The 57,098-nt window shown below is 64.0% G+C and carries 50 protein-coding genes and 1 tRNA gene (1 of these 51 running past the window's edge); 31 read left to right on the top strand and 20 right to left on the bottom strand.

Features of this window, described 5'->3' with window-relative positions; genetic code table 11:
* Window positions 1-517 carry the 3' portion of an SDR family NAD(P)-dependent oxidoreductase gene (locus UP09_RS10485; RefSeq protein WP_044538071.1) on the top strand. 266 nt of this gene lie to the left of the window's left edge, so 517 of the gene's 783 nt are visible here — the last part of the coding sequence; the start codon falls outside the window, past its left edge; the stop codon is at window positions 515-517.
* A 120-nt stretch (window positions 518-637) separates the two neighbouring features.
* Here UP09_RS10485 and UP09_RS10480 read toward each other — a convergent pair whose 3' ends face one another.
* Together UP09_RS10480 and UP09_RS10475 are read right to left on the bottom strand one after the other, a co-directional pair.
* Window positions 638-904 (bottom strand): GlsB/YeaQ/YmgE family stress response membrane protein, encoded by a 267-nt coding sequence (locus UP09_RS10480; protein WP_044538070.1) that lies wholly within the window; start codon window positions 902-904, stop codon window positions 638-640.
* 33 nt (window positions 905-937) lie between these two features.
* Window positions 938-1,528, bottom strand: coding sequence for a YidB family protein (locus tag UP09_RS10475; RefSeq protein ID WP_044538083.1), 591 nt, complete (start codon window positions 1,526-1,528; stop codon window positions 938-940).
* Window positions 1,529-1,702: 174 nt separating this feature from the next.
* Here UP09_RS10475 and UP09_RS10470 point away from each other — a divergent pair, with 174 nt between their 5' ends.
* Window positions 1,703-2,707, top strand: a complete 1,005-nt coding sequence (locus UP09_RS10470) for a 2-dehydropantoate 2-reductase (protein WP_044538082.1) — start codon at window positions 1,703-1,705, stop codon at window positions 2,705-2,707.
* Window positions 2,708-2,763: 56 nt separating this feature from the next.
* Window positions 2,764-3,186 carry a CAP domain-containing protein gene (locus tag UP09_RS10465; RefSeq protein WP_044538069.1) on the top strand — a complete coding sequence of 141 codons (423 nt, stop codon included), beginning with the start codon at window positions 2,764-2,766 and terminating at the stop codon, window positions 3,184-3,186.
* 10 nt (window positions 3,187-3,196) lie between these two features.
* Here the strand turns inward: UP09_RS10465 and UP09_RS10460 are convergent, their stop codons facing one another.
* The 4 genes from UP09_RS10460 to UP09_RS10445 all read right to left on the bottom strand — a co-directional run bounded on the left by UP09_RS10460 (window position 3,197) and on the right by UP09_RS10445 (window position 7,083).
* Window positions 3,197-3,829: a hypothetical protein gene (locus UP09_RS10460; RefSeq protein ID WP_044538068.1), complete on the bottom strand. Its 633-nt coding sequence runs from the start codon at window positions 3,827-3,829 to the stop codon at window positions 3,197-3,199.
* Between the two features lie 209 nt (window positions 3,830-4,038).
* On the bottom strand, window positions 4,039-5,136 hold the full coding sequence (locus tag UP09_RS10455; RefSeq protein WP_044538067.1) for a helix-turn-helix transcriptional regulator: 1,098 nt from the start codon (window positions 5,134-5,136) through the stop codon (window positions 4,039-4,041).
* A gap of 216 nt (window positions 5,137-5,352) precedes the next feature.
* Entirely contained in the window at window positions 5,353-6,435 is a 1,083-nt protein-coding gene (locus UP09_RS10450) for a zinc-binding dehydrogenase (protein WP_044538066.1), read from the bottom strand.
* 9 nt (window positions 6,436-6,444) lie between these two features.
* Window positions 6,445-7,083 (bottom strand): TetR/AcrR family transcriptional regulator, encoded by a 639-nt coding sequence (locus UP09_RS10445; protein WP_044538065.1) that lies wholly within the window; start codon window positions 7,081-7,083, stop codon window positions 6,445-6,447.
* Between the two features lie 79 nt (window positions 7,084-7,162).
* On the opposite strand from UP09_RS10445, the gene UP09_RS10440 reads away from it, so the two are divergent.
* Entirely contained in the window at window positions 7,163-8,671 is a 1,509-nt protein-coding gene (locus tag UP09_RS10440; protein WP_052833048.1) for a flavin-containing monooxygenase, read from the top strand.
* Window positions 8,672-8,690: 19 nt separating this feature from the next.
* Here UP09_RS10440 and UP09_RS10435 read toward each other — a convergent pair whose 3' ends face one another.
* Window positions 8,691-9,599: a LysR family transcriptional regulator gene (locus UP09_RS10435; protein ID WP_044538063.1), complete on the bottom strand. Its 909-nt coding sequence runs from the start codon at window positions 9,597-9,599 to the stop codon at window positions 8,691-8,693.
* On the opposite strand from UP09_RS10435, the gene UP09_RS10430 reads away from it, so the two are divergent.
* From UP09_RS10430 to UP09_RS10415, 4 genes are all read left to right on the top strand, one after another.
* Window positions 9,572-10,561 carry an MBL fold metallo-hydrolase gene (locus UP09_RS10430; protein WP_245301878.1) on the top strand — a complete coding sequence of 330 codons (990 nt, stop codon included), beginning with the start codon at window positions 9,572-9,574 and terminating at the stop codon, window positions 10,559-10,561. The two genes, UP09_RS10435 and UP09_RS10430, sit on opposite strands and share 28 nt — an antisense overlap.
* 30 nt (window positions 10,562-10,591) lie before the next feature.
* On the top strand, window positions 10,592-11,572 hold the full coding sequence (locus UP09_RS10425) for an alpha/beta hydrolase (RefSeq protein WP_044538061.1): 981 nt from the start codon (window positions 10,592-10,594) through the stop codon (window positions 11,570-11,572).
* 108 nt (window positions 11,573-11,680) lie between these two features.
* Window positions 11,681-11,757: transfer RNA gene (locus UP09_RS10420), tRNA-Arg, on the top strand.
* A 113-nt stretch (window positions 11,758-11,870) separates the two neighbouring features.
* Window positions 11,871-12,509 (top strand): exopolysaccharide biosynthesis protein, encoded by a 639-nt coding sequence (locus UP09_RS10415; RefSeq protein WP_082070082.1) that lies wholly within the window; start codon window positions 11,871-11,873, stop codon window positions 12,507-12,509.
* 15 nt (window positions 12,510-12,524) lie between these two features.
* Here UP09_RS10415 and UP09_RS10410 read toward each other — a convergent pair whose 3' ends face one another.
* Entirely contained in the window at window positions 12,525-13,664 is a 1,140-nt protein-coding gene (locus UP09_RS10410; protein ID WP_044538060.1) for an FAD-dependent oxidoreductase, read from the bottom strand.
* A 197-nt stretch (window positions 13,665-13,861) separates the two neighbouring features.
* Here UP09_RS10410 and UP09_RS10405 point away from each other — a divergent pair, with 197 nt between their 5' ends.
* From UP09_RS10405 to UP09_RS10390, 4 genes are all read left to right on the top strand, one after another.
* Complete coding sequence (locus tag UP09_RS10405) at window positions 13,862-14,884, top strand: DUF3800 domain-containing protein (protein WP_044538059.1); 1,023 nt, start codon at window positions 13,862-13,864, stop codon at window positions 14,882-14,884.
* 1,041 nt (window positions 14,885-15,925) lie between these two features.
* Window positions 15,926-17,458 (top strand): aspartate ammonia-lyase, encoded by a 1,533-nt coding sequence (locus tag UP09_RS10400; protein ID WP_082070081.1) that lies wholly within the window; start codon window positions 15,926-15,928, stop codon window positions 17,456-17,458.
* Between the two features lie 181 nt (window positions 17,459-17,639).
* Window positions 17,640-18,728 carry an FAD-dependent oxidoreductase gene (locus UP09_RS10395; RefSeq protein WP_044538058.1) on the top strand — a complete coding sequence of 363 codons (1,089 nt, stop codon included), beginning with the start codon at window positions 17,640-17,642 and terminating at the stop codon, window positions 18,726-18,728.
* A gap of 51 nt (window positions 18,729-18,779) precedes the next feature.
* Window positions 18,780-20,255 carry an FAD-binding oxidoreductase gene (locus UP09_RS10390; protein ID WP_044538057.1) on the top strand — a complete coding sequence of 492 codons (1,476 nt, stop codon included), beginning with the start codon at window positions 18,780-18,782 and terminating at the stop codon, window positions 20,253-20,255.
* A gap of 3 nt (window positions 20,256-20,258) precedes the next feature.
* Here UP09_RS10390 and UP09_RS10385 read toward each other — a convergent pair whose 3' ends face one another.
* Window positions 20,259-22,097, bottom strand: a complete 1,839-nt coding sequence (locus UP09_RS10385) for a di-heme-cytochrome C peroxidase (protein WP_044538056.1) — start codon at window positions 22,095-22,097, stop codon at window positions 20,259-20,261.
* A 244-nt stretch (window positions 22,098-22,341) separates the two neighbouring features.
* On the opposite strand from UP09_RS10385, the gene UP09_RS10380 reads away from it, so the two are divergent.
* A complete protein-coding gene (locus tag UP09_RS10380) occupies window positions 22,342-23,022 on the top strand; it encodes an alpha/beta hydrolase family protein (protein WP_082070083.1) in 681 nt (226 codons plus the stop codon).
* Window positions 23,023-23,117: 95 nt separating this feature from the next.
* Here UP09_RS10380 and UP09_RS10375 read toward each other — a convergent pair whose 3' ends face one another.
* Window positions 23,118-23,894: an SDR family oxidoreductase gene (locus UP09_RS10375; protein ID WP_044538054.1), complete on the bottom strand. Its 777-nt coding sequence runs from the start codon at window positions 23,892-23,894 to the stop codon at window positions 23,118-23,120.
* 39 nt (window positions 23,895-23,933) lie between these two features.
* Complete coding sequence (locus tag UP09_RS10370) at window positions 23,934-24,908, bottom strand: ketopantoate reductase family protein (protein ID WP_044538053.1); 975 nt, start codon at window positions 24,906-24,908, stop codon at window positions 23,934-23,936.
* Between the two features lie 167 nt (window positions 24,909-25,075).
* Between UP09_RS10370 and UP09_RS10365 the strand changes: the two genes are divergently transcribed.
* Window positions 25,076-25,873, top strand: coding sequence for an enoyl-CoA hydratase-related protein (locus UP09_RS10365; protein WP_044538052.1), 798 nt, complete (start codon window positions 25,076-25,078; stop codon window positions 25,871-25,873).
* A 16-nt stretch (window positions 25,874-25,889) separates the two neighbouring features.
* Here the strand turns inward: UP09_RS10365 and UP09_RS10360 are convergent, their stop codons facing one another.
* The gene (locus tag UP09_RS10360; protein WP_044538051.1) at window positions 25,890-26,144 is read right to left on the bottom strand and encodes a hypothetical protein; all 255 of its coding nucleotides are present in this window, start codon (window positions 26,142-26,144) and stop codon (window positions 25,890-25,892) included.
* A gap of 241 nt (window positions 26,145-26,385) precedes the next feature.
* Between UP09_RS10360 and UP09_RS10355 the strand changes: the two genes are divergently transcribed.
* Window positions 26,386-27,372, top strand: a complete 987-nt coding sequence (locus UP09_RS10355) for a TRAP transporter substrate-binding protein (RefSeq protein WP_044538050.1) — start codon at window positions 26,386-26,388, stop codon at window positions 27,370-27,372.
* A 17-nt stretch (window positions 27,373-27,389) separates the two neighbouring features.
* Window positions 27,390-29,426, top strand: a complete 2,037-nt coding sequence (locus UP09_RS10350) for a methyl-accepting chemotaxis protein (protein ID WP_044538049.1) — start codon at window positions 27,390-27,392, stop codon at window positions 29,424-29,426.
* A gap of 27 nt (window positions 29,427-29,453) precedes the next feature.
* On the opposite strand, the gene UP09_RS10345 is transcribed toward UP09_RS10350, so the two are convergent.
* Window positions 29,454-30,338, bottom strand: coding sequence for a LysR family transcriptional regulator (locus UP09_RS10345; protein WP_044538048.1), 885 nt, complete (start codon window positions 30,336-30,338; stop codon window positions 29,454-29,456).
* Window positions 30,339-30,446: 108 nt separating this feature from the next.
* Between UP09_RS10345 and UP09_RS10340 the strand changes: the two genes are divergently transcribed.
* From UP09_RS10340 to UP09_RS10325, 4 genes are all read left to right on the top strand, one after another.
* Window positions 30,447-31,808, top strand: coding sequence for an FAD-dependent oxidoreductase (locus tag UP09_RS10340; protein ID WP_044538047.1), 1,362 nt, complete (start codon window positions 30,447-30,449; stop codon window positions 31,806-31,808).
* An 81-nt stretch (window positions 31,809-31,889) separates the two neighbouring features.
* A partial coding sequence (locus UP09_RS10335; RefSeq protein ID WP_156164550.1) for an ABC transporter substrate-binding protein occupies window positions 31,890-32,865 on the top strand: 976 nt, incomplete at its 5' end.
* Between the two features lie 130 nt (window positions 32,866-32,995).
* Complete coding sequence (locus UP09_RS10330) at window positions 32,996-33,769, top strand: ABC transporter ATP-binding protein (RefSeq protein ID WP_044538045.1); 774 nt, start codon at window positions 32,996-32,998, stop codon at window positions 33,767-33,769.
* Window positions 33,762-34,589 (top strand): ABC transporter permease, encoded by an 828-nt coding sequence (locus UP09_RS10325; RefSeq protein ID WP_044538044.1) that lies wholly within the window; start codon window positions 33,762-33,764, stop codon window positions 34,587-34,589. The genes UP09_RS10330 and UP09_RS10325 overlap by 8 nt, the downstream gene beginning before the upstream one ends.
* A 162-nt stretch (window positions 34,590-34,751) precedes the next feature.
* On the opposite strand, the gene gtdA is transcribed toward UP09_RS10325, so the two are convergent.
* Window positions 34,752-35,792: a gentisate 1,2-dioxygenase gene (gene gtdA, locus UP09_RS10320; RefSeq protein WP_044538042.1), complete on the bottom strand. Its 1,041-nt coding sequence runs from the start codon at window positions 35,790-35,792 to the stop codon at window positions 34,752-34,754.
* Window positions 35,793-35,895: 103 nt separating this feature from the next.
* Between gtdA and maiA the strand changes: the two genes are divergently transcribed.
* From maiA to UP09_RS10305, 3 genes are read left to right on the top strand one after another with little or no spacing between them, the layout of a single operon-like run.
* Window positions 35,896-36,528, top strand: coding sequence for a maleylacetoacetate isomerase (gene maiA, locus UP09_RS10315; protein ID WP_044538041.1), 633 nt, complete (start codon window positions 35,896-35,898; stop codon window positions 36,526-36,528).
* Window positions 36,518-37,030 carry a MarR family winged helix-turn-helix transcriptional regulator gene (locus UP09_RS10310; protein WP_044538040.1) on the top strand — a complete coding sequence of 171 codons (513 nt, stop codon included), beginning with the start codon at window positions 36,518-36,520 and terminating at the stop codon, window positions 37,028-37,030. The genes maiA and UP09_RS10310 overlap by 11 nt, the downstream gene beginning before the upstream one ends.
* Window positions 37,030-38,214, top strand: coding sequence for a 3-hydroxybenzoate 6-monooxygenase (locus tag UP09_RS10305; RefSeq protein WP_044538039.1), 1,185 nt, complete (start codon window positions 37,030-37,032; stop codon window positions 38,212-38,214). Before UP09_RS10310 ends, UP09_RS10305 begins: the two co-directional genes overlap by 1 nt.
* Window positions 38,215-38,387: 173 nt before the next feature.
* Here UP09_RS10305 and UP09_RS10300 read toward each other — a convergent pair whose 3' ends face one another.
* The 4 genes from UP09_RS10300 to UP09_RS10285 all read right to left on the bottom strand — a co-directional run bounded on the left by UP09_RS10300 (window position 38,388) and on the right by UP09_RS10285 (window position 42,239).
* On the bottom strand, window positions 38,388-39,998 hold the full coding sequence (locus UP09_RS10300) for a benzoate-CoA ligase family protein (RefSeq protein WP_044538038.1): 1,611 nt from the start codon (window positions 39,996-39,998) through the stop codon (window positions 38,388-38,390).
* Window positions 39,995-41,125: an FAD-dependent monooxygenase gene (locus tag UP09_RS10295; protein ID WP_044538037.1), complete on the bottom strand. Its 1,131-nt coding sequence runs from the start codon at window positions 41,123-41,125 to the stop codon at window positions 39,995-39,997. Before UP09_RS10295 ends, UP09_RS10300 begins: the two co-directional genes overlap by 4 nt.
* An 88-nt stretch (window positions 41,126-41,213) precedes the next feature.
* A complete protein-coding gene (locus UP09_RS10290; RefSeq protein ID WP_044538036.1) occupies window positions 41,214-41,435 on the bottom strand; it encodes a cysteine rich repeat-containing protein in 222 nt (73 codons plus the stop codon).
* Window positions 41,436-41,465: 30 nt separating this feature from the next.
* Window positions 41,466-42,239: a hypothetical protein gene (locus UP09_RS10285; RefSeq protein WP_044538035.1), complete on the bottom strand. Its 774-nt coding sequence runs from the start codon at window positions 42,237-42,239 to the stop codon at window positions 41,466-41,468.
* Window positions 42,240-42,512: 273 nt separating this feature from the next.
* On the opposite strand from UP09_RS10285, the gene UP09_RS10280 reads away from it, so the two are divergent.
* Together UP09_RS10280 and UP09_RS10275 are read left to right on the top strand one after the other, a co-directional pair.
* On the top strand, window positions 42,513-43,646 hold the full coding sequence (locus UP09_RS10280) for an efflux RND transporter periplasmic adaptor subunit (protein ID WP_044538034.1): 1,134 nt from the start codon (window positions 42,513-42,515) through the stop codon (window positions 43,644-43,646).
* A gap of 9 nt (window positions 43,647-43,655) precedes the next feature.
* The gene (locus UP09_RS10275) at window positions 43,656-46,820 is read left to right on the top strand and encodes an efflux RND transporter permease subunit (protein WP_044538033.1); all 3,165 of its coding nucleotides are present in this window, start codon (window positions 43,656-43,658) and stop codon (window positions 46,818-46,820) included.
* A gap of 201 nt (window positions 46,821-47,021) precedes the next feature.
* Here UP09_RS10275 and UP09_RS10270 read toward each other — a convergent pair whose 3' ends face one another.
* On the bottom strand, window positions 47,022-48,023 hold the full coding sequence (locus tag UP09_RS10270; protein WP_044538032.1) for an NADP-dependent oxidoreductase: 1,002 nt from the start codon (window positions 48,021-48,023) through the stop codon (window positions 47,022-47,024).
* Window positions 48,024-48,244: 221 nt separating this feature from the next.
* On the opposite strand from UP09_RS10270, the gene UP09_RS10265 reads away from it, so the two are divergent.
* Both UP09_RS10265 and UP09_RS10260 read left to right on the top strand, forming a co-directional pair.
* Window positions 48,245-49,534: a dicarboxylate/amino acid:cation symporter gene (locus tag UP09_RS10265; protein ID WP_044538031.1), complete on the top strand. Its 1,290-nt coding sequence runs from the start codon at window positions 48,245-48,247 to the stop codon at window positions 49,532-49,534.
* Window positions 49,535-49,546: 12 nt separating this feature from the next.
* Window positions 49,547-50,497 (top strand): amino acid ABC transporter substrate-binding protein, encoded by a 951-nt coding sequence (locus UP09_RS10260; RefSeq protein WP_245301876.1) that lies wholly within the window; start codon window positions 49,547-49,549, stop codon window positions 50,495-50,497.
* 130 nt (window positions 50,498-50,627) lie between these two features.
* Here the strand turns inward: UP09_RS10260 and UP09_RS10255 are convergent, their stop codons facing one another.
* Window positions 50,628-51,596, bottom strand: coding sequence for an ATP-grasp domain-containing protein (locus tag UP09_RS10255; protein ID WP_044538029.1), 969 nt, complete (start codon window positions 51,594-51,596; stop codon window positions 50,628-50,630).
* Window positions 51,597-51,892: 296 nt separating this feature from the next.
* On the opposite strand from UP09_RS10255, the gene UP09_RS10250 reads away from it, so the two are divergent.
* The 4 genes from UP09_RS10250 (at window position 51,893) to UP09_RS10235 (ending at window position 56,959) form a co-directional block, all read left to right on the top strand.
* The gene (locus UP09_RS10250; RefSeq protein WP_044538028.1) at window positions 51,893-52,666 is read left to right on the top strand and encodes a ferredoxin--NADP reductase; all 774 of its coding nucleotides are present in this window, start codon (window positions 51,893-51,895) and stop codon (window positions 52,664-52,666) included.
* 252 nt (window positions 52,667-52,918) lie between these two features.
* On the top strand, window positions 52,919-53,788 hold the full coding sequence (locus tag UP09_RS10245; protein ID WP_082070079.1) for a patatin-like phospholipase family protein: 870 nt from the start codon (window positions 52,919-52,921) through the stop codon (window positions 53,786-53,788).
* A gap of 349 nt (window positions 53,789-54,137) precedes the next feature.
* Window positions 54,138-55,763: an FMN-binding glutamate synthase family protein gene (locus tag UP09_RS10240; protein ID WP_044538027.1), complete on the top strand. Its 1,626-nt coding sequence runs from the start codon at window positions 54,138-54,140 to the stop codon at window positions 55,761-55,763.
* A 92-nt stretch (window positions 55,764-55,855) separates the two neighbouring features.
* The gene (locus UP09_RS10235) at window positions 55,856-56,959 is read left to right on the top strand and encodes an IS4 family transposase (RefSeq protein WP_044535962.1); all 1,104 of its coding nucleotides are present in this window, start codon (window positions 55,856-55,858) and stop codon (window positions 56,957-56,959) included.
* Window positions 56,960-57,098 lie beyond the last annotated feature (139 nt).

Genomic DNA, 57,098 nt, shown 5'->3' with positions numbered 1-57,098 from the left:
TGCCGGCACCACCAAGCATGTGCCGCATCACGATCTCGACGGTCTGACCGCGGAAGATTTTCAGCGCATCTATGCCGTCAACACCATCGGCCCGTTCCAGATGGTCCGCGCCGCGCGTCACCTGCTCGAGGCCGGTGCGAAGGCCTCGGGGCGGCCGGCGGCGGTGGTGAACATCTCCTCGGTCGCAGGCATTTCCGGCGGCGGCTCGTCGGTTGCGTATGCCGCGAGCAAGGGCGCGCTCAACACCATGACGCAGTCTTTGGCGCGCGCGCTGGCGCCGCTGATCCGCGTCAACACCGTGTGCCCCGGCTATATCGATACGCCCTGGTTCACCAAGGGTCGCGGCGTTGATGGCGCCAAGCAGGTGCGCGATGCGGTGGTTGCGCGGGTGCCGCTGAAGGTCGCATCAACGGCGGAAGATATCGCCAACCTCGTTTGCTTCCTGGCGAGCCCGGCGTCGAGCAACATGACCGGCGAGTTCGTCCGCATGGACGCTGGCATGCACTTGCTTCAGTGAACTCGGCCGCGTCATTCCGGGGCGTAAGCATCGAACCCGGAATCTCGAGATTCCCCGATGCGCAATTGCGCATCTGAGGTTCGATGCTTACGCATCGCCCCGGGATGACGGCCTACGCCGTCACTTGTTCATATCCGGGATCACCCGCGCTGCGACCAGCCGGTTCCAGATGAACAGCACCACCAGCGCGCCGACCGTGGCGGTGATGAAGCCGGCGCCCTGCTCGGGTCCGTAATGGCCGATCGCCTGGCCGATGAAGGTCGCGAGGAACGCGCCGACGATGCCGATGATGGTGGTGAGGATGAAGCCGCTCGGATTGTTCGGTCCCGGCGACAACAGCCGCGCGATGATGCCGGCGACAAAGCCGATGATGATGACCCTGATCATGTCTGTCCTCCTCCGATAAAACCAACGCCGCAGTCAAAGCCTGCCGGACACTTCATCGCCGCTGGGCAGCCGCCCGTCCGGCGTCAGATGATTGATAGCGTCGGGCAGATACTGGCTCAGGCCCTGCAGCAGATCGTCGCGCGATAGGCCGCTCTGCGAGGCCAGCGAGTTGATCTGGTCGGCGCCGAGCGCGTTGGCGAGATCACCAGGCGCGATCGCCTTGTTGGGACCGTTGCTGACCCAGGAATTGGCCGCGTCGCCATGGCCTTTCTGCTGGAGCTGGTTGAGCAGATCGCCGAGGCCGCCGCTCAGCACGGAGCCGGCTGCGCCGCCGGCGAGCAGTCCGCCCAGGCCGCCCTTGAGGAGATCGCCGAGGCCGCCGCCGCTCAAACCGCCGGGCAGGCCCGCGGTCACGTTACCCGGGAGCTGCGGCGCCTGTGCCGGTGTCGGCGCTGGGGCACCCGGCTGGTCGCCGGTGAAATGCTTGACCGCTTTCCAGGCGAGCAGCGCCATGATCGCCATCGTCATCGGCGACATTCCGCTACCGCTGCCGGACTGTGCGCTAGGCGAGCTCGGACCGCGCGGGCCGTTCTGCATGCCGTTGAGTACGTCGAGTAGTCCCATGATCGTCTCCTGCCGCAACCGCAACCATGCCCCGCGGGAGAAACATAGCTGCGGCAAATGACGGTTACAAGGCGTGGCCCGGGGCGTGGGGCACGCCCGGGGGCGCGGGCGCGTTCAATGGGCAACCGGCACAAGGTCTGCTATCGGACTCTGATGAACGGATATTCAGGCGAGATGAGCCAGGATCGGCTGATCGGCATTGCGGGGGCCGGCAGCATCGGCTGCTTCGTCGGCGGCATGCTGGCCGCCTCCGGCCGCCGCGTTGCGCTGCTGGCGCGGCCGCGGCTGATCCAGGAGATCACCGCCAACGGCCTGCGGGTCACCGATGTCGACGGCGCGGCGCAGACGGTTGCCGCTGATCACCTCACGCTGTCGGACGATCCGTCGATCTTTGCCAACGCGCAGACGGTGCTGGTCACGGTGAAGAGCGCTGATACGCGCGAGATGGCCGATCTCATCGCGCGCCACGCGCCTCCTGACGTCGTGGTCGTCAGCCTGCAGAACGGCGTCGGCAATGTGCCGCTGTTGCGCGACCGGCTGCCGGGAAGGCCCGTGCTCGGCGGCATGGTGCCGTTCAACGTGGTCGCGCTCGGCGGCGGCCGCTTCCATCGCTCGACCTCGGGCGACATCGTGATCGCGCAGGACGATGCCGGCACCGCCGCAAAGCTGTCGGCCCCGGGCCTTGCGATGCGCGCGACTGACAAAATCGACGGCGTGCAGTGGGGCAAGCTGATCGTCAATCTCAACAACGCGCTCAATGCGCTGTCGAACATTCCGTTGCGGCAACAACTCGCGCAGCGCGGTTGGCGAAAATTGTTCGCCGACCAGATGCTGGAGGGGCTGGCTGCGATCCGTGCCGAGGGCATCGTGCCGGTGTCGCCGACACCGCTTCCCTCGACCTGGATGCCGGCGTTGCTGCGGCTGCCGGATGCGATCTTCGAGCTGCTGCTCGGCCGCACCATGAAGATCGATCCCGAGGCGCGCTCCTCGATGTGGGAGGATCTGCAGCGCGGCCGCCGCACCGAGGTCGACTATCTGCAGGGCGTGATCACCGATATCGCCGAGCGGCGCGGACTGGATGCGCCGTTGTCGCGGCGTATCATTCAGCTGATCCGGCAGGCGGAAGCCGATGGCAAGGGCTCGCCCGGACTGACACCGGAGCAGATCCGCGCGGCGTGATGGCTTGAAATGGCGCCGATCGCCGATCAACGTTCACCGACATAGGGGGAGACATCATGAAGCGGTTTGTCCTCGCATTCGCCCTTGTGCTCGGCCTCGCCGCGACGGCAAGCGCCGCCGACTATGCCGGCGCCATCAGCGCCTATCGGCGCGCCCACGGCATGCCTTCGGTGAAGCTCGATGCGAAGCTGAACGCGACGGCGTTGACGCAGGCGCAGGCGATGTCAGCGACCGGATCGGTCAGCCACTCCGCGGGCGGCAGCTTCTTCACGCGCGTGGCGCCGTTGAAGAAGCAGCGCGCGGCCGAGAATATCGGCGCCGGCTACATCGCCTTCGCCGAGATGCTGAAGCAGTGGGAGGAGTCGGCCGGTCATCGCGAGAACCTGTTGATGCCGGGCGCCAAGCGCGTCGGCGTGGCCTATGTCGACAATCCGAAGTCGCCGTACCGCAGATTCTGGGCGATGGTGATTACCGACTGAGGCGGAGAGATCAGCCGCGCTTCGCTGTCTTGGCCGGTGTCGACGGCTGTGAGGTGAACAGTTTCTTGAGATCGTCGAGACTCTGCGACAGGCGCGGCCATTCGCATGAGAATGAGTTCTTCGCGCACTGCGCGGCCCTGATGCGCGCGGCCTGCTTGACCGGGCTTGCGACCGGAACGGGGACTTTCTCGGTGTCGCTGCGCAGCGTGACCTGCTCGATTTGCCGCGGCGGTTGCTGCTGCGGTTCTTGCTGCTTTTGCTGAAGCTGCTTGGCGTTGAACGCCGCCACGATGCTGGAGCGGCGCTCCTTCTCGAGATAGACGGTATATTCCTGATCGATCGCCTTCTGCTCGTCCGGCGTCGGATTGGGACCCGCGATGTCGAAAGTGCGGTCCTGCATGAAGTCGTAATAGCCGTAGCCGCCGCCGGGCTTGCGGCGTCCGGCGAACTTGGCGTTGCAATCGGCAAGTTGCGCGGTCTTGTCTTCCTTGGTCTTCGCCTTCTCGGCGAGATCGGCGCAATCCTCAAAATCCTTCGGCGCACTCCGCCACCATTGCGCGTACGCGCTCACGGGCGCCAGCACGACGCAGGCGACAAATGCGGCAATAGCCAATACCGACGATCGTGACGATATCACGGACATTCAGACAAACTCGAACGACACAGATTTAGCCGATTGTTGCCATTTTGACGGCGCTTGTCACCCCGGAACCTGATGATTTCGGGAACCTCGCGATGGCTATCTTATTCGCTGTGTCGGATGGAACACAGCGTGTGCCTGGAATATTTGAAGGATTCTTGTGCTGATGCCGTCGGCCGCGTGGCATTCCCGAACAATTCGCATCGAATCGTTCATTTCACCTTGTGCAGCAGCGCCACAAGTTCCGCCTGCCGGTGCGTGCCGGTTCTCTGGAAGATCGTCTTGAGCTGATTGCGTGCGGTCGACACCGCGACGCCGATCTCGCGTGCGGCGTCCTCGACCGAATCGCCGCGTGCCAGCATGGCGGCGAGGCGCGCTTGCGCCGGTGTCAGCTCGAAGATCGTGGCCAGAAGATTTGGGTCGAAGGCGGTGCTCCCCTCGAGATCGCGGATCGAAAGGATGGCGCGCGCGCCGAGGAATGGCGAGCGCGCCGCGGGTGGTACCGGCTGCATCTGGATCACGATCGGCCGCTTGTCGATCCGTCGCATCACGATCGGTGATGACGGTACTGTCAGCAAATCCGACGTGTGGTCCAGTTGATCGATCAGTCTGGTCAGGTCGGCATTGGCCTGCCGGTCGCGCAGCGTGAGGCGATTGTTGCGGATCGCAAGGTCCGGGCCGAGGCAGGCTTCGGCCTGGCTGTTCATGCCGATGACGGTGCCGAAGCGGCCGACGGCGATGGCCGCGATCTGGATCAGGTCGAGCGCATTGGTAACGCCTGTGAGTGCGGAGCGGCCGACGACGGTGGACAGCGTCGCGGCCTCCGTGAGCCGCGCCGACACGCGTGAGAGCGCCTTGACCTCGTCGGCATCGAACATGCCTTCCTTCGGCGAGCGCTGGATCGTCAGCGCCCATAAGGCTGAGCCGGCACGGAAGCCAACGCCAGCAAACCATTTCAGCCCGAACTCGCCAAGCGTCGCGTAGAGCGGATCGCGCAGCATCTCGGTTTCGGACTCGAACAGGTCAGCGTCGGTGATGACGTCAGCGCCGGCAAGCAGGCGCGGCACCCCACGCGCGGCGCGGATGTCGGTGAGATGCAGGTTGCTGGGGAAGTAGGTCTTGGTGAAATAGTCGGAGATCGAGTCCGTGCGCGGGATGTCTTCGGTGCGGATATCGCTCTGGAGCATCGCGGCCCCGGTCGCACCGACGGCGGCGCAGACCTCGTCCATGAAGGACGGCCAGCCCGTCGGATCGAGAACGACGTCTCCGAGGCGCGCAGTCACATCGTCAAGCTTGCGCAGGTCGACCACGGCTCAGCCTCCGCCCAATGCAATAGCTCGTTGTTTTGCGACACGAAACCTGCCGCACCGGCTTGCGCACGCTACCGTGCTTAAGAAAGCAGGAGCCATGCGACTTGCAAGCAAAATCGACGACGCGCTCCGGGACGGTGAGGTGACGTCCGGGAATTCACGGGAAACGTCCTCGAAATCTGGCGGTCGAGCCAGTTGGCGCGGCCTGGCCGCGCATCAACGATCAGGCTGGATGATAATCTTTGTGTGACGTTCGGGATTGGCGAGATCACTGAACGCCTGCGCCACGCCGTCGAGGCCGGTGGTGGCGGTGACCATTGCTGTTACGTCGACCTTGCCCTCGGCGATCAGGCGCAGCGCCAGCGCGAATTCGTCGGGCGTGTAGGCATAGACATATTGCAGCGACAATTCCTTGAGCACGCCGAGCAGCGGTTCGGAGGTGTCGCTCGCCATGCAGACGCCGACCACGACGATGCGCGCATCGCGCGGTGCGCCCTCGAACAGCTGCTGCAGCAGTCCAGGAATGCCGACGCATTCGAAGATCAGGCCGGGCTTGAGCGGCGGCAGGAAGGCCTGGAACGGCGGCCGTGCCGCCTTCTGCTCCGGCGTCATCTCGGCATGCTCAGCCCACGCCGTGAATGGCTGGGTCTCCGCTGGATTGACCACGACGTCGGCACCCATCCTGGCGGCCAGCGCGCGCCGCGCCGGCGAATAATCCGACGCCACGATCGGATGCAGGCCACGCAGCTTCAGTCCGGCGATCACGGCGAGCCCGACCGGTCCGCAGCCGATCACCAGCGGCACCTCGTCGCCGCGGATATTGGCCTTCGCCACCGCGTGGAGGCCGACCGCGAGTGGCTCGGTCAGTGCGGCGTATTCAGGCGCGAGGCCGTTCGGCACCTCGATCATCAAGGGTTCGCTCAGCACCATCCGCTCGGCATAGCCGCCGGCGATGTCGTTGGAATAGCCGATGCCCTGCATTCCGCCGGCACCGAGCAGCACCGGGACCGAGCAGACGCGCGTGCCCTGCTTGAAGCGCTTCTGGGTGCCTGGACCGTAGTCGAGTACCTCGCAACAGAACTCGTGACCGAACACGACGTCGCGCGACAGGTCGATCGGCTTGCGGCCGGGAAAGTGCTTCATCAGTTTTGCGGTGTGTCCGGCATGCTTGCGCGCATGCAGATCGGAGCCGCAGATGCCGCAAGCCAATGTCCTGACCAGCACCTGTCCGGCTGATGGCACGGGGTCGGGGATGCTGTCGGTGACGATGTTTCCGTTCCTGAACACGGCTGCGCGCATGTCGTCTCCCTACACTGAACGCAATTTGCTTTTGTCGGCCTCGGCAAGCGCCACGCGGCAGAAGCTGGCGGCGACCGCGACGACGTCCTCGATGGCTTGCGGGTATTGCTTCGACACCCAGCGCAGCGCGATGCCGATCACGGCGCCGACCATGCCGATCGAGAGCAGCGAACCCTTGTCGCCCCGCTTCGGATCGCTCGCCGGCGGCACCAGGATGTCGCTGAAGGCGCGCAACGCATCGTGCTTGACCGCGTCGACCGCCGGGCCGATGCCGGCGATCTCCAGCAGGAACACGCGCGCGGGTTTTGGATGCTGCTTCAGCCGCGTGAAGTAGAGCGTCAGCGCCGCGCGCAATCTTGCCTCGGAATCGTCGCCCGCGGCGCCGGCTGCCGCCGCCATCTCCTCATGCAGATGGCCGACGACATGGCTGTAGGCCGCGATCAGGAGCGCCTCGCTGTTGGCGAAGGATTCGTAGAAATAGCGCTCGGTGAGTTCGGCGGCCTCGCAGATCGCCTTTACGGTGGCGCCGCGATAGCCGACCTCGCCATAGACCTCGACCGCCGCATCGATCAGCTTGAGCCGCCGCTCGGCGCGGCGTTCCTCGGCGTCCATGCCGCCATAGAGGCGGGCTTTCGGGCTGCTTGCCATGACATGGGTATTGACATGACGCGTTGTCAGATGTCAAGGTATCTGACAAGAGATGTTGTCAAATCGGGAGAGAAGCTGCATGTCCGCTGATTTCGACGTGTTGATCGTGGGCGCGGGGCTGTCGGGCATCGGCGCCGGCTATCATTTGCAGACCAATTGCCCGGATCGCAGCTACGCCATCCTCGAAGGCCGCGATTGCATCGGCGGCACCTGGGATCTGTTTCGTTATCCCGGCATCCGCTCCGACTCCGACATGTACACGCTCGGCTATTCGTTCCGGCCGTGGACCGAAGCCAAGGCGATCGCCGATGGCGCGTCGATCCTCAATTACGTGCGCGAGACCGCGAGCCTTTACGGCATCGACAAGAAGATCCGCTTCAACAGCCGCGTTATCCGCGCAGACTGGTCGTCGGCAGACTCGCAATGGACGGTCGAAATCGAGCGCGGACCTGAGAAGGCGGTCGAGCGGCTCACCTGCAATTTCCTGTTCATGTGCAGCGGCTACTACAAATACGAACATGGCTACACGCCCGATTTCCCCGGCCTCGCCGATTTCGCCGGCCGCGTCGTCCATCCGCAGCAATGGACCGACGACATTGCCTATGCCGGCAAGAAGGTCGTGGTGATCGGCAGCGGCGCAACCGCGGTGACGCTGGTGCCGGAGATGGCCAAGACCGCTGAACATGTCACGATGCTGCAGCGATCGCCGACCTATGTCGTCGCGCGTCCCGACAAGGACAAGGTCGCCGATTGGCTGCGCGCGCGGCTGCCGTCGCAACTCGCCTACGGCATCACGCGCTGGAAGAACGTGCTGTTCGGCATGTATTTCTATCGGCTCTGCAAGCGCAAACCCGATCACGTCAAGAACCTGATCCTTGGCGGCGTGCGCCAGGCGCTCGGCCCCGACTACGACATCGCCACCCACTTCACGCCGCGCTACAAGCCGTGGGATCAGCGGCTTTGCCTGGTGCCGAACGGCGATCTCTTCGACTCGCTCCGCAGCGGAAAATCGTCTGTGGTCACCGACCAGATCGAGACGTTCACGCCTGGCGGCATCAAGCTCAAGTCAGGCCAGGTGCTCGACGCCGACGTCGTGGTGACGGCGACCGGCCTCGATTTGCAGGTGCTCGGCGGCCTCGCGCTCAGTGTCGACGGCGCCCCCGTCGATCTCTCCAAGACCATGAACTACAAGGGCCTGATGTACTCGGGCGTGCCCAACCTCGCCGCCGCCTTCGGCTACACCAATGCGTCGTGGACGCTGAAATGCGACCTGACCTGCGAATATGTCTGCCGCACGCTCAACTACATGAAGGCCAACAACTACGCGCAATGCACGCCGCGGCAGAACGATCCGACCGTCACCGAAATGCCGTGGGTCGATTTCTCCTCCGGCTACGTGCAGCGCGCCGTCGAAAAATTCCCCAAGCAGGGCTCGCGCCGGCCGTGGCGGCTCTACCAGAACTACGCGCTCGACATCGTCAGCCTGAAATTCGGCTCGATGACAGACGGGGCGATCGAGTATCTGCCGGCACGTCAAGCCACAGCGGCGGCCGGTTCGGACGCCAAGCCAGCGAGGCAGGTCGCGTAGATATCGCCGAGGCCTCGCACTAATCCTCGGCGCAGGCCGTGAGCAGTTCCCGCAGCCAGACGTGGCCGGGATCGTTGTCGAAGCGTGCGTGCCAGGTCGCGTAGAGCGAGAAGCGCCCAGCGTCGAACGGCAGCGTGCAGGCGGCGAGCACGCTGGAATAGCGGGCGAGAAACCGCGCCGGCAGCGTGCAGACCAGATCGGTCGACTGCAGGATCACAGGCGCGATGCTGTAATATTGCACGGACACCCCGACGCGCCGCGTCAGGCCCTTGGCGGCCAGGATGTCGTCGACAAAGCCGCGAAAGCCGCCGCCGTCGCCGGAGATGATGACGTGCTCCAGTGAAGCATATTCCTTCAGCGACGGCCGGCGCAATCCGCGCGGATGTGCCTTGCGCTGCGCCATCATGAAGCGTTCTTCCAGCAGCGGCTTGTGCGGCATGCCGTTCGACAGCCCGTTCTTCGAGACCAGCGCGATGTCGATCTCGCCTGATTCGAGCTGGCCGGTGAGCCGCGTGAGGTCGACGGCGCGAAACGCCAAACGGGTTTTGGCCGCCCCGCTGCGACGCATCCGCTGCGCCAGCCGCGCGCCGAGCATGGCGCTGGCATTGTCATTGGCGCCGATCGAGAACGTCCGCTCCGACTGTTTCGGCTCGAAGACCGGCGGCGTCCGCACCACGTCGTCGAGCCGTTTGAGTGCGTCGCGCAGCGGCTCCCGCAGTGTGAGGGCGCAGGGCGTCAGCACCATGCCTTTTCCGGATGCCGCCGGCGTCAGCAGTTGATCGCCGAACACATCGCGCAGCCGCGCCAGTTGCGCCGATAGCGCAGGCTGGCTGAGGCCGAGCCGGGCGGCTGCGCGGGTCACGTTGCGCTCGTCGAGCATCACGCTGAGCGAGACCAGCAATGGCAGATTATGCGCGTTCATATCCATCAGGGTTATGCCTGCTATCCTATCTATCGATTTCACTTATCTCATGGCGCGGGGCATCTAGACAAGCCGGGGACGTCAAACGAAAGCAGGCCATGAATTCCTATGCGATCGGCGATGTGAAGATCCAACGGGTGACCGAGCAATGCGGCGCCGGATTTGCTCCAAATTTCCTGTTTCCGGACTGGGACCCGCGCGTGCTCGACGAGCACAAGGCGATGATGATCCCGGATTGTTTCGATGTGACCGAGGGACGCTTCATCGCCAGCATCCACACCTGGGTGCTGCGGACGCGGTACCACACCATCCTGATCGACTCCTGCGCCGGCAATCACAAAAATCGTCCGGGCCTGCCGCGCTTCCACCAGTTGAACCTGCCGTTTCTGGAGCGGCTGGCGGAGGCCGGCGTCTCGCCAGACGCGGTGGACTATGTGATGTGCACGCATCTTCATGTCGATCATTGCGGCTGGAACACGCGGCTGGTGGACGGCCGCTGGGTGCCGACCTTTCCCAATGCGAAATATGTGTTCTCGAAAGCCGAATACGATCACTGGCGCGGTCCGGCGGGGCGCGAGGGGTTCAACGCCGGTGTCTACGAGGACAGCGTGCTGCCGGTGGTCGCGAGCGGGCAGGCCGAGATCGTCGATGGCGAGGGTGAGGTCGGCGATGGTCTCACCTTCCATCCGACGCCCGGCCACAGCGTCGGTCACGTCGCGATCAAGCTTGCCAATGCGGGCTGTTGCGGATTGTTCAGTGGCGATATCATGCACCAGCCGCTGCAGGTGTTTCGGCCCGACTGGAATAGCGCCTTCTGCGAAGATCCGGCGCTTGCGCGCGCCTCACGGCGCTGGCTGCTGGAGCAGGCGGCGGACAGCGGCGCCACGGTTTTCACTGCGCATTTTGCCGTCTCGTCGGCCGGCCGTGTCACGCGCCGCGGCGACCGGTTTGACTGGCGCTTTGTTTGAGTTCTGCGAGATCACAAGGACGACCACGCCATGAGTTTATCCGATATCGTGACCGAAGAGATGATGGTGCCGAGCGATACCGCCGGCATCAGCCTGTTCGTCCGCAACAAGCGCCGCGCCGATTTGGTGCGGTTCACGCCCGGCAACACGATCCTGTTCGTGGCCGGCTCGACCTATCCGGCCTCGACCTCGTTCGACCTCAGGCTTGACGGCGTGTCCTGGATGGACCATCTCGCCGCGCGCGGCCACGACGTCTACCTCGTCGACATCAGGGGCTACGGCAATTCGACGCGTCCGCCGGAGATGGCGCAGCCGGCAAGCGACAATCCGCCGATCGTGCGGACGCCGGTTGCCGTTCGCGACATCGGCAGCGTCGCAGCCTTCATCCGCGCGCGGCGCAATCTGGCTGATATCAATCTGATTGGCTGGTCGTGGGGTACGACGATTATGTCGCGCTACACCAATGAGAACCCTGAGGCCGTGAACAAGCTGGTGCTGATCGCGCCACAATGGTTGCGAGATACGCCGAGCCTCGCCGATGCCGGCGGGTCCCTTGGGGCCTATCGCATCGTCGATCGCTCTGCCGCGAAAAGCCGCTGGCTCAACGGCGTGCCCGGCGACAAGAAAGCCGCGCTGCTGCCGGATGCCTGGTTCGAGGCCTGGGCGGATGCCACGTTCGCCTGCGGCCAGGCCGGTCCCGGTCTGTCACAATTGATGGCGCCGAACGGCACGGTGATCGACAGCCGCGAGTTCTGGGCCGCCGGCAAGCCGCTCTACGATCCGGCGGGGCTCACGGTCCCGGTGCTGATCGTGCACGGCGAGTGGGATCGCGACTGTCCGCTGGAGATGTCGCGCGCCGTGTTCGGCCAACTCACCGCCGCGCCCTACCGCCGCTGGGTCGAGATCGGCGAAGCCACCCATTCCCTGTTCCTGGAAACGAATCGCTGGCAGGTGTTCGGCGCAGTCGACCAGTTCCTGGAGGAAAACCCGCCGGATGCACGGCCGCGGTGAAAATGTCAGCCGTTTTCGATTCGGAAACGGCATCAAACCGCCGCTTCGAAGGCTTCCGATGCGGCGTCAGCTCTGCTATGGGAATGCTCGCCAGCCCTGCTGGTTCGCGGTCCCGTAGCTCAGCCGGATAGAGCGACGGTTTCCTAAACCGTAGGTCGCATGTTCGAGTCATGCCGGGATCGCCATTCTCTCGCCTCGCTGAGTTCCGACCTATTCGGCATTTGCAGTGATGCCCGAACGCCTGAGACTCGCTGTTCATTGACGTTTCGTGGGCCGCCTCGGCTGCCGTTGCAAATCGATGTCGAGCTTAGCCACCTTGTCCGCCATGCCTACATCGTCTGGAACTCCTTTGGCGCCCACGCGTACCTCCGAACTCCTTGAAGAACTCGTCGCGCAAGCACCGGACGGTCCCGTCGACCTCGAATGGCTGCTCGGTCATCTGGACAGGCGCTCGTTCGGACTTCTTCTGCTGTTGCTGGGGCTGCTGGTGATCATTCCCGGCGTCGCAACGATTGCGACGTTGGCGCTGTTGTTTCCCGCGGTCCAGATGGTGCTTGGCCGGAGCGCTCCATCGTTTCCTCGCTTCCTCTCGAAGCGGCAGTTCGATTTCAAGCGCTTCAAGCGATTTACCGTCCTCGTCCTCCCAATGCTCCAGGCGATCGAGCGCGTCAGCCGGCCTCGGTGGAACGCGCGCCGCGACGTGACGGACCGCCTCATCGGGTTGGTCGTCTTTCTGTTGGCCCTGTCCGCGGGTTGGCCGTTGCCTCTTGTGAACGTCATTCCCGGGATCGTCGTCGTCTTGATCGCGATCGCTTACCTGCAGGAAGATGGTTTGCTGTTGGTCGTAGGCCTCGCGGCCGCGCTGATGTCCTTGCTTGGTCTTGGATGGACAGTTTGGACGTCGGCAAGGGCCCTGATCGGCTGGATGGGACTCTGAGGCTCGTCGCGGCGCTCAGGCGAAGGCCGAATATCGCGATAGGCGGAAAAACGGTTCGGCTTCGAAGGTTGGATCAGTCGCCAGACGCGCGAGCCTGCGTCCGATCGCGGGCGCGAACTTCGCACCGTGTCCGGAGCAGGCCGAGCAGACGACCAGCCTGGAATCCGGCCATCGATCAATGATGAACTCCTCGCCCTGATCCGGCCGGCGATCGGCGGCGAGAGAGTTCGTGTAGAGGCAGATATCGCGATCGATGATCGGCCCCGTTGCGCCCGGCACCAGCGCGGCCAAAGCGTCACTGACCAGGCCCAGTTCGCCGTCCGTCGCCGGCGGATCCCAATCGTCGGGGCCGACCACTGGGCCGTGATTGTGAGGCGCCGCCTTGACGCCGCGCGCTTCGAAGTTTGGAAAGCCGTAGACGACATCGTTGGCGCCGCGCTCGACAATGAAAATCGGGAACCGGCCGAGCGCCACCGCCTCAGGCCTCGCGGGTCTGAACCAGCCGACCGCCTGGCGGGTCACCTTTAGCAAAGCGCCGAGCTTCGGCAGCGCGCGACCGAGCCACGGACCGAGCGCCAGGATGGCGCGTTCGGCAAAAAACGCGTCGTTCGCCGTCCGGATCGACACGCCGTCATGGCGTGGCTCGAACTGCGCCGATTGAGCGATGATGCGGTTGCCGGCTCGCGCGCGCATGATCTCCATGACGACTTCCGTCCTCAGGATGGCGCCACCGTCCTGTACGACCACGTCCCAGTCATCGGGCAGGTCAAACGCCGGAAATCTCCGGTTCGCCTCGGCCGCCGCCAAAGCGGGATCCGGATGGCCCATGGCGATGGCGGCGGCGCGCGAAGCCGCGACCATTTTGGAGCCGGGGCGGCCGGCCTCGAGCACCGGGGTCGGTGTCAGGATGGTTTGCCCGTGCGCCTCCTGAAGCCTGATCCAACCGGCATGAGCCTCGTCGCTCAGCGCGGTGTAATTGGGATTCTCGAAATTGAAGCGGCGAAATATCCGGCAGGAGCCGTGCGACGAGCCGCGATTCGCACCTGCGCCCACAGGGTCGAAACCCAGCGCATCGACGCCGGAGCTGAGCAAGGCATCCAGCGCCGCGCTTCCCATCAGGCCGAGGCCGATCACGGCGACATCGCACTTTCGCATGGGGCTCCTCCGATCCGGTCGATAACGCCGGCATTGTTGCTCCGGTTTCTTCCGAAGAGAAGACTGGGGAGTTATGGTGCGCTTAATTGTCTTTACCTGTACGATTTGCAGAGTTCCTGGTGCGGCGCCAAACGGCAACTATGTGCGCTATCACCGTAACTTAGACTTGGAAGGCATCGGTGTGTTTGGGCAACTAGATGCGCATCTTCATCGACGAGAGCGGGTCATTCAGCGGCTTTCCAGCCGGGTCGGTCAGCGTGGTGGGCGCGCTAATCATTCCCGACGTGGTGATGGACAACCTTTCCAAGAAGTACGCGAAGATCAGGGCGAACCTACCGAAAGATAACGGCGAGGTGAAGGGAAGGCTTCTCAATGAGAAGCAAGTGGACAAAGTCGTAATGCTCCTGGTCCGCAATGAAGCGCTGTTCGAGATAACCGCGCTCGATCTAGGGCTGCATAGCGAGAATGCCGCCCGGGAGTATCAGAAGAAGCTCGGTGAGCAGATGTTGGCGAAGGTACCGAATTTCCGAGCGGGCGTGCAGGCGGAAGTCAAAGGTGCCAGCGAGTACATTCTGAAGTCGCCTTTGAATCTGTTCCTCCAGGCACTGACGACGTTTGACGTACTGCACCATGTTATCGGCCGGGCTACGACATTCTTCGCGCAAAGGAAGCCGTACGAACTTGGTTCTTTCTCCTGGATCGTTGACGGAAAGGAACCTGCGAAGGTAACACGCTGGGAAGAATGGTGGGCGCATTACGCACAAGGCGCGGTCGCAACGATGTCGCAGCGCCGGCCGCCGCTAATGCTTCCGGAAGCGTTTCATGCGGGCTATTCTCGTTACGAGAAGTTCAGCAGCGGAGATGAAAGGGGCGAGAAGGGCACGTCGCTCAAATTGCTCTTGAGTGATCTCCAATTTTGCTCAGACACGCAGTATGGGCTCGAGTTCGCGGACATCGTGACGAATGCGGTTCGTCGATCGCTTACCGGAAACCTGCAGAAGGAAGGTTGGCAGAATATCCATCGCCTGATGATCCATGACAACGATGGCCCGTACATTTCGTTCGTGCTGTATCAGGAGGGTGGGGACGTTATTCACGCCGCCCCGTACACGAAGGTCGTCAACGAAGGCTTTTCAAAGAACGGTAGGCCGATGCTCACGAAGCGCAATCTCGAGCTTGCGCTGTCCACTCAAGGTGGCCTGCCTCTGATGCCGGTCTGAATTAAGGAGCTCCAATTCGGGGCTCTCCAGTCGCGGTCGAGCTGAGCTTAAGCAGCATAGCTGCGGTCATCGCTCGCTTAATTGTCACCGTAATTCCGGTGCCAAAGGACAGGCAAGAGCTGGCTGCGGAGTGCGAATAGGATGTGAGAGCCGCGGGCACCGGGCGACCGGATGCCACTGAGTTGCCCGACGTGGCAAGCGCCTGCGGCAAAAATATTTCGCTTTATCAGAAGATAAACTCGGTGTATGAATTGACCCGTCTCACCCGATGAGGGGCGAGCTCGCGATCATCACGAACGTGGTGTGAGATGCGGTGGACGCCGATTGCGCAGCTGACGAGTGCGCATGAGGCGGACGGTGAAGTCGTGCAGGCCTGACGCCCTAGTGGTAGGTGTCTCATCAGTAAGAGGCCAAATCTCTGCTGATGGCGGTGACAAAAGAGCCCAGTCTCGCCGGGGAGAGCACGTATAAGCCGTAACCCATCGCGCAGGGAAAGCCGGGTTGTTTCCGGTTACACCTGTGGTCCTACTCCCGTGCTTTTTGTTGCACGGGACCCATGGGTGCGATCGGCACCCGGCTTTCCCTGCGCCCTCTTCAAGGTGAGAGGGCAAACGAAATGCAAAGCTCGGACAAATCATGTCGCGAGAATGCGAACGCACATCCTCATCGTTGTTTTGCAATTGAAACCGAACCAACCCCGTCATCCTGAGGAGCGCGCTCTTGCGCGCGTCTCGAAGTATCGACGGCCACCAGCCGGGCCGCGCATCCTTCGAGACGCGCTACGCGCTCCTCAGGATGACGGAAGCGAGAGTCGCGCCCGCCCCCAATCACAGCGACATCTCGATAAGTGGTTGTTATCGCGACGGATAAAACGATCCTCCGATTCTACTATCTCGCGACCGAATCCTGCCACGATTCTCCTTTTTTCGTTCGCGACTATGCAACACTTTGCCGATAGGCATTGGCTTTCGACCGACGCCGGGCGCATCATGTGCGGCGTCGCCGACGAGAGAGTTTTGCAAGAGGCAACGGAGAGTACTGATGACCGAATCGAAGGTTGAGACCGCCAATACTGCAGGCGCCGCGTCGCCGTCCGGCGACGGCCCCAGCGAACTTGCGGTCGCGACCGTCCGCACCGTGCCGATCGAGCAGGCGCAGTCCCGTACCGAGCACGATCTGCTCGGCGAGGATGAGGTGCCCGCCAATGCATTGTGGGGCATCCACACCAAGCGCGCGGTGGTGAACTTTCCGATCACCGGCGTGCCGGTCGGCCATTTCCCGGATTTCGTCCGCGCGCTGGCGCTGGTGAAACAGGCCGCCGCCCGCGCCAACAAGCGGCTCGGCTATCTCTCGCCTGAAAAGGCCGATGCGATCGACAAGGCCTGCATCGCTGTCGCGACCGATAAGGTCTATGCCGAATCCTTCATCGTCGATGCCATTCAGGGTGGCGCCGGCACCTCGACCAACATGAACGCCAACGAGGTGATCGCCAATGTCGCGCTGCGGCTGATGGGCCACAAGCCGGGCGATTACCACGTGCTGCATCCGAACGACGACGTCAACATGGCGCAGTCGACCAATGATGCCTATCCGACCGCGCTGCGGCTCGCGGTGATCTTCGCGACCCAGCCGCTGATGCGCGCGCTCAGCGATCTCGCCTATGCGTTCAAGGGCAAGGCGGTGGAGTTCGCCGACGTCTTGAAGATGGGCCGCACCCAGCTGCAGGATGCGGTGCCGATGACGCTCGGCCAGGAGTTCGATGCCTTCCATGCCACGGTGAAGGAAGACGTCGCGCGGCTGGGCGAGATCTCCGGCCTGTTTCGCGAGGTCAATCTGGGTGCGACGGCGATCGGCACCGGCATCAATGCCGATCCGCGCTATGCGTCGCTCGCGGTCGAGGAGCTGTCGCGGCTGTCCGGCCAGCCGATGGTGCTGGCCTCGAACTTGATCGAGGCGACCTCCGACCTCGGGGCGTTCGTCTTGTTCTCCGGCGTCCTGAAACGCGTCGCGGTCAAGCTGTCGAAGATTTGCAACGATCTGCGGCTGCTGTCATCGGGGCCGCGCACCGGCTTCGGTGAAATCAGGCTGCCGGCGGTGCAGGCCGGCTCCTCGATCATGCCCGGCAAGGTCAATCCGGTGATCCCCGAAGTGGTCAACCAGGTCGCGTTTCTGGTGATCGGGCATGATCTCACGGTGACGATGTGCGCCGAGGGCGGCCAGCTCCAGCTCAACGCCTTCGAGCCGACCATCGGCTATTGCGTGCTGAGCTCGCTTCGCATGCTGACCGCTGCGATCGATACGCTGACCAAACGTTGCGTCGAGGGCATCGAGGCCGACCGCGAGCGCTGCCGCAGCCTGGTGCAGGGCTCGATCGGCCTGATCACGGCGCTGGCGCCGGCGCTCGGCTATGAAGCGAGCTCTCGCGTCGCACGCCGCGCGCTGCAGGAAAACCGCTCGGTTGCCGAGATCGTGCTGGAGGAGAAGCTTCTCACCGAGGAGCAACTCAACGAACTGCTCGAGCTGGAAGCGATGACACGGCCGGCACGCCGGCAGAGCCCGGCGCCGAAGGGGTGAGGGAGCAGCGCTCGCCGCCGAAAATGTCCGTTTGATCGTGACGACCGGACCTGCCGGTTGCGTCGGCAGGTTCGTCATCGCCATTGTGAAGCCGATCACACAATCAAAGAGGACATATGGTAGGATAGGCAACCTTAGATAATTGATTCCGGGGATCCGGCAATCATTGCGAGGGTTTGCCATGGCAACGCCGAACCTGCCGACGCCCGACTTCACGTTCGATCCCGATCAGGCAGGCGCCTGCATTGCCGGCGTGCGTCCCTATCGCAACGGATCATACCGGCTTGATGCGGAGACCATCTCGCAGAAGTTCATCGTGCACAATTATGGCCACGGTGGCGCCGGCATCACGCTGAGCTTCGGTTGCGCCACCAAGGTGCGTGACATCGTCAAGGATCGTCTGGTCGCGAGTCCCGGCGTGACCGAAGTCGCCGTGCTCGGCGCCGGCGTGATGGGGCTGACCGCTGCGACGCTGCTGCTCGATCTCGGGCTGAAGGTTACGATCTACTCGGATCGCGCGCCGCTGGAGACCACGTCCGCCAAGGCCGGCGGCCAGTGGGCCGTCTCGGTGGTGGAATTCGCCGGCAAGGAGCGTGAACTTGCCGACATCGTCAAGGCGGCCTACCGCGAGTTCAAGAGCCGGATCGGGCAGGGCTTCGGTGTGTTCGAGCGGCCGAACTACACCGCCACGCCCTCGCACAATCTGGATATCGTGATCAGTCTCGCGCCGGGACTGATCCCGCCGCGACAATCACTGCCGCGATTGCCGTTCGCGCACCACACCAAGCCCGGCTTCGTCTACCAGACCCTGCTGATCGAGCCGCCGGCCCTGCTTGCCAAGCTGAAGGCGGACCTCGATTTGCGTGGTGTCACCTTCGTGCCGAAGCGGTTCGTCAGCCGCTCGGATATTCTGGCCAATGTGCCGCAGAAGATCATCGTCAATAGCACCGGGCTCGGATCGATGACGCTGTGGAGCGACACCAAGATGATGCCGATCAAGGGGCAGCTGGCGCTGCTTCGGCCGCAGCCGGCGTTGCAATATCTTTACGGCCAGAACGGCTACTTGTTCCCGCGCAGCGATCATGTGGTGATCGGCGGCACCTTCGAGCCGGGCGTCAATAACGAGACACCGGACAAAGCGGTGTGTCAGGGCCTCGTCGATCACATCGCCTCACTGTTCGGCAAGGCGCCGGCCAAGCCGCTGCCCGACAACCATATCCACAATCCCGACCACGCGCCGATCGTCAATCCGGCGATTCCCGAGGTCTAGATGTCTGCAAGTGGCTCCTGAACGGGATCCGGAATAGCGGGAGGCTTTTCCATGGAACATCCGCAGCGTGTCGACGAGCTGTCGCCTTCGGGTACACCTCAATCTGCTGCTGCGGCGCCCCTGGCCGCGGCCGCGCCGCCTGCTGTGGCGGCAACGTCGCTGCCGCCATTGCCCAATCTTCCGGCCAGCGACGTCCAGTTCCTGCGGCCACAGGATCCGCACTACGCCGACCTCCTTCCCGCCGCCAACAAGCTCACGCAATTGGCGCCGGCGCTGCGCGCGGTCTGCAAGACCGAACATGCCGTTGCGGTGATGGTCGATTGGGTGCGCAGCAACGGCCTGAACTTCGCCGTGCGCTGCGGCGGGCATTCCTATGAAGGGCTGTCGCAATCCACCGACGTCGCGATCGACGTGCGCGGATTGCAGCAGATCACGGTCGACAAGGCGTCGAACATCGTGACCGCTGGCTCCGGCGTGTCGCTGTTCGAGCTGTATTCGGCGCTTGCGGCCCAAGGGCTCGCGCTGCAGGCCGGCAGTTGTCCGACCGTCGGCATCTCCGGTCACCTCACCGGCGGCGGCCACGGCCTGCTGGCGCGCTCGCACGGGCTGACTTGCGACGGCCTGCAGCAGGCGACAATCGTCGATGCGCAGGCGAGGACGCTGCAAGCCGATGCCAGTTCGGAGCCGGATCTCTACTGGGCCTGCCGCGGCGGAGGCGGCGGCAGTTTTGGCATCGCCACCGAGTTCAGGATCAGCGTCTTTCCGCTGAAGACCGCATTGGTGTTCGGCGTCTCCTGGACGTTGTCGCGGGCGCATGCCGCGCAATTGTTCGCGGCCTGGCAGGACTGGGCGCCGAACGCGCCGTCGGACATCACCTCGATCATGAAGGTCGGGCCGGCCGGAAATGGCCTGATCAGCATGCGCTGCATCGGCCAATCGGTCGGCAGCGAGAGTGCGTTGCGCACCGAGCTCAAGCATTTGACCTCGCTGCAGGCGCCGTCATCGGCGCTGACGGTACGGTCGCTCGGCTTCCTCGATGCGATCAAGCATTTTGCCGGGCCGCTCGACTACGAGTCGATCCTGATGAAGGCGAAGTCGGACTATGTCCTGACGCCGCTCCCGGCCAGCGGCATCGCCGCGATGATGGCCGCGGTGGCGCCGCTCGCGCCGGGCGCCATCGCGCTGTTGTGCGACTCCTATGGCGGCAAGATCGCCGACGTTGCGGCGGATGCGACGGCGTTTCCGCGCCGCGCCGGCACGCAATACTGTATCCAGTATTTCTCGAGCTGGAGCCGCGCCGCCGACACCGCGACGCATCGGGCGCAGGTCGCCAGGGTCTATGCGGCGATGCGGCCCTTCATGCCCGGCGCGTCCTATGTCAATTACTGCGATCTCGATCTCGACGACTACGCGACCGCCTATTGGGGCGACAACCTTGGCCGCCTGGTCGCGGTGAAACAGCAATACGATCCCGACGATCTGTTCCACCACGCCCAGAGCGTGCCGCTGAGTGTCCCTGACGTGTAAGGCTCAGAGCGTCTTGATGAACTCGATCAGCGCGCGCCGCTCGTCTTCCTTCAACTCCGGGCCGATCACGCCTTGACGCTTCTCGTCGGAAAATTCGTGCCCAATATTGGTGTTACCTTGCTTGGAAGTGTCGAGCAGGAAGCCGTTCTTGATGCTGTCCTTCGAGAGATAGCCGAGATCCTTGGCGTCGTATTCCCGGCCTCCGAGCCAGAACTGCTGCGGCCGATCCTTCACCGGCGACAGCAGCGCGTAGATGGTCGGCACCGAGCCGTTGTGCAAATAGGGCGGCGTCGCCCAGATGCCGTTGAGCGGCCGGACCTTGTAGGCGAGCGGCGCCTGGATGTCGGGCGGCCGGTAGCCGTTGATCCGGTCGCGATCCGCTGGAGGCGCGCTGTTCTGGTCGTACCAAGTGTTGACCGTACTCACGACCACGTCACGCAGCGCAAATCCGAAGCTGTTGTCCTTGATGTTGAGATTAGGCGGCGTCTCGACCGTGCGCGCCGCAAGGCCGTCGGCCTGCGCGCTGTCGGTGCCGATCTGGCTGATCGGTATCATCGCGACGTCGAGCAGCGGCTGGCCCGCGTTGTTCTTGATCCACCGCTTGGTGTCCTTGAACAGCGCGAAGGCTTCGCTCGCCGGCAGCGCCTTGCTGTCGATCGCCGGGCCGTGGCAGCCCTGACAATGCGTCTTGTAGAGATCGCCGCCCTTCTTCGCGAGATCCATGTTGATCGGCGGCAGGATGTTCTCCGGCCATTTCGGCGACGCCAGGCCGCCAAAGCCCTTCTCCTCGCTGGGCGGATCGCCGGCGATCATCCGCTCCATCTCGTACAGCACGTCGATCCGCGCGCTCGACTTGAACAGGCCTTTGGCCGGGTCGAGCAGATTGAGATCGGCGCTGACGCCGAGCGACTCGCCGGCATTGCGCACCATCGGCTGCATGATCGAGCCGTCATATTGCACCCAGCTGAACCACGGCGCGTTCCAGATCCGCGGGAAATGCACCGGCGCTGAATGCGAGGCGTAATTGTTCGGGTTGTTCAGATCGATCGAGAACACCTGGTTGCCGATCCGATTCAGCGCGTCGAGCCGCGCATAGCCCTCCTCGACGCTGTTGGCAGCGACCTTGGTCTCCAGCGAGTTGATGTTGGCATATTGCTTGAGCACCAGGTCGAGCTGGCCGCGTAGCGCCATGCGGTCGTCGAGGCTCACGTCCTTGCCGAGGATCTCATCGGCGAAGCGCGAGAAGCGGCCCGGCCAGAACCGGGTCAGCAGCAGCGACAGACCGACGCCCTTCTGGAATTCGAACAAATTGGTGTTGGCCGGCCCACCGTCGATCACGATCTCGGTGCCGCGATAGGTGAAGCTTCCGGTATGGCAGGCCGCGCAGGTCAGCCCGATCCCGGTCATATCAGCCCCGCTATGCGGATCGCGCCAGGGCGCTCCGTTGGCGTCCAGCATCGCGGTACTTTGCGCAAAGCCGATCGGCAGCGGATCCGGCTTGCCGGGGATCACGGTATCGGGAATGAAGCCGAAGCGGGCGAGATAGTTGGTGTCGCTGAGGGGCGGCGCGGCGGTGAACAGCAGCCAGGGGATCGTCGGCTGCTCCAGCGCCATGAACCATTTATAGGGGATGAGGAAAGTTCGGGTTCCCTGATCGGCATGGTAGAACCAGCTCAGCCGCTCGGTGCTGACCTTCTGGTCCAGCCACACGGTCTTCGCCGGCGGCTGATAGTCGACGGCCTTGACCTGGAAGCTTTCGGCGAGGAATTTCAGATCGTCCTTGAAGTACAAGAGACCCGCGACAGCCAGCAGCCCGATGATAACGATCGTCTTGCGACGCATGCCCCGTCCCCTGATTCGCGGTCACAGCGCGTAGTATTCACGAGATGTTAAAAATCGCCAAAAATCGATTCGCGTCTGGCGTGTATCGGGCCGCGCACCATCCTACAGTCGCGGCGTTTGGCCCAATAGCGGAAATGTCGGCCGGGTGTGAACGAGTTCACCCTTGGCGGCCCGGCCGCGGCGGCATTTGCGCGCATCGCGACGCAAAGCTAAAATGGCCGACCAGTCTTTCCCGAGGCACCGCTTGAACGCCGCCGCCGCGCAACAGCTCACCATGGCAGTCTCGGACGACACCACGGTGTCCGCGCTGTTGCTGCGCCCACCGCATGCGCGCGCGGCATACGTCTTTGCCCATGGCGCGGGTGCCGGCATGACGCATGCGTCGATGGAGGAAATCGCCGTGGGTCTTGCCGGACGCGGCATCGCGACGCTGCGCTATCAGTTCCCCTACATGGAGAAAGGCAGCAAGCGGCCCGATCCCCCGGCCATCGCGCAGGCGACCGTGCGATCAGCGGTCGCGGAGGCGGCGCGCCGTTGCGGTGACCTGCCGCTGTTCGCCGGCGGCAAATCGTTTGGCGGCCGCATGACCTCGCAGGCCCAGGCGAAGGCGCCGCTCGCTGATGTGCGCGGGCTGGTGTTCCTCGGCTTTCCCCTGCATCCCGCCGGCAAGCCGTCGCGCGAGCGGGCGAAGCATCTCGCCGAGGTCGAGGTTCCGATGCTGTTCCTGCAGGGGACGCGCGATGCGCTGGCGGAACTCGATCTGCTCGAGCCCGTGGTGAAGGGGCTGGGAGCGCCGGCAACGCTGCATCTGGTTGGCGAGGCCGACCATTCCTTCCATGTGCTCAAGCGCTCCGGCCGCGACGACCGCGAGGTGCTGGCCGAGGTGCTGGATACCTTCGCGGCGTGGGTGACAAGACCTTTGTAGCCCGGATGGAGCGAAGCGCAATCCGGGGTAGCTATCCGCTGTGACACCGTTCCGGATTACGCTTCGCTCCATCCGGGCTACGGCGATTGAAATCCCTACGCCGCACCGCCATAGATCCGGTCGCGCAGCCGGCGCATGCCGGATAGCCAGCGGTCGCGATTGGCGGCCTTGCGTTGCACGTAGTCCTGCACCTGCGGATGCGAGAGGATCAGGAAGCGTTCCTCGTCCATCGCCTCGATCACTATCCTCGCGACCTCGCTTGCCTGCAGCACGCCGTCGACGCGGGCCGCACTCGGGCCCGGCGTGGTCATGCCGGTCTGCACCGATTGCGGGCAGAGCACGGAGATGCGGATGCCGCGGTCGCCGTACTGGATCGCGAGATGTTCGGCGAGCGCGACCGCGGCGTTCTTGGTCACCCCGTAGGGCATCGAGTTCAGCGAGGCCAAAAGCCCCGCGGCCGAGGCGGTGTTGAGGAGGTACCCCGAGCCGCGCGCGAGCATGCCGGGTACCAGGGCGCGTGCCGCGAACACGTGGCTCATCACATGCACCCGCCAGCTCTCATCCCAGTCGGCATCCGATGCCGTTTCCTGCCCTTTGCGCGACAATCCGGCATTGGAGAAGAAAATATCGACCGGGCCATATTTATCTTCGGCGGCGGCGATCAGTCCCTTGACGTCCTCCTCGAGCCCGACATCCCCGGTCACCGCCAGCCCATCGATATCGCCGGCGACGCCGGCGAGCCGATCGCGCGAGGTCTTGAGGTCGGCGACCACGACGCCGCGCGCGCCGGCCTCGGCATAGGCCCGCGCCACTGCTTCGCCGATGCCGCTTGCGCCGCCGGTGACGACGCAGACCTTGTCCCTGACTTGCATGGTGCGAATGTCCTGCTTGTTATCGTCGAACGTGAATTGTCAGCCCTGATAGAGTCCCTTGTCACGCGCCTTCTGGATCGCCAGCGCCGCCATCACATCGAGCATCGGGGTGGCGAGGGCGGCGGCGCGCGCGAACGCGGCGGGCGCACGGACCAGCACGTCGATCTCCATGGCGCGGCCGAGCTCGAAATCCTGCAGGATCGACGGCTTGTGGTCGGGCGCCGGGCCGCTGCGGGTGACGCGCTTGACCGCGGGGATGTAGTGCGTCGCAACCGCATTGGCTTCGTCGAGCAGGCGCGGGATCACCGCCTGCATCGCCGGATCGTCGCGCACCGCGCGTGCGGTCAGCCCGGTCAGCAGGCACAGCACCGACATCGACATGTTGGTGAGCAGCTTTGACCAGATCGTTTCGCGAATCTCCGTCACCTCGGGCGATTCGATGGAGGCCTCATTGAGTGCTGCGCGCAAGCGGGCGATGCGTTCGCTCTGGCGATCGTCGCATTCGCCGATCAGGAGGCGGTTGCGCTCCGGCGAGAGGTTGGCGGCGACGCCGGGCGCAATCACCTCGTTGGACGAGAAGATCACGCCGCCTATGATCCGCTCCTTCGGCACCGCCGCGCGCAGGCGTCCGTCGGGATCGAGGAAGCCAAGGTCGGGAATGGCAGGATGATGCGTCGGCAGGCCGAGATCGTACCACCAGGGGATACCGTTTTGCGCGACCACGATGGCCGTGTCGGCGTGCAGCAGCGGCGCGAGGCCGGTCGCGAGCGCGCCGATGCCGGTGGCCTTCAACGTGCTGATGATGACGTCTTGCGGCCCGAGATCGGCCGGATCGGCGGAGGCCTTCACCTTCGCCGTGAAGTCGCGGTCGCCGACCCTGAGCGTCAGGCCATTAGCTCTGACCGCGTCGAGATGCGGCCCGCGCATCACACAAGCCACGTCGTGTCCGGCCCGCGCCAGCCGGACCGCAAAATGGCTCCCGACGGCGCCCGCGCCGAAAATGCAAATGCGCATGGATGTAATAATTCCCTGGAAAGTGGAACGCTAGTTTCCACAGGCGCGCGGTCTCGCGCAACTGGTCATGCGCGTGGCGCGGCCCGGCGCGCCGGAAAGTGATGGATCACCCCACATGCTCTCCGCCATAGTGCCGTTACGAGATGCCGAATGAGGGAGAAACGTCCATGCCGGCCAGCCCAGTCCTGTGGAGCCTTGATGCGCGCGGGGTCGCGACCGTCACGCTGAACCGTCCGGAGGTCAACAACGCCTATGACGGCGCCCTGATCCAGGGTGTGCTGACGGCGATCGATGAGCTCTCGACCAAGCCGCTGCGAATCGTGGTGCTGAAGGGCAACGGCAAGCATTTCCAGGCCGGCGCCGATCTGAAATGGATCAACAGCGTGCGGCCGCAGTCGGCTGAGGAGAATGAGGCAGCGTCGCGGGCGACCTTCGAGGCCGTGCAGCGGCTCAATACACTGCCGGTTCCGACCGTCGCACTGGTGCAGGGCGGCTGCTTCGGCGGCGGCACCGGCGTGATCGCGGGTTGCGATGTGGTGATCGCGGCCGACAATGCGCTGTTCTCGATCACCGAGGTGCGTTGGGGGTTAACGGCGGCGATCATCATCCCGCAGCTTTGCGACGCCATCGGCGTGCGTCAGGTGCGCCGTTACGCGCTGACCGGCGAGCGCTTCGGCGCCGAGGACGCGCGCCGCATCGGCCTCGTGCACGAGGTGGTGCCGCTGGCTGAGCTCGAGAGCGCCGGTGCGAAAGTGGTGGAGCAGTTGCTGGCGAATGCGCCGGATGCGCTGACGGAGACAAAACGGCTCGCGATGGAGAGTTCGTTCGGCGGCATGGCCGTCGACGATGAGGCCTACAAGCGCCTCGTCCGCCTGCATTCGGCCAAGCGGCAGACCGCGGAGGCGGCTGAAGGTCTTGCCTCCTTTGCCGAGAAGCGCGCCGGCCGATGGGCAGGCACGGCTTAGGGCTTGCAGCACCTGCTCAGCAGCCGCGGCAGATGCTGTGCATGCTGCGGTAGACCTCTTCGTCATCCCGCCGCATCTGCTGCAGCGATTCCATTGGTCTGGTATCGAAGATGGGTTCCGGCTTGCGCTTGGCGGCCAGCGCGGCTTCCTGACGCTGGTAGCAGGCTTCGCGTTCGGTCTTCGCCTGGATGAAGCGGCATTGCTCGACTTCTGCAAAAGCAGGGGCCGCGCCGCCTGTCACACCGATCGCGACGGCGACAAGTACGTGCATTCTTGATCCCATGGTCACTCCCGCGAACCGCGCATGATCCCTTGTATAGCCTCCCGCCATGCGCCTTGACGACGGTAAGGTCGGCGATCAGCCCAACCCGATGCCCTCGCCATCTTGCCCGAGATCCGGATATCGTCGCCGGCGGGGTCGACTCGAATTCCGGGTTTCCACGGAGGTTCCCTTAAGAGTTCAATCACCACCCGCCATTATGGTTACGACAATTGTCACGCCATGGTGTTGAATGCACAGACAAGTCTTGGGATTTTGGAAAGCCGGATCCATCGTCGCGGCGTCAGCGCTGCTGGTCCTGCATCCAGTTGCCGCTTCGCCTCGATTGGTTTCACTGGCCTTCAACTCTCAGTTGCAGAGCCCGCAGCAAATGGGGGCCGATGAGCTTCGTCAGAAGCTGACGGCGGCGGCCGGCAAGCGCATTGTCCTGGACGAACGCGCCACCAACGCACTCGGGAGCGAGAACGTCATCCTCGCGGCGACCCAGAGCGGCGCCGTCGACGTGTCGGTGCTGTCGGGTTCGGTGGTCAGTGCGGTGGTCCCCGAACTCGGTGTGTTCGACATTCCCTTCCTGTTCCGCGACGCGGCTCACGCCAAGGCCGTGGCTCAAGGTCCGGTCGGCGCGGCGATCGCCGCCAAATTCGCCGACAAGGGACTGACGCTGCTGGCAATCGGCCGACAGGGCTTTCGAAACGTCACGAATTCCAAACGGCCGATTCGCTCGCCCGAGGATATCAAGGGCCTGAAGATTCGTGTCATTCCGAACCCGATCTATCAGATGACGTTCAAGGCGCTCGGCGCCGAAGTGGTCCCGATGGAATTTCCGCTGGTCTATAACGCGCTGAAGGATGGTCGGCTCGATGGTCAGGAAAATCCGGTGCCGACCATTGCCGGCTCCCGGCTTTATGAAGTCCAAAAATACCTCACCATGACCGGTCACTTCTTCGCGCCGATCGTGTTCATTGCCAACCGCGCCACGTTCGAGCAACTCGCTCCGGCCGACCAGGCCGCGCTGATCGCGGGCGCCAAGGCGGGGGCGGAGGTGACCTGGCAGGCGCAGCTCGATGCTGCCTCGCTCGAACAGGTGCGCAGCAACGGCATGGACGTCATCGAGAAAGTCGAGCGCCAGCCCTTCATCGATGCGGTCAAGACGCTCGATCCTGAATTCGAGAAGCGATTTGGCAAGGATCTGCTGGTCGCCATCCGCTCCACTCAATAAAGAATGCTGGAATTCCCATGAAGTTGTCGCACTTGATGTCCTCGATCGGTGTCCGTCCGCGTGTGTTTGGCGGCTTCGCGCTGGTCCTGAGCTTTCTGGTCCTGCTGGCGGGCTTCGCCACGGTACAGGTCCAGCAGATCGGCGGAACGGTCAACGAACTCGTCACCAGCGCGGCTGGAGACGCCGGTATGTCGCAGACGCGCGCCGCGCTTTTGAGTGCGAACTCCGCGGTCGAGAAGTTCATCCGGACCTGGAATGTCGGCGACAAGGATGCCGCAGCCAAGGCGATCGACGGCGTCGGCAAATTGGCCGACCAGGTCGACCAGCAATTCGGCAAGTTGCAAGCGATCGCGGAAGGCATCGGCCCGGTCAAGTCCGCGCTGGAGACCTATCGTTCGTCGTTCACTGCGGCCGCGGATGCCGCGGATCGTCTGCGCGCGGCCGCCACGAAAACAGACGCCCAGGGCGCGATTGCGGGACTCAATGTCGGCGGCATTCAGGTCGCCCTCGCCAACCGGTCCGATGATGCGGAACGGCTTGTCAACCCGATGCGGCTGGCCGGCGTTGTCGACATGTTGCGGATCACCGTGATGCGCTATGGGGCCACCTTGTCGACGAGCGATGCCGACGACGCCAAGCAGGCGTTGTCCTACGTCCAGATGGCCATCGCAGACACCGAGGCTGAGATTGCAGCGGCGGACGACGCCAAACTGAAGGCGCTGGTCACAACACTCAAGATCGCAATCGCCGCCGATGCGGCGGCGCTGGATGAGGTGATCAAGGTCGCCGGCGATCTGCGCACAAGGCAGGCCGAACTGAAGCAGGCAAGTGCTGCGATCGACGACCAGGTCAACAAGATCAATGCCAAGCTTGGGACCGTGCGCGCCGAGCAGGGTAACAAGACCGCGGCAGCGGTCGATCAGACCAAGCAGACCGTACTCGCGACGGCGGCCGGCGCGCTGCTGCTCGGAGCGGTCCTGGCATGGCTGATCGGCGCCAGCGTATCCGGCCCGATTCGCGGCATGACCGACCGGATGCAATCGCTGGCGGCAGGCGAACTCGATGAACCGATCCCGGGCGGTGAATCCCGCGACGAGATCGGCCGCATGGCGCGTGCCGTCGAGGTGTTCCGCGAAAACGCATTGGCGGTTCGCCGCATGGAGCGCGAGGCCACAGCGCAGCGCGAAGCCACCGAGGCCGATCGCGCCCGCATGATGTCGGATCTCGCCGGCCGCTTCGAGCAGGGCATGCAGGGGGTCATTGCCGGCGTCGGCGGCCGCGCCGACGAGATGGGCCGCAGCGCCGAGGAGTTGGCAAAGGTCGCAGAGCGCGGTCGCGGGCTCGCCGAAGCCGTCGCGACCCGCGCCGAGCAGGCGTCGATGAACGTGCAGACCGTCGCCTCCGCCACGCAGCAACTCTCGGCCTCGATCCGTGAAATCTCGAGCCAGGTGCAGCGCTCCGTCGCGGTGTCGAACCGGGCGACCGATGAGACCAACCGGACGTCCGATTTGATCCACGGGCTGTCGGATGCGGCGGAAAAGATCGGCACCATCATTGCGTTGATTCAGGCCATCGCTAGCCAGACCAATCTGCTGGCGCTGAACGCGACCATCGAAGCGGCGCGGGCCGGTGATGCCGGCAGGGGCTTCGCGATCGTTGCCAGCGAGGTGAAGAATCTCGCCACCCAGACGGCGGAGGCGACCAAGCAGATCGCCAGCCAGATCGCGACGATCCAGGGCGCGACCGGCCAGTCGGTCGAGGCAATCACGCAGTTCGGCTCCACCGTCAGGGAAATGGCTGACATCGCCACCGCGATCGCCGCGGCGGTCGAGCAGCAGGGCGCTGCAACGGGCGAGATCGCGCGCAACGTCGAAGAGGCCGCCAACGGCACCTCGGCAGTGACTCAGGAAATCGGTCAGGTGCGCGCGGTGGCGGGCGAGACCGATGCTGGCGCCGAGGCCGCCCTTACGGCGGCTGCGGCCCTGAAGCAGCAGGCGGATTCGATGAAGTCGAACGTCGACGACTTCCTCCATACCATCCGCTCGGCCGCCTGAGTTCCAGGCCACAAGACCAGCGTCGCGTCACAGCGATTGCGACAGCGACGTCTTCAGTGTCTTGAGCAGCGCCTGCACCGCGGCGGCATCGATGCGGCGTTCGGGAACGGCGGCCTTCACCCACAGTTCCGGGATCGGAAATTCCTTGAGCACCGGCCGCAACGCGCCGTCGCGCAGCGCGTCCGCGACCAGATAATGCGAGATCAGCGCGATGCCGTTGCCGGCGATCGCGCTTTGCGTCAGCACCCGGCCCTCGTTCGAAGAGAGATACGGCCGCACCTGGATGTTGATGCGGCCGCGCGGCCCCTCGAACGGCCATTCCGGCCCGGTCGGCAGGAAGCTGAGGCAGCGATGATCGACCAGGTCGCGCGGATGCTTCGGTGTACCGTGTGTCTTGAGATAGGCCGGCGAGGCGCATACCAACCGCGGCAGCCGGCACAGCGGCTCGTCGACCACGCCGCCAAAGGAATGCGGGAAAGCACCGATCGCAATGTCGAAGCCTTCGGTCACCGGATCGACCGGACGATCGACCATTACGATTTCGAGCTTCACGCTCGGGTTCTGGGTCTGGAACGTGGTGAAGGCTTCCGCCAGCCGCGCGACGGTCAGCGATGTCGGTGCCTTGACGCGCAGATGATCGGTGAGATCGCGATCCTTCTCGCCCATCCGCGACAAGAGATCGCCGACGTCGGCGACGACGCCCCGTGCGCGATGAACATATTGCTGGCCGGCTTCGGTCAGCCGCAATTGGCGGGTCGAGCGATGAAACAGCGCGGTGCCGATCCGCTCCTCCAACTGCGTGACGCGCTTGGCGACCACCGATGTCGCGACGTTGAGTTTTCGCGCGGCAGCGGAGAAGCCGCCGGCATCGGCGGTGGTGAGGAAGGCTTCGAGGTTGACCAGCGTGTCCATGATCTTTCTCGATTCGAGAAAGCTGATTACATAATTTGGTGGATTGTACTCCAATTCGCATCAATTCATAGTTGGCTCAATCAAACTGGTTCAGGGCGGAAATTGCGAATGGCGGCGAGCACGATCGAAGAGCCTGCGCGGCAGGTCCCCCTTTACGGCGAATATGACGTGGTCGTGCTCGGCGGCGGGCCGGCCGGCATCACGGCGGCTGTCGCCGCGGCGCGCGCCGGACGACGGACGCTGCTGATCGAGCGTTACGGATTCCTCGGCGGCATGGGCACCGCGGCGGGGGTGACAAATTTCTGCGGGCTGCACGCCAACCTCTTCGGCGAGATGCATCGGGTGGTGCAGGGCATCGCCTCCGAGTTGCTTGAGCGGATCGACCGGCTCGGCGGACTGAACGCGCCGCATCTGATCCTCGGCAAAATCCTTGCGCAGGCCTATGACACCGCGGCCTACAAGATCGCGGCTGACGACCTGCTGGCGCATCACAAGGTCGACATTCTGTTCCACGCCCTCGGCGCGGGTGTCGTGATGGATGGCCCGCGCATCCGCGCGCTGATGGTCGAGACCAAGGCCGGCCGGCAGGCCGTATTGGCCAGCATCTTCATCGATTGCTCGGGCGACGGCGACCTCGCGGTCTGGGCCGGTGCGCCCTACGAAGTCGGCGACAACGCGGGCGGCATGCTCTACCCCTCGATGATGTTCCGCCTCAACGGCATCGATCCGGTGAAGGCAGGCGACGCGTGGCGGACCATCCCGGCGCTGATGGCAGCGGCCGAGGCAGCGGGGACCCACAAATTCCCGCGCAAATCCGCGATCGTGCGGCCGCAGAAATCGCAGATCGAATGGCGGGTGAATTTCACGCAAGTGACGCGACGCGACGGCGGCGCGATTTCCGGCATCGATCCTGACGACATGACGCGCGGCGAGATCGAGGGCCGCCGCCAGGCGGTCGAGGCCTTCGCGTTCCTGCGCACGGTGCCGGGTTTCGAAAACTCCTACATCGTCGACCTGCCGCCGCAGCTCGGTATCCGTGAAACACGGCGGGTGATCGGCGGCTACATGCTATCAGGCGAGGACGTGCTGGGCTGCGCCTCGTTTACGGATTCGATCGGCGTCAACGGCTGGCCGAAGGAATCCCATGTCCCGGGTGATGTGATCTTCGAGTTTCCGCCGATCCCGGAATCCCGCGGCTACAACGAATTGCCGTATCGCATGCTGGTGCCCGAGGGCGTCGACAATCTCTTGATGGCCGGCCGCTGCGCCTCGATGACCCATGAGGGGCAATCGGCGGCGCGGGTTTCAGGGGCCTGTTTCGTGATGGGTGAGGCGGCGGGAACCGCGGCCGCGCTGGCGCTGTCGGGCAATACGATTCCGCGCGACATTTCCGTCGAAAAGTTGCAACAACAGCTCAACGCGCAGGGGGCTTTCATCGGCCGCGATCAGGCTGTGCCTGCGGGACTTTAGAATGCGCGCGTCCGTTGTTACGGGCCGCGCCGGGTCGGAGGAAGCGGAATGAGGAGTTGGGCGCGGCTTGCAGTGGCGGGNGGGTCTGCTGGCGTGGGCTGCGAGCGGCGTCGCGCAAGCCGATGGTCTCCTGAAGGCCCGGGTTGGCGTGCTGCGCCTGTCGTCCTCTGCGCCGGTGTTCATCGCGCAGGACAAGGGCTATTTTCGCGACGCCGGCCTCGATGTCGAGCTGAAATTCTTCGACGCGGCGCAGCCGATCGCGGTTGCGACCACCTCCGGCGATATCGATGTCGGCATCACCGCATTCACCGCTGGTCTGTATAATCTGGCCGGCAAGGGCACGCTGAAGGTGATCGGCGGCATGAGCCGCGAAAAGGCCGGCTATCCCCTGATCGGCTATTTCGCCAGCAACAACGCCTATGCCGCGGGGCTGAAGTCGCCGAAGGATCTCGCGGGCAAGCGCGTGGCGGTGACCCAGGTCGGCTCCAGCTTCCATTATTCGCTCGGCCTGCTCGCCGACAAATACGGCTTCAAGCTGTCGGACGTGAGGGTCATACCGCTGCAGTCGCTGTCGAATGCGGCCGCGGCGCTGAAGGGCGAGACCGTGGATGCAGCCCTATTGCCGATTTCGACAGCGCGGACGTTGATGGATTCCAACGGCGCGAAGTTTTTAGGTTGGGTCGGCGACGAGACGCCGTGGCAGTTAGGCGCCGTATTCGCCTCGCCGAAGACGCTGACCAATGCGCCGCTGGTGACCAAGCTGCTCGCCGCGCTGGTCCGCGCCGATCGCGAATATCACGACGTCATCCTCGCCGCGGTCAAGGACGGCAAGGCCCCGATCGACGAGACAACAAAACCGCTGCTCGAGATCATCGCCAAATACACCAACCTGCCGGTCGAGCAGGTGGTGGGCAACTGCGCCTATGTCGATCCGGGCGGGAAGCTGGACGTAAAGAACGTCGACAATCAGATCAAGTGGCTGCAGGAGCAGGGTTTCGTCGACAAGGGTTTTGATGCGAGTGCGATCATCGCCAGGGATTATGTGAAGGCGGATTGATGCGGATATGCAACCAGTCGTCATTGCGAGCGAAGCGAAGCAATCCATCGCGCCGCATGTGTGGATGGATGGATTGCTTCGTCGCTCCCGCTCCTCGCAATGACGACATCGGCGACGGGCTGAGCACGACATGGACCTGATCGCCGACCATATCAGCCATCGCTTCGGCACGCTCGAGGTGCTCGACGATGTCTCGTTCCAGGTCGCCGCCGGCGAGGTCGTCGCGATCGTCGGTCCGTCCGGCTGTGGCAAGAGCACGCTGCTGTCGATCCTCGGAGGGCTGCTGCGGCCGACAGAGGGCCGAGCTGAATTGCGCGGTGCGCCGCCGGCCGGCAGCCTCAATCCGCTGACCTTCGTGTTCCAGGATTTTGCCCTGCTGCCGTGGAATACAGTGGAGGAGAACGTCGCGTTTCCGCTGCTGCATACGGGTTTGAGTGCCGGCGAGCGCAATGCCGTGATCGACGATGCGCTTCGCCGCACCGGGCTGACGGATTTCCGTGCCACCTATCCGAAGCAGTTGTCCGGCGGCATGCGTCAGCGCGTCGGCATCGCGCGCGCGCTCGCGGTGCGGCCCGCGATCCTGTTGATGGACGAGCCGCTGTCGGCGCTGGATTCGCAGACCCGCGAGCTGCTGATGGAGGATTTCGTCCGCCTGCTCGCCGATGGCGCGATGGGCGCGGTCTATGTCACGCATAATCTCGAGGAAGCGGTGCGGCTTGCCGACCGCATTGTCGTGCTGTCGCGCCGTCCCGGCCGTATCCAGGAGATCGTGACTGTCACGATGACGCGCGCCGAGCGTGGCGCAGCGGATGCGCGCGGCAAGTTGGCGTCGTTGCAGGGTGATCTGTGGTCGTTGATCCGGAAAGAAGCGATCGATGCCGAGCGCGAGGTCCAGCATGCTTGACCGGGCGGCGCCTGAGACCAAACAGCAATCCGCGGAGACGCCGCGACCGGTCGCGTTTCGCGGTGGCGGCTTTATGCCAGCGGGCAGCCGCTATGCCGGCTGGATCGTGCTCGCGCTGGTCATCGCGGTCTGGCAACTCGCCGGCAGCACGGGTTGGGTCAATCCGCTGTTCCTGCCCGCGCCGTCGGCGATTGCGGTTGCGATCTACAGGCTCGCGATGTCGGGGGCGCTGTGGCAGCACCTCTCATGGTCGATCATGCGGATCGGCACCGGCTGGATCATCGGCACCGCCGCGGGCATCATCGTCGGCTTTGCGATCGGGTTGTCGACCATGGCGCGCGGCGTCGGCATCACCTTCATCTCGGCGCTGTTTCCGATCCCGAAGATCGCGCTGCTGCCGCTTTTGATCCTGTGGCTCGGAATCGGCGAGGAGCCGAAGATCGCGACCATTGCGCTCGGTGTGTTCTTCTCGACCGCGATCTCGGTCTATAGCGGCGTCGATGCGGTGCCGCGCAATCTCATTCGGATGGCGCAAAGCTTCAACGTGCCGTTCCACGCCATCGTCCGCCGCGTGATCTGGCCGGGCGCGCTGCCTTCGATCCTGTCCGGTTTCCGCATCACCGCATCGGTCGCGCTGCTGCTGGTGGTGAGCGCCGAGATGATCGGCGCGCAATACGGCATCGGTGCTTTCGTGCTGCAGGCCGGCAATCTGATGCAGACCGATCAGCTGCTCGCCGGTGTCGTGATCCTGTCGCTGTTCGGGCTCGCGGTGGGCAGGTTGATCAATTTGCTGGAAGTGCGGCTATTGCACTGGCGGTGAAGACACGCTGCTGGCCACAACACCGACGTCGTCCCGGCGAAAGCCGGGACCCATAACCACAGGGAGTGGTTGTTAGAAGTACCTGGGGCCACAGCATCTTCAAAAACAGCGGGCGGTGGTTATGGGTCCCGGGTCGCGCTGCGCTTGCCCGGGACGACGGCCTTACGCGTTGCCCCGATCCTCGCGGAACAGATCGAGCTTCTGCTGCACCGGGCGGTCGGAGAACGAGAACAGCACGGAATCGGCGTCGGCCTCATGGGTGACCCAGCGCCAGCTCGGCACCACGAACAGATCGCGCGGGCCCCACTCGAAGGTTTCGTCGCCGACCCTCGTACGGCCCTTGCCTTCGATCGCGGCGAACACGGTCGCATCGGTGGACCGATAGCGCGCGGTCTTGAAGCCTTTCGGCAGCAGCTGGATGAAGGTGCCGATGGTCGGCATTGCGAAGTCGCCGGTCTCGGGATTGGAGAATTTCAGCTTCAGGCCGTGGCAGGCATCCCATTCATTGCTGGCCTTGGCCTGCTCCAGCGCCTCGCGGGTGTACTCGTAAGGGTAGTTGAAGATCGGTGAGGTTTTTGAGGTCCGCTTCTGGTCCACGGGCAGGAGGTTATGGCCGTAGCGCGCAAAGCTGTCGCCGGCGGGCCTGGAGATTTGCTGTTGGTCCTCCTTGGAGCCTTCGGCAAACGAGCAATCGAAGAACTGCACCATCGGGATGTCGAGCCCGTCGAGCCAGAACATCGGCTCGTTGGTTTCGTTGGAATGGTCGTGCCAGGTCATCGACGGCGTGATGACGAAATCGCCCGGCGACATCGCCGTGCGCTCGCCATCAACAGCGGTAAACGCGCCCTTGCCCTCGAGCACGAAGCGCAGCGCCGATTGCGCATGGCGATGGGCCGGCGCGACGTCACCCGGAATCACCATCTGCACGCCGGCAAACAGCGAGGTCGTGATCTTCGACTGGCCGCGCAGGCCGGGATTTTCCAATACCAGCACGCGGCGCTCGGCTTCCTTGGCCGTGATCAGTCGACCGGCCTCGTTCATGTAATCGCGGATCTGGTCGAACTTCCACAAATGCGGGCGGCAGGCGCTCCGCGGCTCCGGCGTGATCAGATCGTTCATCACGTTCCACAGCGCCGAGAGGTTTTCGCCGTCGATCTTCTGGTAGAACGCCTCGCGCTCCGGGGTCTTCTGCACGGCTTCCATGGGGGCCTCCCGTTATTATCGTTGAGATTGACAGCATACTGACAATATGGATAGCGTCAACGTCACGCAACAAGCCAAACGAGAAAATTGCAGGGAGGTTCCGATGAAGCTGCATGGCTATTTCCGCAGCAGCGCGTCCTACCGGGTCCGGATCGCGCTTAATCTGAAGGGCCTGACGCCAGAGCATCTGCCGCATCACCTGCGCAAGGGCGAACAATGCGCGCCCGCCTACCTCGCGATCAATCCGCAGGGGCTGGTGCCGACGCTGGAGGACGATGCAGGTGCGATCCTCACCCAGTCGCTCGCGATCATCGAGTGGCTGGATGAGACCAATCCCAATCCGCCGCTGCTGCCGAAGGATCCGCTGCGTCGCGCCAAGGTGCGGGCTTTCGCGCAGGCGATCGCCTGCGACACCCATCCGGTGCAGAATTTGAAAGTGCTGGCGCGGCTGCGTCAGCTCGGTTTGCCCGAAGAGAAGGTGACGGAATGGGCGGCCTGGGCCAACCGCGAGGGATTATCGGCGTGCGAGACCCTGATCGCCGGGGAGGCCGGGCCGTTCTGCTTCGGCGACATACCGACGCTTGCTGATCTCTGTCTGGTGCCGCAGCTCGCCAATGCACGGCGCTTTGGCGTCGATCTCGCGGCCTATCCGCGCCTGCTCAAGGCAGAAGCCGCTGCGAAGCAGGTGAAGGCATTCGTGGACGCGGCCCCGGACAAGCAACCCGATGCCGAGTAGCAAGCCAACGTCAGTGACGATGGACGCGGTCTATGCCGCGCCCGGCTATCTGTTCCGGCGCATGCAGCAGATCGCGGTCGCGCTGTTTGTCGAGGAGTGCAAGGCGTTCGATTTGACGCCGGTGCAATATGCCGCGCTGGTCGCGATCTCGACCCATCCCGGCATCGACGCCACCCGGCTCTCGGCGGTGATCGCCTTCGACCGTTCGACGCTCGGCAACGTGATCGAGCGGCTGGAGGCCAAGGAGTTCATCACCCGCAAGCCGACGCTTGAGGACCGGCGCGTCAAGCTGCTCTACCTCACCAAGGCTGGCGCCGCTGCGCTTGATAACATCATGCCTTCGGTCGAGAAGGCCCAGGCACGGATGCTGCAGCCGCTGAAGCCGGCCGACCGCAAGACCCTGCTGGCGCTATTGACCCAGCTGGTCGATCTCAACAACGAGGCCTCGCGCGTGCCGCTGCGCGCCGAGGACGCGCTCGAACATCTCGGGAAGTCGGGCTGATGGCGGAGACTAAACCCGTCCTGATCGCGGGCGGCGGCATCGGCGGGCTCGCCGTGGCGCTGGGGCTCGCGCAAAGGGGCATCCGCTCGATCCTGCTGGAGAAGGCGTCCACGCTCGGCGAGATCGGTGCCGGTATCCAGCTCGGGCCGAATGCATTCCACGCCTTCGACTATCTCGGCGTCGGTGAAGCCGCGCGCAACATGGCCGTCTATATCGATCAGCTCCGGCTGATGGATGCGCTCACCGCCGAAGAGATCACCCATATCGATCTCGGTGACAGCTTCCGCACGCGCTTCGGCAATCCCTATGCGGTGGTTCATCGCGGCGACCTGCATGGCGTGTTCCTGCGCGCCTGCCAGAGCCACGAGCTGGTCGAGCTGCGCGTCTCTAGCGAAGTGGTCGGCTACGAGCAGGATGGTTTATCCGTGACCGCAAAGCTAGGCGACGGCGAGCGGATCACCGGGCGGCTGCTGATCGGCGCTGACGGCCTCTGGTCGAACATCCGCAAGCAGGTCACGGCAGATGGCCCGCCGCGCGTCTCCGGCCACACCACCTATCGCTCGGTGATTCCGACCGAGCAGATGCCGGAGGATCTGCGCTGGAACGCAGCAACGCTGTGGGCCGGCCCGAAATGCCACATCGTGCATTATCCCCTTTCGGGCTGGAAGGTGTTCAACCTCGTCGTCACCTATCACAACGACGCGCCGGAGCCGGTTGCAGGCAAGCCGGTATCGGAGGAGGAGGTGATGAAGGGTTTTCGCCACGTCCATGAGCGGGCCCAAAGCATCATCCGCCACGGCACCAACTGGAAGCTCTGGGTGCTGTGCGACCGCGAGCCCACCGAGCACTGGATCGACGGCCGCGTGGTGCTGCTCGGCGACGCCGCGCATCCGATGCTGCAATATTTCGCACAAGGCGCCTGCCAGGCGATGGAGGACGCGGTGTGCCTGTCGCATATGCTGGCCCATCACGACGACCCGGCGGCGGCACTCGAAGCCTACCGTATCAGGCGCTTCCCGCGTACCGCGCGCGTGCAACTGATGTCGCGCGCGATCGGCGAGCACGTCTATCACCCCGCCGGCGAGCATGCCCGAATCCGCAACGCGGTGATGAGTGCGAAGTCGCAAGAGGAGTGGTGCGACGATATCGCGTGGCTGTATGGCGGGACTGGGTTGCTGGCATAACCACTGTCGTCCCGGGCAAGCGAAGCGCGACCCGGGACCCATAACCACCGATGTCAAGGTTATGCGACGCTGGGGCCACGGCGCGCCGCAACAACAAGCATTTGTGGTTATGGGTCCCGGCTTTCGCCGGGACGACGTCGAATGTGTGGTTGTTGCGTCCGGATACGGTGGAACTACATCCGCATCACCGCCTGCCGGTCGATCTTGCCCGTTCCGGTCTTCGGCAGTTCGTCGATGAATTTTACCTCGCGCGGGTACTTATACGGCAGCAGCTTCGCCTTGACGTAATCCTGCAGCCGCCGCGTCGCTTCGCCGCTGTCGAAACCGCTGCGGTTCATCACCACCACCGCCTTCAGCGTCATGCGGCGATCCGGCAGTTCCGCGGCATAGACGGCGCATTCGCGGACGTCGGGATGATCGGCAAGGCAGAGCTCGACTTCGAGCGGATAGACCCATTGGCCGGAGATCTTGATCAGATCGTCGGCGCGGCCGCGGAAGAAGTGGAAGCCGTCGCTGTCGCGCACGAAGCGGTCGCCGGTGTAGATCCACCCCTGTTCGCGCACAGTCTCGGCGGTCTTGTCGGGCCGGTTCCAGTACAGCGGCGTCGCGGAATCGCCGCGCACCCACAAAATGCCTTCCTCGTCGTCGGCGACCTCGCGGCCGTCACTGTCGCGCAGCATGATCTCGTAGCCGGGGACGCGCAGGCCGGCGGCGCCGAGCTTCTTGTTGTCCGCGCGGTTGCAGAGATAGATGTGCAGCACCTCGGTCGAGCCGAGGCCTTCGATGATCTCGAGCCCGGTCAGCGCCTTCCAGCCGTTGAAGACTTCCGCCGACAGAACCTCGGCGGCGGAGACCGCCATTCGCAGCGAGGAGAAGTCGGTGGCATCTGCACCCTCGGCCTTGGTCAGCGAGATGTAGAGCGTCGGCAGACCGAAGAACACGGTCGGGCGATATTGCTCGATCGCCGCGAAGATCGATGCCGGCTTCGGCTGGCCCGGCAGCAGCAGCGTGGCGGCGCCGACCGAGAACGGGAAGGTGATCGAATTGCCGAAGCCATAGGCGAAGAAGATCTTTGGGACCGAGAAGCAGATGTCGTCGGGCGTCAGTGTCAGAACGCTGCGGGCGAACGCCTGCTCGCTATAAGCCATATCGTGCTGCAGATGCACGATGCCCTTGGGGCGGCCGGTCGAACCCGACGAATACATCCAGAACGCCATCTCGTTGCGATCCGTGTCGGCCTCGTCGAGCTCGCTGCCAAATCCTCGCAGCCATTCGTCGGCAACGCGCGCATCTGCCACGGCGTGATCGCCGACTAAGCCGTTGACGACGACCAGCGTGCGCAGCGGCGTGTCCTTGCACGCTTCAGTGTTGAAGCGCGAACAAAATTCGGCGTCGGCGACGGCGACCTGCGCGCTGGCATCCGACAGATAGAATTGCAGCAGGTCCGGCGCGGTCAGCGTGTTGATCAAGAGCGGCACGAAGCCCGCGCGCACCGCGCCAAAAAACGCCGCCGGATAGGCCGGGGTGTCGTCGAGGAACAGCAGGATGCGGTCGCCGCGCTTGAGCCCCAGTGATCGAAAGCCGTGGCCCCAGCGCGCGGCCTCGGCGCAGAGCTCGCGATAGCTGTGCTTGCCGGCCGGGCCGATCAGCGCCGTGCGTTCGGCGTTTCCGTTGGTGAGATTGTCGAACAGGATGCGGCTTGCATTGTAGCGCTCGGGAACGGCAAAGCCGATTTCGCGCGCACCGAGGTTGTCCGGCGGGACCTGATCGACGATTGCAGTCATGACTTACCCTTCGCGGCTTCATAGCGGGCCATGAAGGCCGGCGACATCGTGCGCAGCCGCGCATTGTCGATCCGGCCGGAGCGGGTGATGTAGCTGTAGGCGAAATCCATCAGGTCGAGCGTCATGTGCGTGGGGAAATGCTCGTACCAGTCGGCGCTGGTGCGCGCGGCGGTGACGAGCTTCTTCACGATCGGTTTGCGCTCGCTTTCATAGCGCGCCAGCGCAGCCGGAATGCCATTCTCCGCTTCAAGCGCCTTGGTCAGCGCGATCGCATCCTCGATCGCAAGCCGCGTGCCGGAGCCGATCGAGAAATGCGCCGAATGCAGCGCGTCGCCGATCAGCACCATGTTGCCGTGCGACCAGCGCTCGTTCCAGATCCACGGGAAGTTACGCCACACCGACTTGTTCGAGATCAGCCGATGGCCCTCCAGTGTCGCCGCGAACATTTGTTCGCAGATCGCCTGCGAGTCCTCGATGCTCCCGTCGGCGAAGCCATAAGCCGCCCAGGTCGCCGCGTCGCACTCGACCAGGAATGTGCTCATGTCCTTGGCATAGCGGTAATGATGCGCGTTGAAGCTGCCGAGCTCGGTCGCGACGAAGGTCTGCGACAGCGTCGCGAAGGTCTTGGTGGTGCCATACCAGGCGAACTTGTTGCTCGAATGCGACACCGAGGCGCCGAACGCGGTCTCGAAATCGCGGCGAACCATCGAGTTCAGCCCGTCGGCGGCAACGATCAAATCGTAATCGCGGAGCTGGTCGACCGATTGCACCGATGTATCAAAGCGCGGCGTGACGCCGACGCTGCGAACGCGCCCTTGCAGGAGCGTCAGCAACGCCAGCCGGCCGATCGAGGCAAAGCCGACGCCGTCGATCTCGACGCTTTCGCCGCGTAAATTGAGCGTGATGTTCTGCCAGCTCTCCATCTGCGGCGCGATGGCGTCGACCGTATCGGGGTCGTCGGCACGCAGGAAGTCCAGCGCCTGCTCGGAGAACACCACGCCAAAGCCCCAGGTGGCGCCGGCGGCGTTCTGTTCGAACAGGTCGATCTCGGCGTCCGGATGACGCTTCTTCCAGAGATAGGCGAAATAGAGCCCGCCGGGCCCTCCGCCGATCACGGCGATCCGCAACGTCTGCCTCCCAGATTGACAGTGTACTTACAATTTCGCCGACACTAATCCGCCTCCGGTGGGAACGCCAGAGGGAAAATGCGCAGCGTTACTTCTTCTCCGCCTCGCCCAGCACCTTCTTGCAGGCCGGCGTCAGCCTGTCGCTCTCCTTGGCGAGGCAGGCGATGATGCGTCCGCCGCCGGGCGTCACGTCCTTGCAATATTTCTGGTAGTCGCCCATGCAGGCGTCGCGCTGCGCGGCGGTCAATTGCTGGGCCAACGCGGCACTTGATGCGCTGAGCAGCGCGGCGGTCAGGATGATACGCAGCATCGGTTGCTTCCTTCTCCGGAGCAATTGAACCTATTGCGCCGCGAACGACGCCAGCACGTCGCGACACTCCGGCGAGAGCGAGCCCGCATTGGTCGCCAGGCACTGCATGATCCGGCCGCCGCCGGGTTGAACGCCGCCGCAGATCGAGCGAACATCGGCACCGCAGGCCGAGCGCAGCACGAACAGCTCTTCGCGTGGCCGCATCGGCCGTAGCATGATCACGGTCGGCGCAGCCGGGGGCGCCGCGGCAGGTGCGGAGCCTCCACCGCTCGCGGCGGCAACCGCCCGCTCGCAGCCCGGCGAGAGCCTTGCCTTGTTCTTCTCCAGGCACTGTAGCGCCGGCGCGCCGCCGGTCGGCACACCAGCGCAAACGCTGGGATAATCGGACCGGCAGGCGCTGCGGATCGCGGAGATCTGCGCGCTGCTCGGCTTCCTGGCCGTTGCCTTCGGCGCTGCGGCCTCTGCGGCGGGCTTGGCGGCCGGTGCGGCGGGAGCCGCTTCCGTCTTCGCTGGAGCGGAGTCGGCCTTCGGCGCGGACTCGGCGGGCGGCGCTTCAACCGCACGCACCGCACCGGCGCAGCCCGGAGCGAGGCTCGCCATGTTCTTCTGCAGGCATTGCAGCGACGCCGCGCCGCCCGGCGGGATGCTGGAGCAATGCGCGATGTAGTCGTTGCGGCATTGCGACTTGATGGCGTCGCGCTGGGCCTGGGTGGGCGCCTGCGCCAGGGCCGGTGCGGCGTTCACGAATGCGGCCAGTGCGAACAAAGCCGAAAGCGTTGCCGCACGTCTCAACGTGATGGTCATTTTCACTCAATCCCTTTGTTGTCGCCGGAAGCCGCCGCTTCAACCGAAGTCAATTTATGAAAAGTCTTGCTGTAACAACCTCAGCGGGCGACATCATTTTCGGTTTCGAGTTCCACGGCAAGCAGATTGTTGCTATGGACTACATCAAGCTGGCCTTCGCCCGACACGACGTCTTCGATAAGCATTCTGAATCGAGGCTTGGACATGAGGCATGCGCGCATACCGGTACATTCCACGCTAAGCGATTTTGTGCGACTGCGAACGCCGCGCGTGATGCGCATTGCTTTCGTCACGGCAGCCTTCGTCAGTTTAAGTGCCTGCGAACAAAATAGTTTTGTTCCGCCCCCAGCCCCGAAGGTCGAGGTTGCGCCGCCGGTGCAGCGCGCCATCACGCGCTATCTCGACGCCACTGGGAATACCGCGCCGATCAAGAGCGTCGATCTGGTCGCGCGCGTGCAGGGCTTTCTGCAGGCGATCAATTATCAGGACGGGACCTTCGTGAAGGAGGGGACCACCCTGTTCACGATCGAGCCGGAGACCTACAAGCTGAAGCTCGAGCAGGCGCAAGCCGCCGAAGTCGGTGCGCAGGCGACGGTGAAGCAGGCCGAGGCCGACTTCAAGCGGCAGTCGGACCTGGTGCAGCGGCAGGCGGTCTCGCAGGCGACGCTGGATAGCTCGACCTCCTCGCGCGACAACGCGCAGGCCAGTCTGCAGCAGGCCCAGGTCAACACCAGGATCGCCGCGGTCAATTACGGCTACACAAATGTGGCCGCGCCGTTCGACGGCATCGTCAGCAATCATTTGGTCTCGGTCGGCGAATTGGTCGGCGTCGCGTCGCCCACCCAGTTGGCCACCATCGTGCAGCTCGACCCGATCTATGTGAATTTCAACGTCAGCGAACAGGATGTGCAGCGCGTGCGCGACGAAGCGCGCAAGCGCGGCATGACGACAAACGAGATCAGGCAATTGCCGATCGAGGTCGGCCTGCAGACCGAAACCGGCTATCCGCACAAGGGCAAGCTCGACTACATCTCGCCGACGGTCAATCAGTCGACCGGCACGCTTCCGGTGCGTGGCCTGGTGCCCAATCCGGATCGGGTGCTGCTGCCGGGATTCTACGTCCGCGTTCGCGTGCCCTTCGACAAGCAGGAGAATGCGCTGCTGGTGCCCGACACCTCGATCGGCAGCGACCAGGCCGGGCGCTACGTGCTGGTGGTCAACGCCGACAATGTGGTCGAGCAGCGCAAGGTGCAGACCGGCCCGCTCGATGATGGCTTGCGCGTCATCGAGAGCGGCCTGAAGCCGGACGATCGGGTCGTGACCGCCGGGCTGCTGCGCGCGATCCCCGGGCAGAAGGTCGATCCGCAGGTTCAGAAGAGCGACGCGGCGCCGGCACCGGCCAAATAGGGGCGCGCCATGATTTCGAAATTCTTCATCGAGCGCCCGGTTCTTTCCAACGTCATCGCGATCCTGATGGTGCTGCTCGGCGGCGTGGCGCTATATAATCTCGCGGTCGCGCAATATCCCGACGTGGTGCCGCCGGCCGTTCAGGTGACGACGCGTTATCCCGGTGCATCGGCGAAAACCGTCGTCGACACCGTGGCGCTGCCGATCGAGCAACAGGTCAACGGCGTCGAGGACATGCTCTACATGCAGTCCTACAGCGGCGCCGACGGCACCTATTCGCTGACGGTGACCTTCAAGATCGGCACCGACCTCAACTTCGCGCAGGTGCTGGTGCAGAACCGCGTCTCCAGCGCGCTGTCGCAGCTGCCGCAGGCGGTGCAGAACCAGGGCGTCACGGTCCAGAAGAAGTCGACCTCGATCCTGCTGTTCGTGACGCTGACCTCGCCGAACGAGACCTACGACAGCTTGTTCCTGTCGAACTACGCGACCATCAACATTCGTGACGAGCTGTCGCGGCTATCAGGCGTCGGCAACGTCACGGTGTTCGGCGCCGGACAATATTCGATGCGGGTCTGGCTCGATCCGAACAAGCTGCAGGTGCGCGGGTTGATGCCGCAGGACGTCATCCAGGCGATCCAGCAGCAGAGCCAGCAGGTCACGGCCGGCCAGGTCGGCGCGCCGCCGACGCCGGCGGGGCAGGCGTTCCAGTACACGCTGAATGTCAACGGCCGGCTCGACGACAAGGCCCAGTTCGAGGATATCATCGTCAAAACAGGCAGTGTCGGCGACGTCACCCGCGTCCGCGACGTTGGCTGGGTCGAACTCGGCGCGCAGACCTACAGCCAGATATTCTCGTTGAACCAGAAGCCGGCCACCGGCATCGGCGTGTTCCAGTCGCCGGGCGCCAATGCGCTGCAGGTCGAAAAGGCCATTCAGAGCAAGATGGCCGAGCTGGCCAAGCAGTTCCCGCAGGACATCAAATACGACACGCCGTTCGACACCACCAAATTCGTCAATGCCTCGATCGAAGAAGTTTACAAGACGCTGCTCGAGGCCGGCCTGCTGGTGCTGGTCGTGATCCTGGTGTTCCTGCAGGACTGGCGCGCGATGCTGGTGCCGGCGACCACCGTGCCGGTCACCATCATCGGCGCCTTCGCCGCGATGGCCGCGCTCGGTTTCACGATCAATTTGTCGACGCTGTTTGCGATCGTGCTCGCGATCGGCATCGTGGTCGATGACGCCATCGTGGTGGTCGAGGGCGCCGCGCACAATATCGAGCGTGGCATGAATGGGCACGACGCCGCGATCAAGGCGATGGACGAATTGTTCGGACCAATCGTCGGCATCACGCTGGTCTTGATCTCGGTGTTCCTGCCGGCGGCCTTCCTGCCAGGGCTGACCGGGCGGATGTACGCGCAATTCGCGCTGGTGATCGCCGCGACCGCGCTGCTCAGCGCGGTCAATGCCGCGACATTGAAGCCGACGCAATGCGCGCTGTGGCTGCGTCCGCCGGTGCCACCAGAGCAGCGCAATTTCTTCTACCGCGGCTTCAACGCGGTCTATGACCGGCTGGAGCGCGGCTATGCAAGGCTGGTCGGCCGCATTGCCGCGCACGCCAAGGTGTCGGTCGCAATTGCGCTGATCCTGATTGGGCTCGCCGGCTACGGCCTGTCGCGGGTGCCGACCGGCTTCATCCCGATCGAGGACCAGGGCTATCTGCTGGCGGCCGTACAATTGCCCGACGGCGCGGCGCTGGACCGCACCCAGCACGTGCTCGACCGAGTCACCGAGATCGCCGGCAAGACGCCTGGAGTCGAGCAGGTCGTCAGCATTGCCGGCATCTCCGCGCTCGACAATTCGTCGAGCCTTGCCAATGCCGGCGTCGCCTATCTCATCTTGAAGGACTGGGGCGCGCGCGCGAAGGGCGAGGACCTGCGCTCGCTGGTCTATGGTCTCAACGACAAGCTCGCGGTGATCCCGGAGGCGCGCATCCTGGTGATCCCGCCGCCGCCGATCCAGGGTATCGGCAATGCCGCGGGCTTTGCCATGCAGGTCGAGCTGCGCGACGGCAACGCCGATTACGGCAAGCTGCAGGCGGTGACCGGCGCGATCGTCCGCAATGCGCAGACCCAGAGCGCGCTGCAGCGCGTGCAATCGTCGTTCCGCTCGATGGTGCCGCAATTCGACGTCGAGGTCGACCGCATCAAAACGCAGACCCTGCACGTCACGACCGACCAGATCTTCTCGACATTGTCGTCCTATCTCGGCGCGAGCTACGTCAACCAGTTCACCAGGTTCGGCCGCACCTTCCAGGTCTACACCCAGGCCGACGCCCAGTTCCGCCTGACCTTGCGCGATATCGAGAACCTGATGGTGCGCAACAGCCAGGGCGACATGATCCCGCTCGGCACGGTCGCGACAATCACGCCGTCGGTCGGACCGTCGCTGATCAGCCTCTACAATCTCTATCCGTCGGCAACCGTCATCGGCCTGCCCGCGCAGGGCTACGCATCTGGCCAGTCGATGGCGCTGATGGAGGAGATCGCCGCAAAAACCCTGCCGCCCGGCTCCGGCTTTGAGTGGACGGCGATGTCGTACCAGGAGAAGGCGGTCGGCGGTCAAATCTACTACACGTTCGCCCTGGCGCTGCTGCTGGTCTATCTCGTGCTCGCTGGACAATATGAGAGCTGGTACGCGCCGATCTCGGTGATATTAGCCGTGCCGCTGTCGCTGCTCGGCCCGACGCTGGTGCTGACGTCGTTGCGGATCGACAACAACCTCTACACCCAGATCGGCATCATCCTGCTGATCGCGCTGTCCGCGAAAAACGCGATCCTGATCGTCGAGGTCGCGCTCGAGCATCATGTGCGCGACGGCAAGCCGGTGCTGGAGTCGGCCATCGACGCCGCCCGCGCCCGATTCCGGCCGATCCTGATGACGTCCTTTGCCTTCATCCTCGGTGTGCTGCCGCTTGTTATCGCGACCGGCGCCGGCGCCAACGCCCGCAAATCGATCGGCATCACGGTGTTCTCAGGCATGATCGCCTCGACCTGCCTCGCGGTGCTGTTCGTACCGGCGTTCTTCGTCGTGGTGCAGAACTTTGAGAACTGGCGCAAGGCGAGGAGGGCGGCCGGACCGCAAGTGGCGCCGCAGCCGTCAGGCACGGTGCACTGAAGCTTCCCCTGCCCGTTCTTCGCCTGCACGATTTCTGAATAATGGAAGAATAGCGGTGAGTTGCCCGACGTGTCAAGCGTCCGAGTCGGGCGCCGGCAACCGCCGGCTACTTTGCATGGGGTTGTTTTCGATATTTTGGCAGGCGCGTTGGGTGGGCACGGCGCGAGCGCCTTTGCCCACCCAACGGCCTCTCGCTGCGAGCTACACCTTCACCATCCGCTTGCCGCGGTTCTCGCCGGCGAGCAGCCCGATCAGCGCGCTCGGCGTGTTCTCGATGCCGTCGATGACGTCCTCCTGCACCTTCAGCTTGCCCGAGGCGACCCAGGACTGCAGCTCAGCGAGGGCGGCGTCGCGCTGGTCCATGTAGTCCATCACGATGAAGCCTTGCATGATCAGCCGCTTCACCACGATCAGGCCGGGCACGCCGCGCGGGCCGTGCGCGGAGGGGGCGCCGTCATATTGCGAGATCGCGCCGCAGCAGGAGATGCGGCCGCGGTTGTTCATCTGCGCGAGGCAAGCCTCAAGGATGTCGCCGCCGACATTGTCGAAATAGACGTCGATACCCTTGGGCGCCGCGGCGCGCAGCGCCTTGTAGGTGGCGCCATCCTTGTAGTCGACCGCCGCATCGAAGCCGAGTTCGCTGGTCAGCCAGTGGCACTTGTCCTTGCCGCCGGCAATGCCGACGACGTGGCAGCCTTTGATCTTGGCGATCTGGCCGACGATCGAGCCGACCGAGCCGGCGGCGGCCGATACCACCACGGTCTCGCCCTCCTTCGGCTTGCCGACATGGAGCAGGCCGAAATAAGCGGTCAGTCCGGCAATGCCGTAGACGCTCAGCAGATGCGTCATCGGTTCGAGCTTCGGCATCTTGGAAAGGTGCTTTGCCGGCACCGCGGCATAGTCCTGCCAGCCGGTGTCGCCGAACACGATGTCGCCGGCCTTCAGGCCCGGGTCCTTCGACGACACCACTTCGGCGATGCCGCCGCCGGCCATCACGGTGTTGGCCTCGACCGCGGCGCGGTAGGTGGCGCCATGCATCCAGGCGCGGTTGGCGGCGTCAAGCGAAATGTAGCGCGTCCGCAGCAGCGCCTCGCCGTCCTTCGGTTCGGGGATCGCGCCCTTGGTCAGGCGAAAATGCTCGGGGCCAAGCTTGCCGGTCGGCTTCTCAACAAGCAGGATCTGGCGATTGACGGTGTCGTTCATGGTGACATCTCCCCTCTGATTGATCTCTCCGGATGCAGTTTGACTGCGCCGCAGGCGGTGTTTGCACAGATTGTGCGCTGCATGAAGGCTAGTCCGCGTGCTGGCATTCCACAACGGGAACGTTTTGGCCAAGTCCCGCAAAGGTCAACGGGACGCGATGCGTGTTGCATAGGTGCGTAAATCTGCCACACTTGCCCCAGCTGGAACTTACGGGGGTAAGAATGTCGAACAGGTTTACGCAGTACATCCTGATTGCGATGGTCCTTGGCATCGCGATGGGGACGATCATCTTCAACTATCTTCCTGACAGCCGCGCCGAGATCGCAGCTGATGTCAATCTGATCGCGATGCTGTTCCTGCGCCTGATCAAGATGATCATCGCGCCGCTGGTGTTCGCAACCCTCGTCGGCGGCATCGCCCATATGGGCTCGGGTGCCAAGCTCGGGCGCATCTTCGCCAAGACCATGGGCTGGTTCGTCTCCGCGTCATTCATCTCGCTGCTGCTCGGCCTCGTGATGGTCAATCTGCTGCAGCCGGGCGCCAACTTCCCCGGCACGCTGCCCGACAAGGCGCAGTCGACCGGCCTGCCGGTGTCGGCGTTCTCGATCGAGAAATTCCTGACCCACCTCATCCCGACCTCGATCGCGGATGCGATGGCGCAGAATGAGATCCTGCAGATCGTGGTGTTCGCGGTGTTCTTCGCGGTGGCGCTCGGCGCCATGCCGGAGCGTGCCAAGCCGCTGATGGCGCTGATCGACGATCTCGGCCACATCATGCTCAAGGTCACCAGCTACGTGATGCTGTTCGCGCCGATCGCGGTGTGGGCCGCGATCACGGCGACCGTGGCCAAGAACGGCCTTCTGGTGCTGTGGAAGCTGATCGTCTTCATGGGCGGCTTCTATGTCTCGCTAATGCTCCTGTGGGGCATCCTGGTCATCGTCGGCTTCATCGTCATCGGGCCACGGTACAGTCACTTGCTGCGGCTGATCCGCGAGCCGCTGATGATCGCGTTCTCGACCGCCTCGTCGGAGGCGGCCTATCCGAAGACGCTGGAGGGGCTGAACAAGTTCGGCGCCTCGTCGCGGATCTCGGCCTTCGTGCTGCCGCTCGGTTACTCGTTCAATCTCGACGGCACGATGATGTACTGCACTTTCGCGAGTATCTTTATCGCGCAGACCTACCACATCGAGATGTCGCTCGGCACGCAGTTCGCGATGCTGGCGACGCTGATGATCACCTCGAAGGGCGTCGCCGGCGTGCCGCGCGCCTCCCTCGTCGTGATCGCCTCGACGCTCGGCCAGTTCGGCATTCCCGAGGCCGGTCTGTTGATGATCATGGGCATCGATACCTTCCTCGACATGGGCCGCAGCGCCACCAACGTGATCGGCAACTCGCTGGCGACGTCGGTGGTCGCGAAGTGGGAAGGCGAGCTGAAGGCCGAGCACGAGCTCGGGCCTGATGAGGCTGTGCCTTCCGATGCCATTGCGGGTGACGCTGTGCCGGCACATTGACGGGAGGGATGCATGCATCGCTCCCGATCGAGGCCGCTACGGGCTGAGCGCCCGCCGTTGTCGGCATGCTTGCTGGCAGCAAGTCTGCTGTCAGCCTGTCTGCTGGCAGCGCCGGCTGTCGCGCAGTCGGCCGGCGAGGGGCTCAGCCCCACGCTCGCTAATATCAAGGCCACCCACAGCGTGCGGGTCGGCTATCGCGAGAGCTCGCCGCCGTTCTCGTTTGTCGACCATTCCAACCGGCCGATCGGCTACAGCCTCGAACTGTGCGACGCAATCGTCGACGAGATCGGGGCCGAGGTCGACGACACCGGCCTGAAGATCGACTACGTCAAGGTCACCTCCGACGACCGTATTCCGGCGGTCGTCGACAAGAAGATCGATCTCGAATGCGGATCGACCACGGCGAACGCCGAGCGCGGCAAGCAGGTGGCGTTCTCGCCGCTGATGTTCGTGGCCGGCACCAAGCTGATGGTGCCGAAGGCATCTGGCGTGACCCAGGTCGCCGATCTCAAGGGCAAGACGGTGGTGGTGACCAAGGGCACCACCAACGAGCAGGCGATGCACAATGTCGACGCCAAGCAGTCGCTTGGCCTCAACATCGTCGTCGCCGGCGACCACGAGCAATCCTACCAGATGCTGGTGGACGGCAAGGCGGATGCGTTCGCGACCGACGACATCCTGCTCTACGGCCTGATCGCGCGGCACAAGTCGCAGGACAAGTTCCGCGTCACCGGCGATTATCTGTCCTACGATCCCTACGGCATCATGTACCGCAAGGGCGAACCGCAGATGAAGGACGTGGTGGAGCGCGCCTTCCGCAAGCTCGCCTCCAACCGCGACATCGTTCCGCTCTACAACAAATGGTTTGTCTCTCGGCTGCCGACCGGCGAGAAACTCAATGTCCCGATCTCGCCGCAACTCGAAGAGGCTTTCAAGGTGCTGGACGACGCCCAGAGCAACTAGCGGCGTCGCCTCGCAAACATCGACGTCGTCCCGGCCTGGTGCGCAATTGCGCACGGGAGCCGGGACCATACGCCGTGATCGATCGAGAGGCGCGGTCGGAGTTACCTCCCGCAACAACTGACATTTGTGATTATGGGTCTCGGCCTTCGCCGGGACGACGAGATTGTGCGAACACCTCATCCAGCGCCGCGTAGTACGCCGCTTCGACCAGCTCCGGATGCAGCCTACCCAGTGCTTCCATCTTCACCCCGGAATTCACCTCGAGGATTTGCCAGCTTCCATCGGCGCGCACCACATCGATCGAGGCGAAGCGGATGCGAAGCGCCTGTGCGGCCTCGATCGCGAGGGCGACGCAGGCGTCACGATCGGGACTCTCGGTCAGCAACATCGGCGCGGCGCCTGAGTCGAGATTGTGCCGCCAGTTGAGGATGCGTCGCTCGCCGACCGGCAGAATGGCGTCGAGTTCGGCGGCAGAGAAATCCTCAGTGATGATCTCGAGCTGTTGTGCAGGCACGGTGCGCTGCGCCAACTCGCGCAGCGAATGCGTGCCGTCGCCCGTCACGAAGGGGCGCGTCTTGCTGTAGACGATCAGCGCGCGGTCATCGAGCAGCACGACGCGGACCTCGTCGTCAACGCCGACATAGGGCGAGATCGCGAGACTGGAATAGGCGCCAAGGATGCGCGCGACGGCCGTCTCCAGTTGCGCCTTCGTCGTCACGCGGACGACAAACTCGCCCGATGTGCCCTCGTTCGGCTTGACGACAAGGCCGCGCGGATGCGCATCGAGAAGCCGCAGCATGGCGTCGAACGAATCCGATCCCGGAATATGCGCGCTGAGCTTCGCGCCAAGAAACAGCGTGTGCGGGATGACGGGGATTCCGGCCAATGCCAGCACCTCGGCGCAGGCCGCCTTGTCGTTGGCGGCCTGATTCGCGACCGCGCTGTTCAGCCCGATATCGTAGCCGATCGCGAGCCGCCGCTGGCCGTCCCGCTGCATGATGACCAGCCAGCCGCCCGACCGCACCTCGATCGCGATTTCGTGCGCGAGACAATATTTTTTGATGGTTTCCAGGAAGATTCGCTGGCTGATCAGGACCACTGAATGATTTTCCCTTCGCAGCGGTTTTCGTAGCAATTAATTGCCAGATCGGCGGCGATCTCAGCAAGTAAATTGCGCCCTTTCCGGCGCGTTAACGATGCCGTGGTCGAACCTTTTTGCGCAATTAATCGACTGCCATTCCAAGATCGCAATTGCACGCCAGATGATCTTGACTATCTCATGCATCGGCGCAAGGAACACGCGAGATCGTCAATGATTTCGGTCACATCAGCGCGGTCGCGAGCCAACTAGAAATCAAATCATTCCAAATCTGGTCAATCGAGAAAACGAAACACATGAGCGCGTTCTATCGAGAGAAGGTTCTTTCCGTTCAGCACTGGACCGATACGCTTTTCAGCTTCCGAGCCACCCGCGATTCCGGTTTCCGCTTCCAGAATGGCCAGTTTGCCATGATCGGCCTCGAGGTCGAGGGACGGCCGCTGCTGCGCGCCTATTCGATGGCGAGCGCCAATCACGAGGAAGAGCTCGAGTTCTTCTCGATCAAGGTGCAGGACGGCCCGCTCACCTCCAAGCTGCAGAAGATCAAGGAGGGTGACACCATCCTGGTCGGCCGCAAGGCGACCGGCACGCTGATCACCGACAATCTGATTCCCGGCAAGCGGCTGATGCTGCTGTCGACCGGCACCGGCCTTGCGCCGTTCGCGAGCCTGATCAAGGACCCCGAGGTCTATGATCAGTACGACTCGATCGTGCTGGTCCATGGCTGCCGCCAGGTCTCCGAACTCGCCTATGGCGAGGAGCTGGTCGCAAAGCTGCGCGACGACGAATTGTTCGGGCCGTTGCTCTCCGAGAAGCTGTCGTACTATCCGACCGTGACGCGCGAGCCGTTCCGCAACCGTGGCCGCATCACCGATCTGATCTCCTCCAACCAGCTGTTCAGCGACCTGCATCAGGGCCCGCTCGACATCGAGACCGACCGCATCATGATGTGCGGCAGCCCGGGCATGCTGGACGAGCTGAAGCAGCTGTTCGAGAGCCGCGACTTCAAGGAAGGCAGCGGCAACACGCCCGGTCACTTCGTGATCGAGAAGGCGTTCGTCGAGCGCTGACGCCGTCCTCTTTTCGTCATTCCGGGGCGCGCGAAGCGGGAGCCCGGAATCCATAACCACCGCTTTTTGTTTGACGAAGGCTGGGGCCCCATCGGGCTCCAGCCATTTTCATTTGTGGTTATGGATTCCGGGCCCATCGCTTCGCGATGTCCCGGAATGACGGGTGAAGTGATGGCGTCACGCATCCCCCCGCTGCTATAACGCCCCGAACGCGGCGCGGCCTCACCGACGCGGCGGCCAGGGAGCTGCACTTTGTCCATCACCGATTCCGATCCACCGAAGACCGCCTTTGTGTTTGCCGGCGGCGGCAGTTTTGGCGCGATCCAGGTCGGCATGCTGCACTCGCTGGTCAGCCACGGCATCGCCGCGGACATGGTGGTCGGCTCCAGCGTCGGCGCGCTGAACGGCGCCTTCTTTGCCGGCGATCCGACGCTGCCGGGCGTCGAGCGGCTGGCCGAGATCTGGCGCGGCCTGCACCGGCAGGACGTCTTCCCGGTGAACTGGCGGACGCTGCTCGGCTTCCTGCTGCGGCGGGATTTCCTGATTCCGCACGACGGCATCCGCAAACTGATCGAGGATCACATCCCGTTCCGCAACCTGCAGGACGCACAATTGCCTGTCCATATCGTCACCACCGACCTCATCACCGGTGACAGCGTGGTGCTGTCGGAAGGCTCGACCGCGGAGGCGATCGTGGCGTCGACGGCGATACCCGGCGCCTTCACGCCGGTGCATTATGGCGACCATTTCCTGGTTGACGGTGCGATCTCCAGCAACACGCCGGTCCGCGTCGCGGTGAAGAAGGGCGCCAGGCGCCTGATCGTGCTGCCGACCGGGCATGCCTGCGCCAACGAGGCGCCGCCGGTCGGCGCGCTGGCCAACGCGCTGCATGCGCTGACGCTGCTGATCGCGCGGCAACTCGTCAACGAGCTGGAAAACATCGGCCCCGGCGTCGAGTATTTCGTGGTGCCGCCACTCTGCCCGCTGGTCGGATCGCCCTACGATTTCTCCCGCACCTCGGATCATATCGCCCGCGCCATCGACGCCACCGATGCCTGGCTCGCCGACGATGCGGTAAAGCAGGGCCTCATCCCCCACGAATTGCGGCCGCACGACCATTAGCTTGGTCACCTCGCCCCGCTTGCGGGGAGAGGTCGGATTTTACGCGAAGCGAAAAATCCGGGTGAGGGGGAGCCTCCGCGAACTCGTCTGTCGCCGTGTATGCGGAGACAGCCCCTCACCCCAACCCTCTCCCCGCAAGAGCGGGGCGAGGGAGCAACGTCGAGCCCCGCGCCCTGGTGCACCGCAATAGCCGCTTTCGAATCAATTTGACCGGTTGTGACGGGGACACTGCCCATTCGGGTGGTTGTCACATCTGTGACTGCTCGGCGGTATAACCGTGTAGAATTGGTTCCGCGAGTTGGATTAGGCTCACGCGCAAGCTGGTTCTGCCGATTGGTTGAGGGGTTCTATGGAAACGATGCTGCTTCCGTTCTCGCCGCGCTTCGTCGTGCTGACGATCTGCTCCGTCGTCACCGCGCTGCTGCTGGCAATTGGAATTTTTGACCACAAGATCTTCGACATCATCCTGGTCCCGCTGATCATCTTCGGCGCGCTGACCTTGCTCGGCATCCGCGACCTCACCCAGAAGAGCCATGCGGTGCTGCGCAACTACCCGATCTCGGCGCATATACGCTTCCTGCTCGAGGAAATCCGCCCCGAGATGCGGCAGTATTTCTTCGAGAGCGAGAAGGACGGCATGCCGTTCTCCCGCGATACCCGCGCGCTGGTCTATCAGCGCGCCAAAATGGTGCTCGACAAGCGGCCGTTCGGCACCCAGGAGGACGTCTACCGCGACGGCTATGAATGGATGCACCATTCGATGGCGCCGAAGCCGCATGCCGAGGAGAAATTCCGCATCACCATCGGCGGTCCCGACTGCACCAGGCCGTATTCGGCCTCGGTGTTCAACATCTCGGCGATGAGCTTTGGCGCGCTGAGCCCGAACGCGGTGCGGGCGCTGAACGCCGGCGCCAAGAAGGGCGGCTTTGCCCACGACACCGGCGAGGGCGGCGTCAGCCCCTACCACCGCGAAATGGGCGGTGACATCATCTGGGAGGTCGGCTCCGGCTATTTCGGCTGCCGCAATCGCGATGGCACCTTCAATCCGGATGAATTCGCCCGTGTCGCGGCCGACGATCAGATCAAGATGGTCGAGCTCAAGGTCAGCCAGGGCGCCAAGCCCGGCCATGGCGGTGTGCTGCCAGCGGCAAAGGTCTCCGAAGAGATTTCCAGGATCAGGGGCGTGGCCATGGGCGAGGACTGCATCTCGCCGGCCTATCACAAGGCGTTCTCCACCCCGCTGCAGATGATGGAATTCGTCGGCCAGATGCGAAAATTGTCCGGCGGCAAGCCGGCCGGCTTCAAACTGTGCATCGGCCATCCCTGGGAGTTCCTGGCGATCTGCAAGGCGATGAAGGAGAGCGGGATCTATCCTGATTTCATCGTGGTCGACGGCAATGAAGGCGGCACCGGTGCGGCGCCGCTCGAGTTCATGGACCATCTGGGCATGCCGATGCGCGAGGGCGTCAACTTCGTCCACAATGCGCTGATCGGCATCGGTGCGCGCGATCGCATCAAGATCGGCGCCTCCGGCAAGATCGCGACCGCCTTCGACATGGCGCGCGCGATGGCGATCGGGGCCGACTGGTGCAATTCGGCGCGCGGCTTCATGTTCTCACTCGGCTGCATTCAGTCGCTGAGCTGCCACACCGACCGCTGCCCGACCGGGGTCACCACCCAGGATCCGTCGCGCAACCGCGCACTCTATGTCCCCGACAAGAGCGAGCGCGTCTACAACTACCATCACTCGACCCTGCATGCGCTCACCGAGCTGCTCGCCGCCGCCGGCCTCGAACACACCCAGGACCTGCGGTCGATCCACTTCTCGCAGCGGACCTCGACCACCGAGGTCTGTTCCTTTGCCGAGCTCTATCCGGCGCTGCGTCCGGGCGAATTGCTCGAAGGCACCCAGGACCGCCGCTTCCGCGAGGCCTGGGCGATGGCGCGCGCGGACACGTTCCAGCCGGCGGGGTAGATGTATCAACAAACACGGCGTCGTCCCGGCCTGCGCCCATAGGCGCTAAAATAGGATTTGCGCGTTGGATTTGCGTGTGATTCCAAGAAGAGATGAGAAACGAATCGCTTGTGAACGAAGACTGGGCGCGTGTTGTTTCGCGGCTGGGCGGAGCTGAGGCTCTGGAGGCTGGCGCGCGGGAGACGAAGGCGTTTGTTCGCCCGCGCGAGATCAGCAATGCAGTCGATCTGCTGCGGCTGATCCTTGCGTATTGCCTGGGCACGAGAGGTCTGCGGTTGACGGCGGCATGGGCGACTTCGGTGGGCCTTGTCGATATCTCCAACGTGGCTCTGTTATACCGGCTGCGTCAGTCCGGGGATTGGCTTGCACAGCTGATAGGCCGGGCACTTGCGAGCGGTGCGCCGAAGGCAAGCCGCGGTCGACTGATCCGCATCGTTGACGCCACGACGGTCCCAAAAGCTGGAACCGGCGGCAGGCAGAAGAATGCGGTGTGGCGCATCCACAGTGCGTTCGATCTTCCGCAAGAACGTTTTGGTCACTTCGAGCTGACCGACGAACGCGCGGGCGAGACGCTGGACCGGATCCCGCTGATTGCCGGCGAGATCCGTCTTGCCGACCGCGCCTATCTGCAGCCGGAGCGCATGGCGTATCTGGTCGAGGCCGGTGCGGACTTCGTGATCCGCTCGGGCTGGAAGAGCGCTTGTTGGCTGGATCGCAAAGGCAATCTGATCGATCTCGTCGCCGAACTGCGCAAGGCCGCGGCACGCGGCATCATCGACCGGCCGATCTGGGTAAAACGCAAGTCTGGTGGAGCACCGCTTGCTGTGCGTTTGGTTGCCGTCAAGAAACCTGCAGATGCGGCTCAGGCTGCACGGCGCAAGGCACGCAGGACGGCTCAGAAGGGAGGCCATCGTCTCTCCAGGCAAACGCTTGATGCTGCGGATTGGGTGATCCTGGTGACCTCGCTCAAGCCCGAGGACTTCACAACCGCTGATCTGCTTGCCCTTTACCGGCTGCGATGGCGGATCGAACTCGGCTTCAAGCGGCTGAAGAGCCTGATTGGCTTGAAAGGACCTCCAGGAACTGACGAGCGGTCTGCCAGACCCCATATCCTCGCTCACCTGCTGATCATTCTTCTGCTCGAGCCGCTTGTCGACGAACTCGAGGACTCTCCCCGCTTGGCCGAAGCCGCCTAACCAGACCTGCAGCATGGCGCCTGCTCCGTCAGCTCATCGCCTCCCTGCTCCAAGCCATCATTCCCCAGCCCACAATCGCGCGTCTGCGCAGAGCCAGCCTCGCTCTCCAACGACATCTGCGCGAGCCTCCCAGACGTAA

Origin of the sequence: Bradyrhizobium sp. LTSP885, from assembly GCF_000938305.1 — a bacterium.
GTDB lineage: Bacteria > Pseudomonadota > Alphaproteobacteria > Rhizobiales > Xanthobacteraceae > Bradyrhizobium.
This window is presented reverse-complemented; position numbering and strand designations above follow the sequence as displayed.

Coding starts and splice junctions, on each gene's coding strand:
- UP09_RS10445 (WP_044538065.1), bottom strand. CDS start 7,083: ATGGCAAGCAGCCCGAAAGCCCGCCTCTATGGCGGCATGGACGCCGAG.
- UP09_RS10365 (WP_044538052.1), top strand. CDS start 25,076: ATGCCGGCCAGCCCAGTCCTGTGGAGCCTTGATGCGCGCGGGGTCGCG.
- UP09_RS10480 (WP_044538070.1), bottom strand. CDS start 904: ATGATCAGGGTCATCATCATCGGCTTTGTCGCCGGCATCATCGCGCGG.
- UP09_RS10425 (WP_044538061.1), top strand. CDS start 10,592: ATGAGTTTATCCGATATCGTGACCGAAGAGATGATGGTGCCGAGCGAT.
- UP09_RS10275 (WP_044538033.1), top strand. CDS start 43,656: ATGATTTCGAAATTCTTCATCGAGCGCCCGGTTCTTTCCAACGTCATC.
- UP09_RS10350 (WP_044538049.1), top strand. CDS start 27,390: ATGAAGTTGTCGCACTTGATGTCCTCGATCGGTGTCCGTCCGCGTGTG.
- UP09_RS10385 (WP_044538056.1), bottom strand. CDS start 22,097: ATGCGTCGCAAGACGATCGTTATCATCGGGCTGCTGGCTGTCGCGGGT.
- UP09_RS10415 (WP_082070082.1), top strand. CDS start 11,871: ATGTCGAGCTTAGCCACCTTGTCCGCCATGCCTACATCGTCTGGAACT.
- UP09_RS10375 (WP_044538054.1), bottom strand. CDS start 23,894: ATGCAAGTCAGGGACAAGGTCTGCGTCGTCACCGGCGGCGCAAGCGGC.
- UP09_RS10370 (WP_044538053.1), bottom strand. CDS start 24,908: ATGCGCATTTGCATTTTCGGCGCGGGCGCCGTCGGGAGCCATTTTGCG.
- UP09_RS10250 (WP_044538028.1), top strand. CDS start 51,893: ATGAGCGCGTTCTATCGAGAGAAGGTTCTTTCCGTTCAGCACTGGACC.
- UP09_RS10430 (WP_245301878.1), top strand. CDS start 9,572: ATGGCAGATTATGCGCGTTCATATCCATCAGGGTTATGCCTGCTATCC.
- UP09_RS10300 (WP_044538038.1), bottom strand. CDS start 39,998: ATGACTGCAATCGTCGATCAGGTCCCGCCGGACAACCTCGGTGCGCGC.
- UP09_RS10460 (WP_044538068.1), bottom strand. CDS start 3,829: ATGTCCGTGATATCGTCACGATCGTCGGTATTGGCTATTGCCGCATTT.
- UP09_RS10465 (WP_044538069.1), top strand. CDS start 2,764: ATGAAGCGGTTTGTCCTCGCATTCGCCCTTGTGCTCGGCCTCGCCGCG.
- UP09_RS10280 (WP_044538034.1), top strand. CDS start 42,513: ATGCGCATTGCTTTCGTCACGGCAGCCTTCGTCAGTTTAAGTGCCTGC.
- UP09_RS10410 (WP_044538060.1), bottom strand. CDS start 13,664: ATGCGAAAGTGCGATGTCGCCGTGATCGGCCTCGGCCTGATGGGAAGC.
- UP09_RS10330 (WP_044538045.1), top strand. CDS start 32,996: ATGGACCTGATCGCCGACCATATCAGCCATCGCTTCGGCACGCTCGAG.
- UP09_RS10435 (WP_044538063.1), bottom strand. CDS start 9,599: ATGGATATGAACGCGCATAATCTGCCATTGCTGGTCTCGCTCAGCGTG.
- UP09_RS10260 (WP_245301876.1), top strand. CDS start 49,547: ATGCATCGCTCCCGATCGAGGCCGCTACGGGCTGAGCGCCCGCCGTTG.
- UP09_RS10470 (WP_044538082.1), top strand. CDS start 1,703: ATGAGCCAGGATCGGCTGATCGGCATTGCGGGGGCCGGCAGCATCGGC.
- UP09_RS10475 (WP_044538083.1), bottom strand. CDS start 1,528: ATGGGACTACTCGACGTACTCAACGGCATGCAGAACGGCCCGCGCGGT.
- UP09_RS10395 (WP_044538058.1), top strand. CDS start 17,640: ATGGCAACGCCGAACCTGCCGACGCCCGACTTCACGTTCGATCCCGAT.
- UP09_RS10310 (WP_044538040.1), top strand. CDS start 36,518: ATGCCGAGTAGCAAGCCAACGTCAGTGACGATGGACGCGGTCTATGCC.
- UP09_RS10235 (WP_044535962.1), top strand. CDS start 55,856: ATGAGAAACGAATCGCTTGTGAACGAAGACTGGGCGCGTGTTGTTTCG.
- maiA (WP_044538041.1), top strand. CDS start 35,896: ATGAAGCTGCATGGCTATTTCCGCAGCAGCGCGTCCTACCGGGTCCGG.
- UP09_RS10285 (WP_044538035.1), bottom strand. CDS start 42,239: ATGACCATCACGTTGAGACGTGCGGCAACGCTTTCGGCTTTGTTCGCA.
- UP09_RS10360 (WP_044538051.1), bottom strand. CDS start 26,144: ATGCACGTACTTGTCGCCGTCGCGATCGGTGTGACAGGCGGCGCGGCC.
- UP09_RS10290 (WP_044538036.1), bottom strand. CDS start 41,435: ATGCTGCGTATCATCCTGACCGCCGCGCTGCTCAGCGCATCAAGTGCC.
- UP09_RS10440 (WP_052833048.1), top strand. CDS start 7,163: ATGTCCGCTGATTTCGACGTGTTGATCGTGGGCGCGGGGCTGTCGGGC.
- UP09_RS10405 (WP_044538059.1), top strand. CDS start 13,862: ATGCGCATCTTCATCGACGAGAGCGGGTCATTCAGCGGCTTTCCAGCC.
- UP09_RS10390 (WP_044538057.1), top strand. CDS start 18,780: ATGGAACATCCGCAGCGTGTCGACGAGCTGTCGCCTTCGGGTACACCT.
- UP09_RS10450 (WP_044538066.1), bottom strand. CDS start 6,435: ATGCGCGCAGCCGTGTTCAGGAACGGAAACATCGTCACCGACAGCATC.
- UP09_RS10240 (WP_044538027.1), top strand. CDS start 54,138: ATGGAAACGATGCTGCTTCCGTTCTCGCCGCGCTTCGTCGTGCTGACG.
- UP09_RS10270 (WP_044538032.1), bottom strand. CDS start 48,023: ATGAACGACACCGTCAATCGCCAGATCCTGCTTGTTGAGAAGCCGACC.
- UP09_RS10355 (WP_044538050.1), top strand. CDS start 26,386: ATGCACAGACAAGTCTTGGGATTTTGGAAAGCCGGATCCATCGTCGCG.
- UP09_RS10400 (WP_082070081.1), top strand. CDS start 15,926: ATGACCGAATCGAAGGTTGAGACCGCCAATACTGCAGGCGCCGCGTCG.
- UP09_RS10325 (WP_044538044.1), top strand. CDS start 33,762: ATGCTTGACCGGGCGGCGCCTGAGACCAAACAGCAATCCGCGGAGACG.
- UP09_RS10340 (WP_044538047.1), top strand. CDS start 30,447: ATGGCGGCGAGCACGATCGAAGAGCCTGCGCGGCAGGTCCCCCTTTAC.
- UP09_RS10345 (WP_044538048.1), bottom strand. CDS start 30,338: ATGGACACGCTGGTCAACCTCGAAGCCTTCCTCACCACCGCCGATGCC.
- gtdA (WP_044538042.1), bottom strand. CDS start 35,792: ATGGAAGCCGTGCAGAAGACCCCGGAGCGCGAGGCGTTCTACCAGAAG.
- UP09_RS10265 (WP_044538031.1), top strand. CDS start 48,245: ATGTCGAACAGGTTTACGCAGTACATCCTGATTGCGATGGTCCTTGGC.
- UP09_RS10305 (WP_044538039.1), top strand. CDS start 37,030: ATGGCGGAGACTAAACCCGTCCTGATCGCGGGCGGCGGCATCGGCGGG.